The following is a 57161-nucleotide window of genomic DNA, read 5'->3' on the forward strand; positions in this document are numbered from 1 at the left end:
CGAATGCTCCTGGCGGACTGGTGATCTTGGTCGTGAACCCGTCTACCAGGAGCTTTCTTCATGCCCGCCGTCGGGGTCACCCGTCCAACCACCCGTCAGGTTGGAATCGGCTCACGGCGTCAAGGAAAACGTGGCCACTCTGATCGACCACCTCGAAACACGTCTGGGGCAACTTGTCGGAGCGTGGTCGGTCAGGGACGGCGCCCCCGACGGTGCGGCGCAGGTGGGGTACTTCACCGGCGGCGTCTTCGAGGGCCTGCGGTCCTACGCCACTATCACCCTCCATGAGACGCACCTGGTTTCTCCCACCAGTGGTGAGCCCCAACATCTGGAATTGCTCGGCTGCGGCCGTCCCCTCGCCGGGGATGAGGATGGTCCCTTCCCCGGAGTGCTGGAGTGGGTGGCGGAACGCCTCGCGACGACGGGGCGGGCGGTGCTCCGCGGGGAGGTCGTGTCGTTGCCCATGCCGCTGACTCCGGACGGGCCCATGACCGCGCTCTACGCGGCCATGCCGGTCTACTTCGACGACGACTTCCTCTCCGTCACTCTGGAGAACGGAACGAACGTATCCGTGGTGTGGCTGGTGCCCATCCACGGTGCCGAGGCGGAGTACGTGGCGAAGAACGGCTGGCCGGCCTTTGAGGACGAACTGAGGAAGCAGGACCCCGATCTGTTCGATCCGAGCGCCCACATTTGAATCTGTAAGTCCTTTCTGGCCCTTTCTGTGGCGCTTCTGAAGAAGTCGGCGAGAGGGTCAAGGGGTCAGTTGTCGTTCCGCAGGGAGGGAGCACCGCCGGCGGGCCTGCGTCGAGCGGACGGTGGGCGTACGGCTGCGTTGGTGCACCTCTGTTGACCCGGCCCACGGATCATGGCCTCTGCGGCCCGCGGTGCCGGACGTGAAGGCAATGAGCACGCCAAATTTCTGCAACGGCTGCGCAGAACACCCCTTTTGTCGGCGAGCCGGCGATCACGGCATGAGACCGTGATCTGCCGCCGGGGCGGCTGACGACCCGCCTGCCCCGTCGGCCTCACACTTCTTTCGAGCAAACGAGAGGCCCTAGTTCCCGGGTCTCGCGTCCCGTCGTCGCCGCCGCGCTCCCCACACCCCCGCCACGAGCAGGGAGAGCGCCGCGCCCGCCCCCACCGTCGCGCCCGCCCGCAGACCCGGGGGCCGGAACGAGCAGTCGACGGAGGCGCCGCGGGCGGGGACCGGTACGGAGAGCAGGCCCAGGTAGCTGCCGGCGGGGCGGCCCTGGCAGCTCCAGCCCGCGATGCGGGGCGCGGCGATCACGACCGTCCCGGTGCTGCCGGGCGGCAGTTCGGCCCGTATGCCGTGGGCGGTGACGTGGACGGCGGTCGCACCGGTGCGCTTCAGGCCGGTGACCGCCGAGGCCAGCCGGGTCCGGTCCAGGCAGCCGATCGCCTCGTGCGGCACGGTCCCGGCGCGTACGGCGGTCAGCGTGACCGTCACCGGCCCGCTCCCGCCCTCCGCACCCAGGCGCTGCATCGGGGCGCGCCGGCCCGGCAGCTGCCCCCGGAACGGAATCTCCGGACCGCTGCCGAGCCGCGCCGAGCCGAACAGGTCGGGCGCCCACAGATACGGCTCGGAGGCCGCCGGGCACCGGGCGGTCAGCGTGTACGTACCGCGCCCCACCCGGTAGTCGTACGCCCCCCGGTCCGCGACCGGGCCGCCCCCCGCCGCGCGCAGCACCGTCGTCGGCACCGTGTAGACCGCCGTACCGAGCAGCCGCTCCTGGTTCCGGAAGGGGGAACGGCCGTACGGCACCGGCGCGTCCGGTCCGCGCACCGTCACCAGCGGCGGCGCCTCCGCGCGGCTCACCGTCACCGGCCGGTCGTCGGGGGCGTTCCACCCCTGATGGGGATCGCGCGGCATGTGTACCCGCGCGCCGACCGAGAAGACGGCGTCCGTGACGGGGTTGTCGAGGCTCTGCACGGCCCGGCCGTTCGACGTCCACCCGTCGCCCAGCGCACGCAGGGTGCGGGTCAGCACGTCGGGGGTGAGGCTGCTGTAGTACGCGGCGCCCTGCCCGCCCACCAGCAGCGGATCGTTCGCCGTGGTCTGTTCGCGGCCGGGGTCGGTGCGATAGCGCGGCCAGCCGTCGGCGCCCGCGACCGCCGCCGCCTGGGCCCGCTGCCGCTCGCCCCAGGGCGCGTAGTCGTCCAGCCGGTTCAGCCGCTGCCGGTCGGCGTAGGCGGTGGTCGCGGCGGCCTGCCCGGCCTGCGCGCCGACCAGCAGCACGGCGGCCACGACCGCGAACCTCCGGCCGCGGCCGACCAGCAGCAGCGCCCCGACCGCCGCCACCAGCCCGGCCGCGAACAGCGGATACGTCCACGGTGTGACCAGGTCGCTGAAGCCGGCCCCGGCCGCGATCAGCAGCAGCACCGCGCCCCCGCCGAGCAGCGCCCGCCACCCCGGCCAGTCGTACGAGACGGAGATCCAGGCGGCGATCACCACCAGCCCGGCCAGTACGAAGGTCTGCCGGTACGGACTGCCGTTGGGTGTGGCGAAGGCGTGCCAGAGCAGATGCGTGGGCGCCCACTGCAACGACAGCGCGACCCCGGCCACCAGCCCCGCCCACGCCCACCGCTCGCGCCGCGGTACGGACCGCTGGAAGGCCAGCGCACAGGCCAGGAGCAGGGTGCCCGTGCCGAGGAAGAGGGCCGGGGTGAAGAAGCTGTACGTGGCGGGCAGCAGCCGGGCGAACACATCGGGCCAGTGGGCGGGCGCGAACGTCCGGTTCCAGCCCGGGTAGGCGTGCTTCGTCCCCAGGTAGACGGGGATCAGGACGGGCGCCGAGAGACCGATGCCCACCCCGACCGTGGCGACCGCTCGCACCAGCCCCCGGACCACCGCCCGCCGGTCCTCCCGCTCCGTGAAGAGCCGCACCGCGAGCACCAGAGCGGCGCCGAGCGTCGCCATGTAGGCCGTGTAGAAGTTGGCCGCCCACATCACCGCGACGAGCAACGGCGCGGCGATCCGGTGCCGCCCCGTCCGGGCCCACTCCCCGGCCAGGCAGAGCAGCGGCAGCGCGACCAGACCGTCCAGCCACATCGGGTTGTACGACGCCTCGACAACCGACCAGCCGCACAGCGCGTACGAAGCACCGAGCACCCCCGCCGCCCACCAGCGCCCGCCGCGCAGCGTCAGCAGCAGCAGGGCCATCAGCGCCGCGGCCGACGCCATCTTCAGGAGCGTCACCACGTAGACCGCGAGATCCGTCCGGTCGCGCGGGAAGACCCCGACGAGCAGGGCGAACGGGCTGGTCAGATAGGTGCCCAGATCCGGCAGGAAGCTGGTCCCGTACCCGGACGACCAGTTGAGCAGCACCCCGCCGTCGGCGTTCCCGTGCAGCAGGTCCCACAGCCGGGCGTGGAACGGGACGAACTGATTGCCCAGGTCGTTGACGCTGCGGGTATGCGGTCCGAACGGGAAGCTGCGCGCCACGGCGTCACCCGCGCAGACGGCGGTCACGGTGAGCAGCGCGGCGAGCGAGCCCGCCCACAGGCGGGGACGGAAGGTCGGCATACGCAGGAATATGCCAGCCTCGAACGCCTGAATCCGCTCCGGAATGGGGCAGTTCACGTGATGGACGCTCATCGGCCATATGGAGCGTCGGATTCCGACACGTGAGCGGGTTGATGTACATGCGTGCTGATCTCGCTGGTGGTGCCTTGTTTCAACGAGGAAGAGATCCTCGAACGCTTCCATGAACGTGTCACGGACGAAATGGCGCGCCTCGGACATGAATTCCAGCTGGTGTACGTCGACGACGGCAGCGCGGACCGGACCCTGGTCATCCTCCAGGAACTGGCCGCGGCCGACCCGCGGGCCCGCTATGTCTCCTTCAGCCGCAACTTCGGCAAGGAGGCCGCCATGCTGGCCGGCCTCCGCCACGCCGAGGGGGACGCGGTCGTCATCATGGACGCCGACCTCCAGCACCCGCCGGAGCTCGTGGGCCGCATGCTCGAAGAGCACGCGGGCGGCTACGACCAGGTGATCGCACGCCGCACGCGCAAGGGCGACCGGGTCACCCGCACCGTCAGCGCCCGCGCCTACTACTGGCTGATCAACCGCCTGGTGGACGTGGAACTGGTCGACGGCGTCGGCGATTTCAGACTGCTGTCCCGCCGCACCGTCGACGCCGTACTGGAACTCACCGAATACAACAGGTTCTCCAAGGGCCTTTTCGCCTGGGTGGGATTTCGCACCACGACGTTCAGCTACGAGAATGCCGTCCGCGAACAGGGCCGTTCCGCCTGGACCTTCGGAAAGCTGCTGAATTACGGCCTCGACGGCCTTCTCTCCTTCAACAACAAACCGCTGCGCGCGGCGCTCTACCTGGGCATGCTGCTGCTGTCCGTCGCCCTCGCCTATGCCGCGTGGATCGTCGGCGTCGCGCTGGTGCGAGGCGTCGACACCCCCGGCTATGTCACCCTCCTCGTCGTGGTCACGGCACTCGCCGGGGTCCAGATGGTGATGATCGGGGTGGTCGGTGAGTACGTGGGCCGTATCTACTACGAGGTGAAGCGCCGCCCGCACTTCCTGGTGAAGGCCACGAACACCACACCGGCGCCGCGGCGGACACGGGAACCCCAGGAGTTCGCGAGCCGATGACGGTCACCGCGCAGATGGCCCGATTCGCCCTGGTCGGAGTCGTCAACACCGGCACGTACTACGGCTGTTACCTCGTCCTGCTGACCTGGCTGCCGTACATCGCCGCCCATGTCCTCGCCTTCGCGCTGAGCATGGTCGGCTCCTTCTTCCTGAACTCCCTCTTCACCTACCGGACCCGGCCCACCTGGCGGAAGTTCCTGCTCTTCCCGCTCACCAACGCCGCCAACTTCGCCATTACGACCGGCGGTGTCTATCTGCTGGTCGACCTCGCCGGGTTCAGCAGCCGGTACGCGCCGCTGGTCGCGGCCGCGGCGGCCATCCCGATCACCTTTGTCGTCTCGCGGGCGATCATGCTGCGTCCGGACAGCGGGATCCCGGCGGCCGAACGCGTCTCCTGACCCTGAGAGGCGCCGTCGCAGGGGCCGTTCCAGGCATCCCGCGAGCTGCCGTCGCGGGGAGGGCCGGGCGCCCCTGAAGGGGCCCACATCCCCAACTCCTTCCGAATCGTTGGTCGAACCGGTGGCCCCAACCACATCCACTGCCTAACATCGATCACCGCAAGGTCTTGTGCACTGATGCACAAACTCTCCCCGGGAGGTTCCTTTGCACCGCCGCCGTCGCACCGCGCTCACCGTCTCCGCCGCCCTGCTGGCCGGGGCCCCACTCCTGACCGCCTGCGGCGGCCAGGCCCACCCGGGCGCCGCGGCCCTCGTCGGCGGGGACCGGATCGAGGTGTCCACGCTGCAGGGCCAGGTGGCGGCGGTACGGGACGCCCAGCGCGACTCGAAGGACGCCTCGCAGCTCATCGACAAGTCCGGGCAGCTCAGCCGGGCGAAGCTGCACGGCATGATCTTCGACCGGGTCCTGGACCGGGCCGCGCGGAACGCGCACGTGAGCGTCAGCCGCAACGAGATCCAGCAGATGCGGAAGGCGGCGGCCGCCCAGTCCGGGGGAGAGGCGCAGCTGCGGATGGCGATGCTCCAGCAGAGCTGGGTCGCCCCCGACCAGATCGATGCCGTTCTGCGCGAGCAGGTCCAGCTGACGAAGCTGGCCCAGGCGCTCGGCGCCGACCTGCAGCAGCCCGAGGGGCAGAAGGCCGTCGGCGACGCGCTCGCCAAGGCGTCGAAGGAACTGAAGGTCGACGTCAATCCGCGCTACGGCACCTGGGACGACAAGCAGACCCAGCTCGCCAACTACAAGGCCCCCTGGATCAACCAGGTCACCAAGCCCGCGACGGCGGGCGCCGAGCCCGAGGCCTAGGGTCTTTCGTCCGGATCAGGCCCCGCGAGCCCGGCGTGATCCAAACGACAGGCCCTGAGGGCTGTCCCGTAGTAGACCGCGGAGACGGCGACCGGACCGACCGGAGTAGATTCGAACGGTGAACGCTGAAGATCCCGGCCGTATCGTCCTGCTCACCGCCAGCCACCGCGTCGCGCCCGGACTTCTGTCCTGGCCCGCCTGGCAGACGCTGCACGCCGCCGACCGGGTGCTCTGCGCGGAGCAGGACAATCCGCAGCTGCCGTACCTGCGCGAGGCGGGTGTCGCCGTCGAGTTCTCCGAGCCCACCGCGCGGGAGCTCGTCGACGCCTGTGCGGGCGGCCGGAGCATCGTCGTCCTCACCGGCGGCGAGGGCGACCGGCCGCTGACCGACGGGCTCGCGCGGCTCGCCGGGTCGGGGCGGGTGCGGATGCCCGACCTGGAGCTGCTGCCGGGTTCGTACGACCTGCCGGGCGCCCGGCTCCTCGATCTGGTCCAGGTCATGGACCGGATCCGGATCGAATGCCCCTGGACCTCGCAGAAGACCCACGAGGGCCTCGCCAAGTACGCCATCGAGGAGGCGTACGAACTCGTCGAGGCGATCGAGGACGGCGACCGCGGCGAGCTGCGCGAGGAACTCGGGGACGTACTCCTCCAGGTCGTCTTCCACGCCCGGATCGCCGAGGAGGACGGCGAGGAGCCCTTCTCCGTCGACGACGTGGCCGCGACCCTCGTCGAGAAGCTGATCCACCGCCACCCGCACGTCTTCGGGGACGAGACCGCCGAGACCCCGGAGGACGTGCACGCGCACTGGCTGCGGACCAAGGCCGTCGAGAAGCAGCGCGACTCGGTCACCGACGGAGTGCCGCTCGGCCAGCCCGGCCTCGCCCTGGCGGCGAAACTGGCCGGCCGGGTCCGTACCGCGGGGCTCGATGTGGCGCTCCCCACGGGCGACGGCATCGGCTACGAGCTCCTCGCCCTCGCCGTACGCGCCGAACAGGACGGCATCGACCCCGAGGCCGCACTGCGGGCCGCCGGCCGCGCCTACCGGGACGCCATCCGGGCGGCGGAGGGCAACGGATAACGTCGAGGGGTGAACCACAGCCCCGCCGACCGCCCCGCCGATCAACCCGCACACCGCCCCGCCGACCGCCCGGCCCGCCCCGCCGACCGCCCGGCCTGTCCCGTCGACGAGCCCGCGCACGGCCCGGCCGACCAGCCTGCGCCGGGCTCAGCCAGCCAGCCCGCGCACGGCCCGGCCGACCGCCCCGCGGACGGCTCCGCCGGCCGCCCCGCCTGTCCCGTCGGTGCGCCCGAACTCTTCACCTGGGAGTTCGCCACCGACCCCTACCCGGCCTATGCCTGGCTGCGCGAGCACAGCCCCGTGCACCGCACCGCGCTGCCCAGCGGTGTCGAGGCCTGGCTGGTGACCCGGTACGCGGACGCCCGGCAGGCGCTTGCCGACACCCGGCTCTCCAAGAACCCGGCGCACCACGCCGGGCCGGCGCACGCCAAGGGGAAGACCGGCATCCCGGGCGAGCGCAAGGCGGAGCTGATGACGCATCTGCTCAACATCGACCCGCCCGACCACACCCGGCTGCGCCGCCTCGTCTCCAAGGCGTTCACCCCGCGCAGGGTCGCCGAGTTCGCGCCGCGCGTACAGGAACTGACGGACCGCCTCATCGACCGCTTCGTCGCGGAGGGGAGGGCGGATCTCATCCACGACTTCGCGTTCCCGCTCCCCATCTACGCGATCTGCGATCTGCTCGGCGTTCCGCGCGAGGACCAGGACGACTTCCGGGACTGGGCGGGCATGATGATCCGGCACGGCGGCGGCCCGCGCGGCGGGGTGGCCAGGTCGGTGAAGAAGATGCGCGGCTATCTCGCCGAACTGATCCACCGCAAGAGGGAGAACCCGGGGGACGATCTGATCTCGGGGCTGATCCGGGCCGGCGACCACGGCGAGCACCTCACCGAGAACGAGGCCGCGGCCATGGCCTTCATCCTCCTCTTCGCCGGATTCGAGACGACGGTGAACCTCATCGGCAACGGGGTGTACGCCCTGCTGCGCAACCCCGGCGAGCGCGAGCGGCTGCAACGCTCCCTCGCCGCGGGGGAGAGCGAGCTGCTGGAGACGGGGATCGAGGAACTGCTGCGGTACGACGGTCCGGTGGAGCTGGCGACCTGGCGGTTCGCCACCGAGCCGCTGACACTGGGCGGACAGGACATAGCGGCGGGCGACCCCGTACTCGTCGTGCTCGCCGCCGCCGACCGCGACCCGGAACGCTTCGGGGACCCCGACACGCTCGACCTCGCCCGGCGTGACAATCAGCACCTCGGATACGGGCACGGCATCCACTACTGCCTGGGAGCACCGCTCGCCCGGCTGGAGGGACAGACGGCGCTCGCCACGCTTCTGAGGCGCCTTCCGGACCTGCGGCTTGCGGTGGAACCTACCGATTTGCGGTGGCGTGGCGGGCTCATCATGCGTGGACTGCGCACGCTGCCGGTGGAGTTTGCACCGAGGCCGGCGCCGACGCGAGATGACGCTCAGTCAACTCTGTGACTTCCACGTGATCTGCGCTGCATCGACTTGTGACACGCGTTCGAGTCCCGCTAGGTTCACCGTTCGACCCACCCGTCACTTGTCAGTCACACGGAAGGCATCTCCATGGGCTCCGCGAACGGCAGACACCGTCGCCCTCGTCAGGCACCCGCCATCGTCGTCGCCGCGGGCGTGACCGGATCGGCCATCGCCATCCCGCTGCTCGGCGCGGGCGGCGCGCACGCGGCCGACGCCAAGACCTGGGACCGGGTGGCCGAGTGCGAGAGCGGCGGCATGTGGAGCGCCGACCTCGGCAACGGCTTCTACGGTGGCCTGCAGTTCTCGCAGGAGACCTGGAAGGCGTACGGCGGCGAGTCGTACGCCGCCCGTGCCGACCTCGCCAGCCGCTCGCAGCAGATAGCCGTGGCCGAGAAGGTCCTGGAGGACCGGGGGCCGAAGGCCTGGCCCAGTTGTGCGGTCATCTCCGGCCTCGCGGAGGACGGGACGCTGCCGGGCGTCGATCCCGGGGTCGCGCCCCCCGCCGAGCCGACACGGAGCACGGAGCCGGCTGACGGCGCGTCGACGCCCCCGTCCGAGGACGCCGCACCGTCGGACGCCGCCCCGGACGCCGCCTCGGGCGGTACGGGCGGTACGGACAGCGCGGACCGTTCGAAGGGGGCGGGCGCCGCCCACGGGCCGGCGGACGGGACCGAGCCGTCCCGGACGCCTTCTGACACCCCGTCCTCCGGTGCGCCCGACGCGTCGGACCCGGCCGGCCCGGCCGACTCGACCGACTCGACCGGCGGCACGGGCGGCAAGCACCGCGGCGCACCTGCCCCCGAGGAGGGCCGGAACGCGAACGGCGGTGTCGAGCGCGAGTCGGGCCGGCATGCCTCCCGCGGTGACGGTGACGCGCGCGACGCGGGCGCGTCGGCCGCCGACGGCACGTACACCGTCCGCTCCGGCGACAACCTCTGGGCGATTGCTGACGCACAGAAGGTCCCCGGCGGCTGGCCCGCGCTGTATGAGGCCAACAAGGATGCCGTCGGAACCGACCCGGACCTCATCCTCCCTGGCCAGAGCCTCGATCTCGACGTGAAGGCCGAGTGAGAGCGGTCTGATAATCGGCTGAAAGAGCCTCAAAATCTGGGGTAGTTCAGAGACCTATGTCCGCTTATGCGTAAGTGAGACATGGATCTCTTTGCGTCAACTGGCGTGTTGCGCCCGGGGAGCCCTTCCGCATCGCCTCCCACCTGCGAAAACGACGGTTCCTCAGATGCAAGTAAGGGCTGATTGTCCGATGTGTCCATCTTTGAATGTGGGGGTTGCGTGTGTTTACGGTCGGAACCGCTCGCACCGCGGGCCCCGTCGATCGTCACGCCGAATCCTGCCGTCGGTCGAAGGGAACAGACGCGTAAAGCGCCGTAGGCAGGAGCGGGGGACCCAGGTAAGCGCCGGGCCCGATCGTCGAAGGACGCATCAGGACCGGCTTGGGGTGAAGTCGCGTGCTAGGACGTGCGACCGGGCAACTCACTTGGCCCGAACCCGACAGCTCACCTCGTAGGCGTCGGTGAGGAGAAGTTCCATGCTGTTTTCCAGCAAGGGCAAGCACCGCCGCCCGTCCAAGGCCGTCCGTGTCGCCACGCTCGCCGGTGTCGCCGGTACCGCCGTCGCCGTTCCGCTGATGGGTGCGACCGGCGCCTCCGCCGCCTCCGTCGCCACCTGGGACGCCGTCGCCCAGTGCGAGTCCGGTGGCAACTGGTCCATCAACACCGGCAACGGCTACTACGGCGGCCTGCAGTTCTCGCAGTCCAGCTGGGCCGCCGCCGGCGGTACGAAGTACGCCCCCCGTGCCGACCTGGCCACCAAGGCCCAGCAGATCACCGTCGCCGAGCGGCTGCTCGACATGCAGGGTCCGGGTGCCTGGGGCTGTGCCGGCGCCGGCAACCTGACCAACGACGGTGTCAACCCGGGCGTCGACACCGGCTCCTCCTCGAAGTCCAGCTCCAGCTCCAGCGCCACCGGGCAGCAGAGCACCCCGGCCGCGCCGAAGCAGCAGTCGCGGCCGGTCCAGCAGGCCCAGCCGAAGAAGGCCGAGCGCACCGAGGCCCCCGCCGCCTCCCGCTCGGACCGCTCCGCCGCCCCGCAGGCCGAGTCGAAGAAGACCGTCACCACCCCGACCGGCGAGAAGGTCAAGAAGGGCGACGGCGAGTACAAGGTCGTCTCCGGCGACTCCCTGAGCGAGATCGCCGCCGAGCACCAGGTCGAGGGCGGCTGGCACCAGCTGTTCGAGCTGAACAAGGACATCGTCAAGGACGCCGACCTGATCTACCCGGGTCAGCAGCTGCACCTGACCAAGTAGTCCAGGCTCTCTCCTCCCGGAGCACCCCGGCCCGGCGCGCATTCCCCCGTACGCGCCGGGCCGGGGTTTCCTGTGTCGTGCGCCACCACCGCGAGGTGCCGGCGCCGCCACGCGCCGCCTCCGCGAGGTGCGCCACCTCTGAGCGATCGTTCAACTGTTGTAGTTACTGACCAGTAAAATTCTGACTGTTTGTCCGCTTACGCTCGCCCTTGGGTCCTTTTTCGTCCCAGGGGACGGGCGGTCGTCGGGCTGAGCGGGCCGGGCCGGTTAGGCTCTTGTCGCAAGGCCAAAGTGACCCTGCACAACCAGTGTCATATCCCAGAAGGAGATGCCTCGTGCCGTCCATCGACGTCGTCGTAGCCCGGGAAATCCTCGACTCCCGGGGGAACCCCACGGTCGAGGTCGAGGTTGGCCTCGACGACGGCAGCACGGGCCGTGCTGCCGTGCCGTCCGGCGCCTCCACCGGTGCGTTCGAGGCCATTGAGCTTCGCGACGGTGACCCCAACCGCTACCAGGGCAAGGGCGTCGAGAAGGCCGTCCTCGCCGTGATCGAGCAGATCGGCCCGGAGCTCGTCGGCTACGACGCGACCGAGCAGCGGCTGATCGACCAGGCGATGTTCGACCTGGACGCCACCGAGAACAAGGGCTCGCTCGGCGCCAACGCCATCCTCGGTGTCTCGCTGGCCGTTGCCCACGCCGCCTCCGAGGCCTCGGACCTGCCGCTCTTCCGCTACCTCGGCGGCCCGAACGCGCACCTGCTGCCCGTTCCGATGATGAACATCCTCAACGGTGGGTCGCACGCCGACTCCAACGTGGACATCCAGGAGTTCATGATTGCCCCGATCGGTGCGGAGTCCTTCTCCGAGGCCCTGCGCTGGGGTGCCGAGGTCTACCACACGCTGAAGAAGGTCCTGAAGACCAAGGGTCTTTCGACCGGTCTCGGCGACGAGGGCGGCTTCGCGCCGAACCTGGAGTCGAACCGCGCCGCCCTCGACCTCATCGTCGAGGCCATCAAGGAAGCCGGCTACGTCCCGGGCAAGGACATCGCGCTCGCGCTCGACGTCGCCGCGTCCGAGTTCTACAAGGACGGCACGTACGAGTTCGAGGGCAAGTCCCGCTCGGCCGCCGAGATGACGGAGTACTACGAGGAGCTCGTCTCCGCGTACCCGCTGGTCTCCATCGAGGACCCGCTGTACGAGGACGACTGGGCCGGCTGGAAGGTCATCACCGACAAGCTCGGCGCCAAGGTGCAGATCGTGGGCGACGACCTGTTCGTCACCAACCCGGAGCGTCTGGCCCGCGGCATCGAGGAGGGCTCCGCCAACGCCCTGCTCGTCAAGGTCAACCAGATCGGTTCGCTGACCGAGACCCTGGACGCCGTCGAGCTCGCCCAGCGCAACGGCTTCAAGTGCATGATGTCCCACCGCTCCGGCGAGACCGAGGACGTCACCATCGCCGACCTCGCCGTCGCGGTGAACTGCGGCCAGATCAAGACCGGCGCCCCGGCCCGCTCGGACCGTGTCGCCAAGTACAACCAGCTGCTGCGCATCGAGGAGATCCTCGACGACGCCGCGGTGTACGCGGGCCGCTCCGCGTTCCCCCGGTTCCGCTCCGCGAACTGACGAGCACGGCGCTCCGCGAACCGGCCGGCACGGCGCTCCGCCGACCGAAAGGCCCTAGGGCTGAGCACAGGCCCGTCAGGAGCCAAAGGCACCGGCCTCCGTCCGTCCCCGCACTCGGTCCCGTACCGTGTGCGGGGACGGACGTGCGTAATGGGGAGGCGGGGACATGGCCGCGAAGGACCGGGACCGGTTCTCCACCGCGACCCGGCTGCGGCTGCTCGGTGAGCAGACCGCGGCCCGCGTCTACCGCTCGCAGACCCGCCGTCAGGCCCGCCGCTCCCGGCTCACCGGCCGGGCGGCCTTCCTCGCCCTCGTCGTCTGCTCCCTGGTGGTCGCGCTCGCGTACCCGATGCGGCAGTACGTCTCGCAGCGGGACGAGATCGCCGACCAGGAGCGCCTGGCGCGGGAGGCCCGGACCCGCACCGAGGAGCTGCGCGACGAGAAGGCGCGCCTCCAGGACGACGCCTACATCAGGCAGCTGGCCCGCAAGCACCTGCACTACCTTCTTCCCGGGGAGACCGGTTACACCGTGATCGACCCCGACGCGGTCAAGGAGCGCAACGGCGACACGGACGGGTCCGGCCGGCCGTGGCACTCCAACCTCTGGGACGGCGTCGACAGCGCCGACCGCGACTGAATCCCTTCTCATCCCTCTGCAGAACCGCAGTTCGAGCAGCCCGATCAGAACCTAGGCAGGCATGGAAACCCCCCCTCCGCAGACCGAGTCCACCGCGCCCACCGAGGCGGACATCGCCGCGTTCCAGCAGCAGCTGGGCCGCCCGCCGCGCGGGCTGCGCGCGATCGCGCACCGCTGCCCGTGCGGCAATCCGGACGTGGTCGAGACCCAGCCCCGGCTGGAGGACGGTACGCCGTTCCCGACGACGTACTACCTGACGTGCCCGCGTGCCGCGTCCGCGATCGGCACGCTGGAGGCGAACGGCGTCATGAAGGAGATGACCGAGCGCCTCGGTACGGACCCGGAGCTGGCCGCCGCGTACCGGGCCGCGCACGAGGACTACCTCGCCCGGCGCGACGCCATCGAGGTGCTGGAGGGCTTCCCGAGCGCGGGCGGCATGCCGGACCGGGTGAAGTGCCTGCACGTGCTGGTCGGGCACTCGCTGGCCGCCGGGCCCGGGGTGAACCCGCTGGGCGACGAGGCCATCGCGATGCTGCCGGAGTGGTGGCGCAAGGGGCCGTGCGTTACGCCGTGCGGCGTGCCGGAGGAGAAGGACGGCCGGACCGTCGAGGAGTCGGAGGGCGGGCACTTCGCGTTCCGGCCGGCCGACGGCGCGCCGGACGAGGGCTGACCGTTCTGCGGGGGCTCGCGCCCCCCGACCCCCGCTCCTCGATCGCCGGAGGGGCGTGATTGGGGGCTGCGCCCCCGGACTAGGAGCACCCATGACCCGCGTGGCCGCCATCGACTGCGGTACCAACTCCATCCGCCTGCTCGTCGCCGACGCGGACCCGTCCACCGGTGAGTTCGCCGAGCTCGACCGGCGGATGGAGATCGTCCGCCTCGGCCAGGGCGTCGACCGCACCGGCCGGCTCGCGCCCGAGGCCCTGGAGCGGACGTTCGCCGCCTGCCGCCAGTACGCGGAGGTGATCAAGGAGTACGGGGCGCAGAGGATCCGCTTCGTCGCCACCTCCGCCTCCCGCGACGCGGAGAACAGGGACGAGTTCGTCCGCGGGGTGCTGGACATTCTGGGTGTCGAGCCCGAGGTGATCAGCGGCGACCAGGAGGCGGAGTTCTCCTTCACCGGCGCCACCAAGGAACTCGCGGGCCGCGACCACCTCGCGAAGCCGTATCTCGTCGTGGACATCGGCGGCGGTTCCACCGAGTTCGTCGTCGGCGACGACCACGTGCGGGCCGCGCGCTCCGTGGACATAGGGTGCGTCCGGATGACCGAGCGGCACCTCGTGCGCGACGGTGTCGTGAGCGATCCGCCGTCCCCGGAGCAGATCGCCGCGATCCGCGCCGACATCGACGCGGCCCTCGACCTCGCCGAGGAGAGCGTCCCGCTCACCGGCGCCGCCACCCTCGTCGGCCTCGCCGGGACGGTCACCACGGTCGCCGCGATCGCCCTGGGGCTCGACGCGTACGACTCCGAGGCGATCCACCACTCCCGGATCTCCCTCGACCAGGTCCGGGAGATCACCGGACGGCTCCTCGCCTCCACCCACGCCGAGCGCGCCGCGATCGGCGCGATGCATCCGGGACGGGTCGATGTGATCACCTCCGGGGCGCTGATCCTGCTCGCCGTGATGGAGCGGACCGGGGCCCGGGAGGTCGTCGTCAGCGAACACGACATCCTCGACGGAATCGGCTGGTCGGTCGCGTAGGCCCGCTCCCGCGACGGCGGCCGGGGGTGCCCGGCGGCGGGCACCGGCCCTCGGGAAGGCCGGTGCGCACCGGCTCTCCCGAGGGGTGCGAGAACGGTGCTCATACGCATTTTGGCCTGCACTTTTGAGCTGGCGTGGGCCACCCGGGGGGCGCTTCGCGGGACACGTCGCGACGAAGTTCGTGAACTTCTTCACAAGGAATTCGGCCCCGTGGAGGGCAGTTCTGGCCCGTATGGGCATCCAGGGCCCCTCGCGGGGGCGTTCCGTGCCGATACGGGAACGTTCCGGGTGCGTTGCCGGCGTGTGAATCGGGGCGGCGGTTCACCCGGTCCGGAGGCTCAAGGTCCAGCTCACAGGCGGTGAGCAACGTTCGCCGCCGCGCCGTGGTTCCCCTCCGGCGCCATGACCTCGGTCACGCGGGCGGCGGAGTGTAGCAGAGGGTGGGCGATACCTTGTGAAGGGGCTCACGAGCCCACCCTCCGAGGGGGGTGGATACTCGATGGCATGAGCACCACGGAGCGTCCCAGGATCCTCGTAGTAGGCGGTGGGTACGTAGGCCTGTACGCAGCTCGACGCATTCTGAAGAAGATGCGCTACGGAGAGGCGACCGTCACGGTCGTCGACCCGCGCTCGTACATGACGTACCAGCCCTTCCTCCCCGAAGCTGCTGCCGGCAGCATCTCGCCTCGGCATGTCGTCGTCCCGCTGCGACGCGTACTGCCGAAGGCCGAGGTCCTCACCGGCCGCGTCACGACCATCGATCAGGACCGCAAGGTCGCCACGGTCGCGCCGCTCGTCGGCGAGGCCTACGAGCTGCCCTTCGACTACCTGGTCATCGCGATGGGCGCGGTCTCCCGCACCTTCCCGATCCCCGGCCTCGCCGAGCAGGGCATCGGCATGAAGGGCATCGAGGAGTCCATCGGTCTGCGCAACCACGTCCTCGAGCAGCTGGACAAGGCCGACTCGACGACCGACGAGGAGGTCCGCCGCAGGGCGTTGACCTTCGTCTTCGTGGGCGGCGGGTTCGCCGGTGCGGAGACCATCGGCGAGGTCGAGGACATGGCCCGCGACGCGGCGAAGTACTACACGAACGTGAAGCGCGAGGACATGCGCTTCATCCTCGTCGACGCCGCCGACAAGATCCTTCCCGAGGTCGGCCCGAAGCTGGGCACCTGGGGCCGGGAGCACCTGGAGTCCCGTGGTGTCGAGGTCTTCCTCTCGACCTCCATGGACTCCTGCGTCGACGGTCACGTCGTGCTGAAGAACGGCCTGGAGGTCGACTCCAACACGATCGTGTGGACGGCCGGCGTGAAGCCGAACCCGGCGCTGGCCCGTTTCGGCCTGCCGCTCGGTCCGCGCGGTCACGTGGACACCTCCGAGAAGCTCCAGGTGCAGGGCACCGACTACATCTGGGCCGCGGGCGACAACGCCCAGGTTCCGGACATGGTCGGGCGCCGGGCCGGCAACCCGAACGCCTGGTGCCCGCCGAACGCCCAGCACGCGCTGCGTCAGGCCAAGGTCCTCGGCGACAACGTCATCTCCGGGATGCGCGGCTTCCCGCAGAAGGAGTACAGCCACGCCAACAAGGGTGCGGTCGCCGGTCTGGGGCTGCACAAGGGCGTCGCGATGATCGTCATGGGCAAGATGAAGATCAAGCTCAAGGGACGCCTCGCCTGGTACATGCACCGTGGCTACCACGGTCTGGCCATGCCGACCTGGAACCGCAAGATCCGGATCTTCGCCGACTGGACCCTCGGGATGTTCCTCAAGCGTGAGGTCGTCTCGCTCGGCGCCATGGAGACGCCGCGCGAGGAGTTCTACGAGGCCGCCAAGCCGGCCCCGGCACCGGCCGCCGCCAAGGCCGAGGGCGAGAAGGCCAAGGCCTCCTAGTCCGCCCGCGGGCCCACTCGCCCGCGCCGTACGCGCACAACGCCCGAAGGGGCCGTCCGCCATCCGTGGTGCGGGCGGCCCCTTCGGCGTGCCCGCCCCTTCGGTCCGCCACCCGGTCGTCGTACACCGACAGGTAAGTGTGTCGTGCATGTATTTTGCCGTTCCGTTGCGCTGTGGCGGGATGGAGCGCGCCCCGCAGACTGTTGACGGGTAGGTACCTCGCCGTGGCGTCGTAGGTGCTCCGGCGTGGTTACAGGCATGTTCGAGCATGTTTGGGCACATTGGGAACACCATCACGGAGGTGTGCGCCATGGCAGACGCCGCATTGCGGCTGACCGCTCTCGCCGAGGAGTTGCTGGGAGAAAAGCTGCCGGTCCGTATCCGGGCCTGGGACGGCAGCGAATCAGGACCGCCCGGTGCCCCCGTCCTCGTCATCCGGAACCGCCGCGCGCTGCGCAGGCTGCTCTGGAAGCCGGGCGAACTGGGCCTGGCCCGCGCCTGGGTGGCGGGCGAGCTCGACATCGAAGGCGATCTGTACGGGGCCCTGGACCTGATGGCCTCGCTGATCTGGGACCGCGGCGCGGAGGCCAAGGACAGCGTCCACCCGGTCCGCGACCCGAAGGTGCGGGCCTTCGCCAGAGGGCTGCTGCAACTCGCCGGCCCCTGGCTCCCGCCGCCCCCGCCGCCCGAGGAGGTGCGCCGCCGTACCGGCACCCTCCACACGAAGCGCCGGGACAAGGAAGCCATCAGCCACCACTACGACGTGGGCAACGACTTCTACGAACTGGTCCTCGGACCGTCCATGGTCTACTCCTGCGCCTACTGGGAGGACGGCGGAAGCCTTGAGGACGCCCAGCGCGACAAGCTCGACCTGGTCTGCCGCAAGCTCGCGCTGAAGGAGGGCGGCCGCCTCCTCGACGTCGGCTGCGGCTGGGGCTCCATGGCCCTACACGCGGCCCGTGAGTACGGTGCCCGGGTCACCGGAGTGACCCTCTCCGTCGAACAGGCCGCCTACGCCAGGAAGCGCATCGCGGACGAGGGCCTGACCGACCGGATCGAGATCCGGGTCCAGGACTACCGGGACGTCAGGGACGGCCCGTACGACGCCATCTCGTCCATCGGCATGGCGGAACACGTCGGCTCGGTCCGCTTCCGTGAATACGCCGACGACCTCTACGCACTCCTCAGGCCCGGCGGCCGGCTGCTCAACCACCAGATCGCCCGTCGCCCGGAGAAGGACGAGTCCGCGTACCACGTGGACGAGTTCATCGACGCCTATGTCTTCCCGGACGGCGAACTGGCTCCGGTGGGGCGGACCGTGGCCACCCTCGAAGAGGCCGGCTTCGAGACCCGCGACGTCGAGTCGATCCGCGAACACTACGCACTGACCCTGCGCAGCTGGGTCGCCAACCTGGAGAAGCACTGGGACCGCGCGGTCCGGGCGGCCTCGCCCGGACGGGCCAGGGTCTGGCGCCTCTACATGGCCGCCTCCGCCCTGTCCTTCGAGCACAACAAGATCGGCGTCAACCAGATCCTCGTGGTGCGCCCGGCGGAGGGCGGCGCCTCCCGGATGCCGCTGCGGGCCCGCGTCTGGCCGGCACCGGCGACCGGCTGACGGCGCACCGGCACCGGGAGGACCCGGCGCCGGACAGGACAAGACCGGGGGCCGGTACCCGCAGCTCCGCGCTGCGCGTACCGGCCCCCGGCCGTTTTGTCCCCGTCTTTGTCCGCTGCCGGCGGGCCGCTACTCGGTCTTGATCGCCGTCAGCATGTTCAGCTTCGCGGCGCTGCGCGCCGGCCAGAGCGAGGCCAGCACGCCCACCAGTGCGGCGAGCACCAGGAAGATCCCGATCCGGTCCCACGGAATGACCAGGGCGTAGTGCGGGATGTCGGACTTCAGGGTCTGCCCGATCGCCCAGCCGAGGAACGTACCGAGTCCGATGCCGATCACCGCGCCGAAGAGCGAGATGACCACGGCCTCCAGCCGGATCATGCGCTTCACCCTGCGCCGGTCCAGGCCGATCGCCCGCAGCATGCCGATCTCCTGCTGGCGTTCGAAGACCGACATGGCCAGGGTGTTGACGACGCCCAGCACCGCGATGATCAGGGCCATCGCCAGCAGCCCGTACATGATGTTCAGGGCGGTGTTGATGAAGCCGCCGAAGGTGTCCCGGATGTCCTCGCGGTCCATGATGCTCATCGCCGGGTTGTCGCCCAGTGCCTTGACGATGGCCTTCTCGTTGGCCGCGGACTCGCCGCCGTCCATCTTCAGCCAGATCTCGCGGATGTCGGCGTGGGCGACGTGCGGGTCCAGGAGGTTCTTCGGGATCATGACCGGGGAGAGGAACTCGTTGCCCTCGTAGACCGCGCCGACCTTCAGGCTCGCCTTCTTGCCGTCGTCGTAGGTGACCGGGACCGTGTCACCGGTCTTCCAGTGGCGCGACTTCGCGGTGTCCTCGGACACGGCGATCTTGCCGTCGGTGAGCGAGTCGACCGAGCCGGAGACCGTCTTGACGGTGAAGAGCTTCGACACGTCGCCGGGGGTGACCCCGGCGGCACCGATTTCCTCGTTGCCGAACTTCATCCAGGCGTCCTGGCGGGGCGAGACGGCCGCGACTCCGTCGGCCTTCTCCAGGGCCTTGAGCGCCGACTCGTCGAGCGAACCGCCGTTCGCCATCGAGACCAGGTAGTCGGCCCTGATGTTGTCCGTTGTCATCCGGTCGATCGCCTGGCCGAGGGTGACGCCGAGCACGGAGATGCCGGTGACCAGGGTGAGGCCGATCGCCAGAGCGGAGGCGGTGGCTCCGGTGCGTCGAGGATTGCGGACCGCGTTCTGCGCGGCCAGCTTGCCGGAGACCCCGAACAGCCGCTTCAGCAGCGGGCGGACCAGCGCGATGACCGGCCGGGACAGCAGCGGGATCAGCACGATGACGCCGACCAGTGCGAAGAACGCACCGACCCCGATGATCGTCCGGCCGTCCGAACCGGCCGCCGCACCCGCCACGATGCCCGCGGCGCCGAGCAGGGCGAGCGCCCCGCCGATCGAGTTGCGCAGCACCAGGGACTTGACCGTCGCCGTCGCGTGCACGCTGTTCATCGCGGCCACCGGCGGGATCTTCGCGGCCCGGCGGGCGGGCAGCCAGGCGGCCAGCACGGTGATCAGTACGCCGACGCCGAACGCCGCGGCGACCGCGGTGGGCGAGACGATCAGCGGTCCGGCCGGGATCTTCCCGCCGAACTGGCTCATCGCGGAACGCAGACCGGTGGCGAGGCCGAGGCCGAGCACGAACCCGATGACCGAAGCGATCGCGCCGACCACTGCCGCTTCCAGGAGCACGGAGCGCTTGACCTGGCGGCGGGAGGCGCCGACGGCGCGCATCAGTGCCAGTTCCTTGGTGCGCTGGGCCACCAGCATGGTGAAGGTGTTGGTGATCAGGAAGACGCCGACGAAGAGCGCGATGGCCGCGAAGGCGAGCAGCATGCCGTTGAGGCCGCTCAGGCCCTTCTGGATCTGCTCGGCCTGCTCGTCGGCGAGCGCCTTGCCGGTCTTGGCCTCGGCGTCCTTGGGCAGCAGCGGCTTCACGTCGGCCAGCAGCTTCTCGTCGGAGGCGCCCGCCGCGGCGGAGATGTTGACGTCCCTGAACTCGCCGGGCCTCAGGTACAGCTTCTGGGCGACCGGGGTGTCGAAGAGGACCAGGCTGCCGCCCGCGTTGACCGTGCCGTCCTCGGTGGTGAAGACACCGGCGAGGGTGTACTCCTTCACCGGCCCGTTCGTGGCGACCCGGACCGGGTCACCGACGTGGTACTTGCCCTTCTTCGCGGTCTGCTCGTCGAGCGCGATCCGGTCGGCCGCGTCCGGACCCTTGCCGTCGACGAAGGTGTACGCGGAGTCCTTGCCGTTCTTGCCGGGGGAGAAGTTGCTGCCGGTGTTCGTCCAGCCGTTGCCGATCAGCTTGCCGTCGGGGTCGGCGACCCCGGCGAAGCCGTCGACCCGGCCCGTGGCGGTGCCCACACCGTCCAGACCCTGGATCTTCTTCAGGGTGGCGGCGGTGATGCCGGGCGTCTTCTCGTCGCGCTGGTTGGCGTAGGTGGTGACGGCGACGGCGACGTCGTCGTAGCTCTTCGCCGACTGGTTGCGGAAGGCGTTGCCGAGGGTGTCGGTGAAGACCAGGGTGCCGGATACGAAGGCCACGCCGAGCATCACGGCGAGGACGGTCATCAGCAGCCTGGCCTTGTGCGCGAGCACATTGCGCAGGGCGGTACGGAACATGTCTGTCAGTCCTGGGATGGGGAGGGGTTCCGGAGGAGGGCGCGGGGCGGGGCGGGCGTCAGCTGGTGCGGCCCTTGGCGTCGAACGCCTTCATCCGGTCGAGGACCCCGTCCGCGGTGGGGTGCATCATCTGGTCGACGATCCGGCCGTCCGCGAGGAAGATGACCCGGTCCGCGTAGGAGGCGGCGGCCGGGTCGTGGGTCACCATCACCACGGTCTGACCCAGCTCGCGCACCGAGTTGCGCAGGAAGCCGAGGACCTCGGCGCCGGAGCGGGAGTCCAGGTTCCCGGTCGGCTCGTCACCGAAGATGATCTCCGGCTGCGAGGCCAGGGCACGGGCCACGGCGACGCGCTGCTGCTGGCCGCCGGAGAGCTCGGTCGGCCGGTGGGTCAGCCGGTCGGAGAGGCCCACCATGTCGATGACCTTGCGCACCCACTCGGCGTTGGGCTTGCGGCCCGCGATGTCCATGGGGAGCGTGATGTTCTCCTGCGCCGTCAGCGTCGGCAGCAGGTTGAACGCCTGGAAGATGAAGCCGATCTTGTCCCGGCGGAGCTGGGTGAGCTGCTTGTCCTTGAGGGAGCCCAGCTCCGTGTCACCGATCCGCACCGAGCCGCTGCTGAAGCTGTCGAGGCCGGCCACGCAGTGCATCAGCGTGGACTTGCCGGAGCCGGACGGGCCCATGATCGCGGTGAACTCGCCCTGCGGGAAGTCCACGGAGACCCGGTCCAGGGCCGTGACCCTGGTCTCGCCCTCTCCGTAGACCTTCGACAGATCCGTGGCGCGGGCAGCCACCGTGGTGACGCGGTGTGCGGTGGAAGTGGTGGTCACGGGAATCTCCTGATTCGGGCTCCGGCCGAGAACCTCGTCCGGGTGCGCTTCGGTTGTGCTCGGTTGCTGGGGAACCTCTCCATCGTCACCGCCGTATTGCCGCGGTTCGTCAGTCCCGGTGCCCGTTCCTGAGGCCGCCTTGAGTCGCACCGGGGGACCCCTGCGTCCTCCTCCGGTATGACATCGACCCTGAGGGCGTCCGTCCGGGGCGGTGGCGGGGGCGTCAACCCGCTGCCGGGAGAACACCGTGTTCCGCGTCACAGCGGCGGATTCCTCGCCCCTGAGGGGCTCTCAGAAGGCCCGGTACCGGGATCCGTCCCGGGGTGCGCCGGCGGCGCCGTTGTCCGGCCGGGTGGCGCGCCCATGGCGATCACTGGCGCGCGCCTGGCGAATACGCCCGGCGAATGCGCCGTCCGGGTGCGGCGACTTTACGTCAATCCGGATGGCCGCTCGCCGTGCCCGCTATCCGGCCCAGGCATGTGACGATGCCGTCCCACAGGTGCTGACGACCCCTCAAACGGTCAATAAAATAAGACAACATCGCGCCACCGATCCGCTGATCGGAGGAAGTCCCCGGATAGGGTCATGTGCCAACGCGGAGCCGCGCGCCAGGCCCGGATGGTGGAATGCAGACACGGCGAGCTTAAACCTCGCTGCCCCTCGGGGGCGTACCGGTTCGAGTCCGGTTCCGGGCACCACCGCGCGCAGGGGGCGAGCGGGTGGCGCGGCGCGCAGCACATGATCCTTCCGGCGCTCAGCGCTCAGCGCACGGCACACGCGCGGCTGCGGCGGGCCGGTCCGACGGCCGGACCCGGGCATCCGCGCGCCACTGGTCCCGACCGGATCCGGGCGCCACCGGAACCTGACGTATGCCGTCGGTTCCACAAAGATCCTCCCCAAGCACTAGTCTGAGTCTTTTGCCTACCCATTACTCTTGTGGGAAGGCCACGCAGGGTGGCCATGGAGGAGTGAGATGAGGAGCAGCAACCCGGTCTTCTCGCGACGGGGCTTCAGCCGCGACAACGGATATGCGGGCTTCAACGCGGCGCCGCAGGCCGGGGCCCCCGCGGCGGGCGCCAACCCGTACGCGCAGGGCACCGCCGCCAACCCGTACGCCACCAACCCCTACGCCCAGCAGGACACCCAGTTCGGCGTTCCGCAAGCACCGGCGCGCTCGGGCGCGATGACGATCGACGACGTCGTCACGCGCACGGCGATCACGCTGGGCACCGTGGTGCTCGGCGCGGTGCTCGCCTGGGCCCTGCTGCCGGTCGACGAGGCCAACCTCGGCAAGTCCTACGGCATCGCGATCGGCGCCGCCCTCGTGGCGTTCGTGCTGTCGCTCGTCCAGTCCTTCAAGCGCAGGCCGTCCCCGGCGCTGATCGTCTCGTACGCGGCCTTCGAGGGTGTCTTCCTCGGAGTGATCTCCAGCGCGGTCAGTACGTACATCGGGCCGGGCGTCGTGATGCAGGCGGTGATGGGCACGATGTGTGTCTTCGCCGGTGTGCTGCTCGCGTACAAGATGCGCTGGATCCGCGTCACCCGCCGCTTCTACGGCTTCGTGATGGCCGCCGCCATGGGCTTCATGCTCCTGATGGTGGTCAACCTGCTGTTCGCCGTGTTCGGCGGCGGTGACGGCCTGGGCTTCCGCAGCGGCGGCCTCGGCATCCTCTTCGGCGTCATCGGGATCATCCTCGGCGCGTGCTTCCTGGCCCTGGACTTCAAGCAGGTCGAGGACGGCATCGCCTACGGCGCCCCCCGCGAGGAGTCCTGGCTGGCGGCCTTCGGCCTCACCATGACCCTGGTCTGGATCTACCTGGAGATGCTGCGTCTGCTCTCCATCCTCAGCGGCGACGACTGACGCACGGCCCCGCGCCGGGAACGGCGCGGGAAGCGGAACGGAAAGCGGAACGGCCCGCAGACACAGGGCCGTTCCGCTTCGCTCTGAGGTGCCTAGAGCAGCTTGCGCGCGGCCCTTCTGAGGTCGTACTCGTGAATGAGCGCCTTCGCGTGTCCGTAGGCGAGGTCGTGTTCGCTCCGCAGCCAGCTGACCTTCTCCTCGAAGCGGAGAGCGGGGCCTTCCTCTACGGTGCGGAGCCAGTCGGCGACTTCACGACCGGTGCAGCGGGGGATCCGGGAGAGCAGGTTGCGATGGGTCTCTTCGGAGAAGACTTGGGACATCGGCGCCTCCGACGCATTGCGCGTTGCTGGTCCTTCCCGACACCGTGCCCGAGCATCGGCATGTTGGCAACCGTCCCGGAAGGGCGCGTAGGGTCGCGGGGTGCTCGATACGACCCCGCTGATCACCGCCGTGGACCGATTCGCCGACCGGCTGCGCGCCGCCCCGCAGAGCCGCCTGCAGCGCGGAGCGGCTGCCGAAGGACTGGCCGCGGCCAGGGAATTGGCGCTGCGTGCCCAGCGCATCGAGGCACCGGGCCGGGAGCCGCGGATCATGCCGGACGCCGGGATCTTCGCGATCGGTGACCAACTCGCCGTAGCGGGGGGCGACTTGGCGGTGGCACTGGAAACGGCCCCGTCGGCTGTGCTGGACGAGGCCGTGCAATTCGTGGAGGAGGCGGCTGCGCGGGCGTTCGCGTAGCGGTGGACGGGCGGGCCGGTGGCCCGGAGGGCGGCGGTCGGCGAGAGCCGCTCTGCCCGGATGTCCCGGGGTCAGAACGAGGCGATGACGCGGTCGGCGAGAACGTAGACGTTCTCCTTGCCGCAGGAGAAGGTCAGGGCGTAGGCGCCGGAGACACCGGAGCCGCCCAGCAGGACCGGGTGCTCACCCGCCAGCAGCGACTCGGCCAGGCGCTCGGCCGTCTCGCGGTGGCCGGGGGTCATACAGAGCGTGGTGCCGTCGGCGAAGACGTACACATCGAGGGTGCCGAGCGGGCCGGGGCGCACGTCGGCGAGTTCCGTACGGCTGTCGGCGAGCTCTTCCAGGCGGTTCACGGTGCGCTCGTGGTCGGTGACGACCGGGGTCTGCACGGGGACGAAGTCGGGGTGCGAGGGGTGCCGGCGACGGGCCGCGGCCAGCTCGGGGGAGTCCTCGGCGAACTCCGCCGTCTCGGGCAGCTCGGTCACGTCCGCCAGCTCGGCGAGTTCCGTCAGCTCTTCGAGCGCCTCGGCGGCGTCGAAGTCCATCGCCTCCAGACCGGCGAGATCGGCCTGGCGCGGCAGGAAGAACGGCGCCTCCTCGCCGATCCCGGTCAGACCGCCCAGCAGGGACGGGGTGTCGGCGGCGTCGCGGGCTTCCTGGGTGGCCCAGAAGGCGCGGGCCTCGGCGAGCTCGCGCTCCCGTTCCTCGGCGAGTGCCTCGGCGACGGCCGCGCGTATCTCGGCGGCCGGGGTGGCGTCGTTGCGGCTCTGCGCGGGCACGGCGGCGCCGTGGACGCGGGTCGCGGCCAGCTCGGTACGAAGGGCCGTGATCTGCTTGCGCAGCCCGTGAGCAGCGTGCAGAGCAGCGGCGCCCACGGCCGTGGCAGCGGCGGTGGTCAGCAACAGGGCAAGAGACATGACGCTCACTGACATACTCCCGGTTTCAATCGATCCCCCGACTTCCTACCTCAGCTTGTCTCCTACCTGCGCCCGGTGTCAGTGCATTACGTCACGAATTGGACAGGTCTTTGGGCCTAGGGTTTAACCCTGAGACGGGTGTGACCTGCGGGAATGACTCTCCCCCAGGAGATAGATCACATCCTGGGGGAGATTCGGTCACGGTCGGGGCTCGGAGCCTGTCGGTTCCTCGGCCGGGAACGACCTGACGGCTATGTCAGCCATTGTCCGGGAGATCAACTGGGCCGCCGGGTTTGCAGTCGCGCTTCGGTCTGTGGTCGCGCTTCGCTTCGCCTCCGCTGTGGGCAGGTGCCGCCCTCGTGCCTCGGGCGACCCCTACCCTCCGCTGCGGCTCAGCTCAGCCGCTCGGGTCTGTGGTCGCGCTTCGCTTCGCCTCCGCTGCGGGCAGGTGCCGCCCTCATACCTCGGGCGACCCCCTACCCTCCGCTGCGGCTCAGCTCAGCCGCTCGGGTCTGTGGTCGCGCTTCGCTTCGCCTCCGCTGCGGGCAGGTGCCGCCCTCGTGCCTCGGGCGACCCCTACCCTCCGCTGCGGCTCAGCTCAGCCGCTCGATGACCATCGCCATGCCCTGGCCGCCGCCCACGCACATGGTCTCCAGGCCGAACTGCTTGTCGTGGAACTGCAGGCTGTTGATCAGCGTGCCGGTGATCCGGGCACCGGTCATGCCGAACGGGTGGCCGACGGCGATGGCGCCACCGTTGACGTTGACCTTCTCCAGCGGCAGGCCGAGATCGCGGTAGGAGGGGATCACCTGGGCGGCGAACGCCTCGTTGATCTCGGCCAGGTCGATGTCGTCGACGGTCAGCCCGGCCCGCTTCAGCGCCTGCTTGCTGGCCTCCACCGGTCCGTACCCCATGATCTCGGGGGAGAGGGCGGAGACACCGGTCGAGACGATCCGGGCCAGCGGGGTCAGGCCCAGCTCGCGCGCCTTGGTGTCGGACATGATCACGAGTGCGGCGGCGCCGTCGTTGAGCGGGCAGCAGTTGCCCGCGGTGACCAGGCCGTCCGGACGGAAGACCGGCTTCAGGCCCTGCACGCCCTCCATGGTGACGCCCGCGCGCGGGCCGTCGTCCTTCGCCACGATCGTGCCGTCCGGGGTGGTGACCGGGGTGATCTCGCGCTCCCAGAAGCCGTTCTTGAGGGCTTCCTCGGCGAGGTTCTGCGAGCGGACGCCGAACTCGTCCATGTCCTGGCGGGTGACGCCCTTGAGGCGGGCCAGGTTCTCCGCGGTCTGCCCCATCGCGATGTAGGCGTCCGGGACCAGGCCGTCCTCGCGCGGGTCGTGCCAGTCCTCGCCGCCCTGCTCGGCGCGGGCCGCGGTGCGGGCCTCGGCGTCGGCGAACAGCGGGTTGTGCGTGTCCGGCAGGCTGTCGGAGTTGCCCTTCGTGAAGCGGGACACCATCTCGACACCGGCCGAGATGAAGACGTCGCCCTCGCCGGCCTTGATGGCGTGCAGCGCCATCCGGCTGGTCTGGAGGGAGGACGAGCAGTAGCGGGTGACCGTACAGCCGGGAAGGTGGTCCATGCCCATTGCCACGGCGATGATGCGGCCGAGGTTGTTGCCCTGCTCGCCACCGGGAAGGCCGCAGCCGAGCATCAGGTCGTCGATGTCCTTCGGGTCCAGCTCGGGAACCTTGGCCAGCGCGGTCTGGATGATCACGGCGGTCAGGTCGTCCGCACGCAGATCCTTCAGTGAACCCTTGAAGGCCCGGCCGATGGGGGAACGGGCAGCAGAGACGATCACGGCTTCGGGCATCACGCGGCTCCATGAGGGCTGGAAGGCGGGTTCTGGCAGGTGCTGACTTGGAAGTTACCTGTACGTAGATGCTGGGTCACCGGGCAGCGCATGTGACGCGGACCTCTTTTCTAAGCGACCGCTCAGCCGGTCAGTTGGCGGGGAGGTTGCGCGGCTCCCCGTGCGACTCCCCGTACGGGTTCTCGCGCGGCTCCGAGGGGGTCTTGTCGCGCGGCTCCTCGTGCGGCCCGGAGGGTGTCTCCGGCTCGGCGCCCGGCTCGGCGTCCGGTTCGGCTCCCAACCGCTCGGTCTGCGGTTCCGCCTCCGCCTCCGGCACCGGCACCGGCTCCGGCTCCGTCCCCGGGTGCGGATGGGGCTCCGTGGTGGCGGGCAGACGACGGCGCCTGCGGTGCTTGAGGAGCGCCCAGGGCGCCCGCGCCCCCGTGACCTCCGTACCGGCCTCCCTGGCCGCCTGGGAGGCCGCCTTGGCCACCGGCAGCATGTCCTCGCGCCGGGCCCCGTCCAGCCGGTCGGACTCCGGCCACAGCCCCAGGACCGCGCAGAGCGTGGGCAGGACCGCCATCGCCGCGGTGGCGTACCCCTCCGCCGACGGGTGGTAGTTGTCCGGCCCGAACAGCTCCCGCGGATTCGCCTCGAACTCCGGCCCCAGCAGGTCGCCCAGCGACACCGTGCGCCCGCCCTGCTCCACCGAGCCGATCGTCTGGGCCGCCGCCAGCTGCCGGCTCACCCGCCGGGCCAGCCAGCGCAGCGGCTGGTAGACCGGCTCGATCGTGCCGAGGTCCGGGCACGTGCCGACCACCACCTCCGCGCCCGCCGTACGCAGCCTGCGCACCGCGGTGGTCAGACAGCGCACGGACTGGGTGGCGGGCATCCGGTGCGTCACATCGTTCGCCCCGATCATGATCACGCAGACGTCGGGCGCATGGGACGGATCGGCCAGCAGCAGCGAGACCTGCCGCTCCAGATCGTCCGACCGGGCGCCCGGCTGCGCCACATTGCGCAGATCCACCGGCCGCTCGGACACCGCCGCCAGCCCCGAGGCGAGCAGCGCCCCCGGCGTCTGCCCGGCCCGGCGCACCCCCTGGCCGGCCGCCGTCGAGTCACCCAGCAACCCCAGCCGCAGCGGGTCGGCGGGGCCGGTGAACGCCACCCCGTACCGCCCGTCCGCGCACGGCGGGACCGGTGCGATACCGCCGCCCACGTGCCGTTTCGCCAACTGGACCTCCGCCAGCAGGACGCCCACCGTCGCCGCGCCGAGCAGCCCGATGCTGCCGCCGCCGTAGGCCGCGCCCGCCGCGATCCGCCGTGCCACCCTTGCCCTCGACACAGTCCGGTCCACCTCCTCGTTGCCGTACCGCCGTACATACAGCTAACTGCCCCGCGGGGACCGTCGCTCAATCGCTTCGCCCAATCCCGGGCCCGTACGCATACCCTTGCCGCACCATCTCGGAGACCCCGGAGTACACGGTGCAATTCCACGATTCGATGATCAGTCTCGTAGGCAATACCCCGCTGGTGAGGCTGCGCAGTGTGACGGCCGGCATCCAGGCGACGGTCCTGGCCAAGGTCGAGTACTTCAACCCCGGCGGTTCGGTCAAGGACCGCATCGCCCTGCGCATGATCGAGGCCGCCGAGCAGAGCGGCGAACTGCAGCCCGGCGGCACGATCGTCGAGCCGACCAGCGGCAACACGGGCGTCGGCCTGGCGATCGTCGCCCAGCAGAAGGGGTACAAGTGCATCTTCGTCTGCCCGGACAAGGTGTCCACGGACAAGATCAATGTGCTGCGCGCCTACGGTGCCGAGGTCGTCGTCTGCCCGACGGCCGTTGACCCCGAGCACCCCGACTCGTACTACAACGTCTCGGACCGGCTGGTCCGGGAGACCCCGGGAGCCTGGAAGCCCGACCAGTACTCCAACCCGAACAACCCGCGCTCCCACTACGAGACCACCGGTCCGGAGCTGTGGGAGCAGACGGACGGGAAGATCACCCATTTCGTCGCGGGCGTCGGCACGGGCGGCACGATCAGCGGCACCGGCCGCTATCTGAAGGAGGTCAGCGGCGGCTCGGTGAAGGTGGTCGGAGCCGACCCGGAGGGGTCGGTCTACTCCGGCGGCTCCGGGCGTCCCTACCTCGTCGAGGGCGTGGGCGAGGACTTCTGGCCGAGCGCCTACGACCGTACGGTCACGGACGAGATCGTCGCCGTGTCCGACAAGGACTCCTTCCAGATGACCCGCCGCCTCGCCAAGGAGGAGGGGCTGCTGGTCGGCGGCTCCTGCGGCATGGCGGTCGTCGCCGCCCTGGAGGTCGCGAAGCGCCTGGGCCCGGACGACGTCGTCGTCGTCCTGCTGCCCGACAGCGGCCGCGGATACCTGAGCAAGATCTTCAACGATGAGTGGATGGCCGACTACGGCTTCCTGGAGGACACCGGCCCGTCCGCACGCGTCGGGGACGTGCTCGACCACAAGGACGGCCCGATTCCGACGCTCGTCCACATGCACCCCGAGGAGACCGTCGGCGAGGCGATCGACGTCCTGCGCGAGTACGGCGTCTCGCAGATGCCGATCGTGAAGCCGGGCGCGGGCCACCCGGACGTGATGGCCGCCGAGGTCATCGGTTCGGTGGTGGAGCGGGAGCTGCTGAACGCACTGTTCGCCCAGCGCGCCTCGCTCTCCGACCCGCTGGAGAAGCACATGTCGCCGCCGCTGCCGCAGGTCGGCTCCGGCGAACCGGTCGAGGACCTGATGGCGGTGCTCGGCGGCACGGACGCGGCGGACGCGGCGATCGTGCTGGTGGAGGGCAAGCCGAAGGGTGTGGTCAGCAGGCAGGACCTGCTGGCGTTCCTCGCCAAGGACGCGGCGGCCGCCAAGCCGTGACGGCCGCCATGCCGTGACGGCCGGCCGGGCTTCGCGGCCGGGAGGCCGGGCTTCGCGAAAACGGTACGAGCGCGACACGTACGCGCAGCACCCGCTTAACACGAGTCCGGCACATTGATGGGCGTCGGCAGGGAAGCCCGCCGACGCCCGATACGGCGACACGGACTACGGAGCGGCTCCCGGACCTCCACCGTCGCCCGGACGCGGTGACCGGCCCTGACCCGGACCGTGTCCCTCGCGGGGACCGCCGTCGTCCCGCCCCCCGGGAAACCGGGGGTGCGGCGGTCCCCGCGTATACACCTGTACGCCCGTGTACGCCCGCGATACATCTGTACGCCCGCATATGTCCCTGTGCGCCCTCGGGCGCGGACCGGCGGCGCCTCCATCCGGCCCCGGCGCGGCCGCCCGGCTCGCGAGCAGTGCGGTACGTTCCGCGGTCTCGCTGCCGGGCTCCGGGGCGTGGAGGCGATCAGGGACCGGCGCGGGACCACCGGGCATGCCGAGCACGCCCGGCGTGCCGGGGTCTCCGCGCCCTCGCTCCTCCGCCCCTCCGCCCCTCCGCCCTCAGCCCTTGGCCCTCAGTCTTCCCAGTCGGACTCCGCGCGCCCGGAACGGCGCTGGAACCAGGGCCAGTTGCGGGCCGCGTGCACGGCGTTGACGGCGACGATCCCGAGCCAGGCGACGATCAGGCCCTCGGCGTGGGCGGCCGCGGCGCCGATCGCCGACAGCGGGATGGCCAGAATCAGCGAGATGATCCCGAAGCCGTAGCGCTCGCCGAAATTCCCCAGCGGCTGCGGCGTGCGCGCACCCCTGGCGACACTGACCTGCTGCTCGGCGAGGTGGCGCCGGACGCGACGGTCGAGCGTGTTGTCGAGGCGCTGTTCGACCTTCTCCAGGAAGGACTCGACGAGCGCGGACTCGTAATCCGAACCCAGCTCACTACGGGCATGCAGGGTGGCATCGAGCTCGCTCTTGAGCTCAGGGTCACGGGTTTCCATGTCCCTTACGGTACGAATCGGGAGCGCCCCGGGCAGTGGGGCTAACCCCCCTCTTTCCCTGCGGCGGCGGGTGGGGCCTCCACCACCGTTGCATATGGACATGCAGGCGCCTTGCTGGCTGAATGGATTTGTCGGCGCCGGACCGTGGTGCGACGGATCTACCGAGGGGACAGCATGAGCGGGAGCAGCCCGGCCGCGCGGTTGCAGCAGCTCTTCGAGGGGCGTCGGCTCACACCGACCCAGCGGCGCATCGCGCACTCGATGGTGCGCCGGGCCGGGGAGGTTCCGTTCCTGTCGAGTGTGGAGCTGGCGGAGCTCGCCGGGGTCAGCCAGCCGTCCGTCACCCGGTTCGCCGTGGCCCTCGGGTTCGACGGCTATCCGGCGCTCCGCAGGCACCTGCGGGAGGTCGCTCCCGCCGAGACCGGGCCGGGGGGCGGGGACGACGCGTACAACGAGTACCAGCAGGCCGTCCTCGGCGAGATCGAGAATCTGCGGCATCTGGCCGAGCTGCTGGCCGACCCCGGGCCCGTCGAGCGCGCGGGCAGGCTGCTGGCGGCCTCGCGTCCGCTGCCGGTGCTCGGGCTGCGGGCCGCCTCCTCGCAGGCGCGCGGTTTCGGGTACTTCGCGGCGAAGGTCCACCCCGACGTCCGGGTGCTCGACGAGGGCGGCAGCATGCTGCCCGACCGGATCGACGCCGCGCGGCGGGCGGGTGCCACGGCGCTGATCTGCTTCGCGCTGCCCCGCCATCCGAAGGAGGTCGTGGACACCCTCGCGTACGCGCAGGGGCAGGGGCTGGCCGTCGTGTCGGTCGCCGACTCCGCTTTCGCGCCCGTCGCCAAATACAGCGACCTGCTGATCCCGGCCGCCGTCGGCACCGGGCTCGCCTTCGACACCGCGTGTGCGCCCATGCTGCTGGGCCGGGTGCTGCTGGAGGCGATGTGCGACGACCTGCCCGACGCGCAGGCGCGGTTGGAGGAGTTCGACGCGCGGGCGGCGGCGCGGGGGCTGTTCGTCGAGTGACGGGCGTGCCCCTGTCCCGGCGGACCCCTGTCCCGGCGGACCCCTGGCCGCCGTCCCCCTGCCCGGCGTCCCTCTGTCCGGCGTCTCCGTGCCCGGTGTCTCTCTGTCCCGGTGTCTCCCTTTCTCAGGCACCGCTCATCTGCGGCTACTAATCTCCGGGCTCGAAAGGGCCAGAAGGAGCTGTGGAGGGTACGGACGTGGGGCGCGGAGCGCAGTCGTTGGCGAGAGTGGCCGTGATCGTACGGGCCGGAGCCGCACCGCTGTGGTGGCCGGGGCTGCTCGCCGCGGCGATCGGTGCACTGGTGCCGGGGCTCACCGGACGCCGGATCGGGCTGCTGGCCGGAGCGGCGCTGTTCCTGATCACCGCCGCCGTGGTGGCGCTCGTACGCGACCGGCGGTACGCGGAGCTGGCCGGGGGCGCCACTCGGGCCGGGCGGTCCGACTTCCTCCAGGACCGGGCCGTGACCGTACGCAACTGGCGGCGCGGGCACCGGTGGTGGCTGCTCGGGGCCTTCCTGGCGGCGGTGGCGAGCGCGTTCCTGCTGCCCGGGGCCGGTGGGCTGCTGCTCGCCGGGGCCGGGGCCGGGCTGTGGCTCAAGGCCGTCAGGATCGGGCAGCGAGAGCGCCGGGACGACGCCCTGTACTGGGTGCGGACCGACTGGGCGGAGCGCGGACGGCCCGCGGGCAAGCGGGTGAAGGGGTACCGGACGACCGGCCCGATGGCGGGCGACGCCGCGCCCGGCGGGGCGCGGCGCCGGCGCTGAGGCCGCCGGATCAGATCTCCGGTGCCGCCGGATCGGACCTCCAGTTCGGCCGGATCAGACCTCCAGTTCGGCCTCGATCCGCTTGAGCTGGTGGCGGGCCATCGCCAGGTTGGCGCGGCCCGAGTCCAGCACCAGGTAGAGGAACAGGCCGTTGTTGCCACGGGCCTTGAGCAGTCGGATCAGGTGGTACTGGGTGCCGAGCGTGATCAGGATGTCCTCGATCTCGTCCTGGAGGCCGAGGTGTTCCATGGTGCGGAGTTTGGCGCGTACGACGTCGGTGTTGCCCGCGGCCGCGATCTCCAGGTTGAAGTCCTTGCCGCCGCCGAGGGTGCCCAGCGACATTCCGCTGGTGTAGTCGACGAGGGCGACACCGAGGGTGCCCTCGATGGACGTCATCGCTTCCTTCAGTGACGCTTCGGTGTTCGCCATGCGTGCTCGTTTCCTTTCCTGGCCGGCCGGGTCGACCGGATCCTTGGGCTGTCTGCGGGGCATGTGGTGTTACGTGCGGTGGGGCAGGGGACCGGGCTGCGGGGTGTGCCGGTCGGGGGTGCGGGCAGAGGGCGCGGGGTGTGCGGCGCGTTCGAGTGCGGTGTCGACGAGTTCGCCGATCCGGGTGCCCGCCCGCCGGCCCTCCAGATGGAGCCTGCCGACGTTGATCCGGTCCTCGGCCAGCAGCGTGAGGACCGCCGAGGAGCCTGCGGCGTACGTGGCGATGTAGCCGGTCTCGCCGCGGACCAGGAGTTCACGGAAGCCGCCCCGGCCGGTCGCCTCCGCCAGCCGGACCGCGACCCCGAGCGCGGCCGCGGTCAGCGCGGCGACGCCCTCCGCCTCCACCCCCGGGGTGTCATGGGCCAGGACGAGGCCGTCGGTGCTGGCCGCCAGGGCGCCGGAGACGAGCGGGACCCGGGCCCGCAACCGCTGGAGCTCGGCCAGGACATCCTGCGTTTCGGCCTCGGGCACCATCGGCTGTCTCCTCCCGGCGCGCTGTCTGAGCGCGCGTATCACAGGGCCTCCAATGCGTCTCGGAGCCGGCGCAGCAGGGCGACGTCGGGGTCGGCCGTGACCTCGGGCAGCGCGATCCTGCCGGGGTCGGCCGAGGGGGGCGGCTCCCGTACCGCTTCGACCAGTCCGGCCGCGGCCAGGCGCCGCAGACCGACCAGGACGTGGAACGCCGACCGGCCCAGCTCCTGGGCGATGTCCGACGCGGTACGCATCCCGTCCACGAGATCGAGCACGCGGCGCCGGCCGGGCGGCACGGGTGTGTCGACGGGCCGGTCCGTCCGTGCGAGCGGGGCGCTGTCGGTCACCGCGTCGGGCCAGATGCGCGTCAGCAGTTCCCGGCGCCGGAGCGTCTCGCGCTGCACGGCGTCGACGGGGACGGGGCGGACGGGGCCGATCCAGTGGGAGACCCCGTAGCGGAAGCGGGCCGGGGACCGGGTGGGGGCCAGCGCGAAGAACGCCGCGTCGTACAGCGCGCCCAGGTGGCACAGTTCCAGCGCCCCGCCCGGTACCCGCCCGCTGTCCACCAGATAGCGGCCGACCCGCTGCCCGGCGCCCGCCCTGGCGACCGCCTCCCACCAGCCGTCGCGGTGCAGGGCGCCGCCCGTGGTGAGCAGGACGTCGATCCCGGGTGTCGCCGGGCTCTCGGCGTGCACCACCTGGCCCTCGTCGAGATAGAGGGTGCCGCGGTCGCGGATCAGGGCGCCGGTGGCGTGCTCGTCGGCGAGGCGCTGCAGCATGGGGGAGAGGGGCGTGGCAGGGGCGGGGGCGGCCGTTCTCATGCCAGGACCAGCCGCTCGGCCATCTCGCCCAGCCGTATTCGGGCGAGGGCCAGATTGCCCTCCGCGCGGTCGAGCCAGAGATGGACGAAGACGCTGCTGTCGAAGGAGGTCTCGACGAAACGGAGGACGTGGTACCCGGCGCGGGTGGTGACGATGACGTCCTCGACCGGGGGCGGCGCTCCGGCACCCGCCCGGTCCGGTAACGCGGTCGGCGGCCCGGTGGCCTCCCGCGCGAAGGCGGGCTGCTCGGCCGCCATCCTCGCGACTTCCGCCGTCTCCGCGGCGGTGGCCTCGTGATCGCCGTTGGGTGATTCGCCGATGGTGCCGAGGGCGAGGCCGCTCGTCCAGTCGACCACCGCGGCGCCCCGGGCGCCGGGCAGCCTCATGACTTCGAGCAGGCACTCGTCGATTCCGGGCACGCGCACTCCCCTCCCGACGTGGCGTACGGCTGTGACTACGAGGCTACGCAACGTGCTCCCCCGGGGCAGGGGTTCTGGCATTTTCCACGGGTACATGCGCAAGAGATCTTCGGACGGCGCGGAAGGTGTGCCGGGGTTCGCGCGGGCGAGCAGGCGAGCAGGCGAGCAGGCAGGCAGGCAGGCGAGCGGGCGGGTGGGCGCCTTTCGGCCAGGCGTCGGTGCGGGACTGTTGACTACGAGTATTCAGACCCTCAGGATGTGAATAGAAGACTTACATTCGCGAGGAGGCACCGCCATGTCAGGACCCCGCCCCGTACGGGCACCGCGCGGTACGGAACTGAGCGCCCTGGGATGGCAGCAGGAGGCCGCCCTGCGCATGCTCCAGAACAACCTCGATCCCGAGGTCGCCGAACACCCCGACAAGCTCGTCGTCTACGGCGGCACCGGCAAGGCGGCCCGCGACTGGCGCTCGTTCGACGCCATGGTGCGTACGCTGCGGACGCTCAAGCAGGACGAGACGATGCTCGTCCAGTCCGGGCGCCCGGTCGGCGTCATGCAGACGCACGAGTGGGCGCCGCGGGTCCTGATCGCCAACTCCAACCTGGTGGGCGACTGGGCGAACTGGGAGGAGTTCCGCCGCCTGGAGGCGCTCGGGCTCACCATGTACGGCCAGATGACCGCCGGGTCGTGGATCTACATCGGCACGCAGGGCATCCTCCAGGGCACCTACGAGACGTTCGCCGCCGTCGCGGCGAAGAAGTTCGGCGGAACGCTGGCCGGCACGATCACCCTGACCGCCGGACTCGGCGGCATGGGCGGCGCCCAGCCGCTCGCCGTGACCATGAACGACGGCGTCGCGATCTGCATCGACTGCGACCCGCGCGCCATCGAGCGCCGCATCGAGCACCGCTACCTGGACGTGCGCGCCGACTCCCTGGAGCACGCGCTCCAGCTCGCCACCGAGGCCCGGGACGCCCGCAGGCCGCTCTCCATCGGCCTGCTGGGCAACGCGGCGGAGCTGCTGCCGCGGATGCTCGCCGAGGGCGCGCCGATCGACATCGTCACCGACCAGACGAGCGCGCACGACCCGCTCGCGTACCTCCCGCTCGGTGTCGACTTCGACGACATGGCGTCGTACGCCGCCGAGAAGCCCGCCGACTTCACGCAGCGCGCCCGGGAGTCGATGGCCAAGCACGTCGAGGCGATGGTCGGCTTCATGGACGCCGGGGCCGAGGTCTTCGACTACGGCAACTCCATCCGCGGCGAGGCGCAACTCGCGGGCTACGACCGGGCGTTCGACTTCCCGGGCTTCGTGCCCGCCTACATCCGGCCGCTCTTCTGCGAGGGCAAGGGGCCGTTCCGCTGGGCCGCGCTCTCCGGCGAGGCGTCCGACATCCACAAGACCGACAAGGCGATGCTCGAACTCTTCCCGGAGAACGAGTCCCTGCACCGCTGGATCAAGATGGCCGGTGAACGCGTCCACTTCCAGGGCCTGCCCGCCCGGATCTGCTGGCTCGGCTACGGCGAGCGCGACCGGGCCGGCGAGCGGTTCAACGACATGGTGGCCTCCGGCGAGCTGGCCGCCCCGCTGGCCATCGGGCGCGACCACCTGGACTGCGGCTCCGTGGCCTCCCCCTACCGGGAGACCGAGGCCATGCTCGACGGCTCCGACGCGATCGCCGACTGGCCGCTGCTGAACGCCATGGTCAATGTGGCGTCCGGTGCCTCCTGGGTCTCCATCCACCACGGCGGCGGCGTCGGCATGGGGCGCTCCATCCACGCCGGACAGGTGACCGTCGCCGACGGTACGAAGCTGGCGGGCGAGAAGATCCGCCGGGTGCTCACCAACGACCCGGGCATGGGCGTCATCCGGCACGTCGACGCCGGGTACGACATCGCGGAGTCGGTCGCCGCGGACAAGGGCGTCCGTGTGCCGATGACGGAGGGGCAGTGACCGGGGAACGAAACGGCGCCCAGGCCGCCGAGGCCGCGACCGGGGGCGGGGGCGGTGCACCGTCGTTCCGGGACATGTGGCGAGAGCTCGCGCCCATCGGCCGGCACCAGGACAGCGGCGGATACCGCCGCTACGCCTGGACCGGGGCCGACGCCGACTGCCGTGCCTGGTTCCGGGCGCAGGCCGAGGCGCGCAGGCTCACCTACGAGGTCGACCGGAACGGCAACCAGTGGGCCTGGCTCGGCGACCCCCTCGCGGGGGACGCCGTCGTCACCGGCTCGCACCTCGACTCCGTACCGGACGGCGGTGCCTTCGACGGGCCGCTCGGCGTGGTCTCCTCCTTCGCCGCCCTCGACGAACTCCGCCGCAGAGGAGCGGAGTTCAGCCGGCCGCTGGCCATCAGCAACTTCGGCGACGAGGAGGGGGCCCGCTTCGGGCTCGCCTGCGTGGGCTCCCGGCTCACCGCCGGGCAGCTGACCGTCGAAGCGGCGCACCGGCTCACCGATGCCGACGGCATCACGCTGCCGCAGGCCATGGAGGCGGCCGGGTACGACCCCGACACCATCGGCCCGGACCCCGAACGGCTCGCCCGTATCGGCGCGTTCGTCGAGCTCCACGTCGAGCAGGGCCGCGCCCTCGACCTCACCGGCGACCCGGTCGGCATCGCCTCCGCGATCTGGCCGCACGGGCGCTGGCGGTTCGACTTCCGGGGCGAGGCCAACCACGCGGGCACCACCCGGCTGGCCGACCGGCGCGACCCGATGCTCACGTACGCCGAGACCGTGCTGGCCGCCCGCCGCGAGGCGGAGCTCGCCGGCGCCCTCGCCACCTTCGGCAAGATCGCCGTCGAGCCGAACGGGGTCAACGCCATCCCCTCCCTCGTCCGCGGCTGGCTCGACTCCCGCGCCGCCGACCAGGACCGCCTCGACGCCGTGGTCACCGGCATCGAACGGGCCGCCCGGGAACACGCCGAGCGGGCCGGGATCGACCTCGATGTCGTACGGGAGTCCTACACGCCCGTCGTGGAGTTCGAGCACGCCCTGCGCGACGAGCTCGGCAAGATCCTGACGGGCCGGGGCGACACCGACCGCGCCGTACCCGTCCTCGGCACCGGCGCCGGACACGATGCGGGTATTTTGTCCGCTTCGGTCCCGACCGCCATGCTGTTCGTACGGAACCCCACCGGGATCTCGCACTCGCCGGCCGAACAGGCCGCCGAGGACGACTGCGTGGCCGGGGTGATCGCACTCGCCGACGTACTGGAAGGTCTCGCGTGCAGCTGACAACGGAGCCGACGGGCAGGCCCGTCACCGTGACGTACTGGTTGTCCCACGCCTGGCTCGGCACCCATGTCGAGCCGGGCGTCGCCCTGGACGTGTCCGGCGGCATCATCGCGGGCGTCCGCACCGGCGTCGCCTCCCCGCCGCCGGGCGCCACCGTGCTGCGCGGGCTTACCCTTCCCGGGCTCGCCAACACCCACTCGCACGCCTTCCACCGAGCCCTGCGCTCCACCGTCCAGGTCGGCTCCGGCACCTTCTGGACCTGGCGCGAGACCATGTACCAGGTCGCCTCCCGGCTCACCCCCGACTCGTACTACGACCTCGCCCGTGCGGTGTACGCCGAGATGGCCCTGGCCGGCATCTCCGCCGTCGGTGAATTCCACTATCTGCACCACGCGCCGGGCGGCACCCCGTACGACAACCCCAACGCGATGGGAGAGGCGCTGATCGCGGCAGCGGGCGAGGCCGGCATCCGGATCACGCTGCTGGACACCGCCTACCTCTCCGCCGGATTCGGCCGGCGCCCCACCCAGTACCAGCAGCCCGACCAGCACCAGCTGCGCTTCTCCGACACCACCGCGGACGCCTGGGCCGAACGCGCCTCCCTCCTCAAGGGCGGCGGCCACGCCCTGATCGGCGCGGCCGTCCACTCCGTGCGCGCCGTCCCCGCCGCGCAGCTCGCCACCGTGGCCGCCTGGGCCGAGGAGCGGCAGGCCCCGCTCCACGTCCACCTCTCCGAGCAGACCGCGGAGAACGACGCCTGCCTCGCCGCCCACGGCTGCACCCCCACCCGGCTCCTCGCCGACCACGGGGTCCTCGGCCCGCGCACCACCGGCATCCACAACACGCACCTCACCGACGAGGACATCACGCTCCTCGGCTCCTCGGCGACCGGCACCTGCATGTGCCCCACCACGGAACGCGACCTCGCCGACGGAATCGGCCCCGCCGCCGCCCTCCAGCGCGCCGGGTCGCCGCTCTCCCTCGGCAGCGACAGCCACGCCGTGATCGATCTCTTCGAAGAGGCCCGCGCGATGGAGCTGGACGAACGCCTGCGCACCCGGGCACGCGGCCACTGGACGGCGGCCGCCCTGCTGCGCGCCGCCACGGTCGACGGCCATGCCGCGCTCGGCCGGCCCGGGGCGGGCATCCTCGAACCCGGGGCGCCCGCCGATCTGGCGACCGTAGCCCTGGACTCCGTCAGAACAGCGGGTCCGGCGCCCCGGCTCGCGGCCGAGACAGCCGTGTTCGCCGCCTCTGCGGCCGATGTGCGGCACACGGTCGTGGCAGGCCGGCACATCGTCCGCGACGGGCGGCACACCCTGGTCGAGGACGTCCCCGCGGCGCTCGCCTCGGCGATCGCCGCACTCCACCGCTGACCACCCCGCCGCCCCGGAGACGGCCGGTCCCCGGACCCCGCACGCGTCGCCCCGCAGTCCCGCCGACGGACCGCCGCTCCGGAGACGGCCCACCGGCAGACCGCCGCCCCGCAAGCCGACACCCAAGGAGAGCAGTCTCCCGATGACGACGACCGCCATCACCAACATCGCCGCCCTGGTCACCAACGACCCCTCCCTCCAGGCGGATTCCCCCCTGGGCCTGATCCGGGACGCGGCCGTCGTCATCGAGGGCGACCGGGTCGTCTGGACCGGCAGGTCGAGCAGAGCACCCGCCACCGACCACGCCGTCGACGCGGGCGGCCGGGCGGCGATCCCCGGCTTCGTCGACTCCCACTCCCATCTCGTGTTCGCGGGCGACCGCACCGAGGAGTTCAACGCCCGGATGTCCGGCCGCGCCTACAGCGCGGGCGGCATCAGGACCACGGTCGCCGCCACCCGCGCCGCCACCGACGACGAGCTCTCCGCCAACGTCGCCCGCTACCTCGCCGAGGGGCTGCGCCAGGGCACCACCACCTTCGAGACCAAGTCCGGCTACGGCCTCACCGTCGAGGACGAGGCCCGCGCCCTGCGGATCGCCGCCCGGCACACCGAAGAGGTCACCTACCTCGGGGCGCACATCGTCTCCCCGGACTACGCCGACGATCCGGCCGGATACGTCGACCTGGTCACCGGGGCGATGCTCGACGCCTGTGCCCCGTACGCCCGTTGGATCGACGTCTTCTGCGAGAAGGGCGCCTTCGACGGCGACCAGGCCCGTGCCGTCCTCACCGCCGGCCGTGCCAAGGGCCTGCACCCCCGCGTCCACGCCAACCAGCTCGGCCACGGCCCCGGCGTCCAGCTCGCCGTCGAACTCGACGCCGCGTCCGCCGACCACTGCACCCACCTCACCGACGCGGACGTCGACGCCCTGGCCCAGGGCGACACCGTCGCCACCCTGCTGCCCGGCGCCGAGTTCTCCACCCGCGCCACCTGGCCGGACGCCCGCCGCATCCTCGACGCGGGGGCCACCGTCGCACTCTCCACCGACTGCAATCCGGGCTCGTCGTTCACGTCCTCCATGCCCTTCTGCATCGCCCTCGCCGTACGCGACATGGGCATGACCCCGGACGAGGCGCTCTGGTCCGCCACCGCGGGCGGCGCGGCGGCCCTGCGCCGTACGGACATCGGCCGCATCGCTCCGGGCGCCCGCGCCGATCTGGTCCTGCTCGACGCACCCAGCCATGTCCACCTCGCCTACCGGCCGGGCGTCCCGCTGGTCCACGCGGTCTGGCAGCGCGGCGCGCGCGTCGTCTGAGCGCGGCCGGCCCGGCACGGCGTCTGCGACCAGACGTCCATGACATGCCGTCACATGCCGTCACATGCGGAAGGACCCGCCCGCTGTCCGGGCAGGTCCTTCCGCAAGGGGCTCGCGGTACGCCACGCGGCCGCGCCGCGTGCGGGCGGGATGCCCGCTCACTCCTCCAGCGTCAGGCCCTTCCGGAGCTTGACCAGCGTGCGGGAGAGCAGCCGCGACACATGCATCTGGGAGATGCCCAGTTCCTCACCGATCTCCGACTGCGTCATGTTGGCGACGAACCGGAGCGAGAGGATCGTGCGGTCCCGGCGTGGCAGCGAGGCGATCAGCGGCTTCAGGGACTCGACGTACTCGATGCCTTCGAGTCCGTGGTCCTCGTAGCCGATGCGGTCCGCCAGGGCGCCTTCCTGCTCGTTCTCCTCGGGCTTGGCGTCCAGCGAGCTGGCGGTGTACGCGTTGCTCGCGGCCATGCCCTCGACGACCTCGTCGTCGGTGATGCCGAGGCGGTCGGCGAGCTCGCCCACGGTGGGTGAACGATCCAGCTGCTGGGCGAGCTCGTCGCCCGCCTTGGCCAGGTCGAGCCGCAGCTCCTGAAGCCGGCGCGGGACGCGCACGGACCAACTGGTGTCGCGGAAGAAGCGCTTGATCTCGCCGACGATGGTCGGCATCGCGAACGTCGGGAACTCCACGCCCCGGCTCAGCTCGAAACGGTCGATCGCCTTGATCAGGCCGATGGTGCCGACCTGGATGATGTCCTCCATCGGTTCGCTGCGGGAGCGGAACCGGGAGGCGGCGAACTTGACCAGGGCCAGGTTCAGTTCGACGAGCGTATTGCGGACGTAGGCGTACTCGTGGGTGCCCTCTTCGAGGGATTCGAGCCGCTCGAAGAGCGTCTTCGACAGGGCCCGGGCGTCCAGCGCCCCCACTTCGTCGTAGGGCGGGATCTCGGGAAGTCCTTCGAGACCGCCACCGGCGCCGTGGTCGTCGGCGGTGCCGACGGCGGTCGTGGTGCGGGTGCTGCTGGTGGTGCCGGCGCTGATGGCGTCGGCGCGCGTGCCGTTTCCGGCGTTCGCGGCAGAGGTGTCTGAGTGGGTCCGTCCCTGAGGACATGCTGACGTCGCGTCGTGGATACGCGGTTCGTCGAGCCTGGGTGACATGGTCTCCTCCATCGTTCTCGGCATATGGCTGCCGATGCCCATACGTGTTCCTGCGGTGAAGCGGCGCCTCCGAAGCCGGCCGTGTTTTGGGTGTCCCTCTACCCTTACCCGGTCCGGACAGGCAGTTACAAGCGCTAAATGCTGCTGTATGTCCGGTTTGTTGAGGTCTTCGGCTACCGCGTGGCGTACGGAACGCGTACTGTTTCGAGAACGTCAGCGACGGCTACGACGAATCCGCGCACGCCAGGACGCAGGCAGTGACGACGGCAGTGACGACGGCGAAGAGGGACGGGCATGGACCGCGGGACGGTCGGCAGTGCGAACCGGGGTCGGCTTCAGGTCGAGTCCCGAACCGAGGGGCGCAGCGAGGTCGTGACGCCGGTGGGTGAGCTGGATCACCACACGGCGGATCTGCTGCGAGAGCCTCTGGAGAGCGCGGTCGAGCAAGGGCGAGTACGCCTGGTGGTCGACTGCTCGCGACTCGAATTCTGTGATTCCACCGGGCTGAATGTGCTGCTCGGTGCCCGCCTCAAGGCGGAGGCGGCAGGGGGAGGGGTCCATTTGGCCGGGATGCTGCCGGTGGTGGCGCGGGTCTTCGAGATCACCGGGGCCGAGGCGGTCTTCACCGTCCACGACTCCCTCGAAGCGGCCCTGGACACGTGAGCGTGGCGCGTTGCGCGACCCCGGGTGCCCCACGTGTTGCCCGTGTCACGCGATCCGCGTAGACGAAGTGGGTGTTGTCACGATTCGGCCGGGCAGGAGACACCGGGCGGAGCCGTGGGCGACCCACTCACCCCGTATCCGTACGTGTATCTGTACCTGTACTTGTAACTGTTCAATGGCGACATGGTGAATCGGTGAGGTGAAGCGCTGATGAGCACCACCCGGCAGCATCCGCCGGGCGACCTCGGCCGCGAGCCGGAGGGCGCCGGCACGGGCGCGGACGCGGGCGCCGGTGCGGCCTCCTCCGAACCGGTCGAGCGGCAGTGGCGCACGGTGTCGCTGCGGGGGATCGGCGGCATCGTGCCGACGGCTCGTGACTTCGCCCGCCAGGCTCTTCACGACTGGGGCTGGCTCCCCGCGACGAGCGCCGACGGACGGGCCGCCGCCGAGGACGTCCTGCTGGTCGTCTCCGAACTGGTCACCAACGCCTGTCTGCACGCGGACGGCCCCGAGGAGATGCGCATCGCCTGCACGGCGAAGGTGCTGCGGGTGGAGGTCGTCGACTCGGGTGCGGGACAGCCCGCGCCGCGCACTCCGCACCGGGCCGGCCGGCCCGGCGGGCACGGGATGTTCATCGTGCAGCGGCTCTGCCTGGACTGGGGCGTCCAGCGGGTGGCCGGCCGGCCCGGAAAGACCGTCTGGGCGGAGCTGGCGGCCCCCGCCTAGTTCCGCCTCCGGGCCCCGTGCGGGCCCCTCGTCCGCGCCCCGGGTGGTTCCGGGGCCGGGTTCCGGGGCCGTGGGCCCCCGTACCGCACCACTCAGGAGCGCGCCGGATCGGCGCGCTCTTTGTCTTCCCTCCACAAGGCCCCGGGCGTACCTTGAGCGCCCGATCTGATGTGTCGTCAGTAATGTGGTGAGGGGAACTCAAGGTGTCCTACCAGAAGCGAACAGCTCTCGCGCTGGCGTCCGCGCTGGCGGGCACGGTGGTGCTGATGGCCGCGCCCGCCGCCCACGCCACGGTCGTGGACGTCAACTACCAGTGCAAGACCCCGATCGGTGACAAGGGTGCCGTGTCGCCCATCGACATCAAGAGCGTCAGGAGCGGCAGCGGCTACCGGCTCACGATGTCCTTCCAGAAGGGGGTCTCGTCCAGCCCCGTCGAACTGGGCAAGGGCGCGATGAACCCCAGCGCGGTCATCAAGGTGGGCGGTGCCGACCAGGGCCAGGTCCAGGTCTCCGGCGCGCCGAACTCCGCGGCCATACCCGCCAACACCCCGATCAGGATCAGTGACCTGTCGGGTACGTACACCCCGAAGAAGAGCGGCAAGGTCGACTTCACCGCCGGTGTGCTCACCATCAAGGCGCTCGGCACGACCACGACCTGCACCCCCTCCAACAACCCGGGCCCGTCGCTCCAGCTCGACGTGACAGCCGCGGGCAACGGGCAGGGCACCCCGGACAACGGCGGGCAGCTGCCGAAGACCGGTCCGCTCGACTCGGCGGTGGCGCTCGGCACGCTCGGCGGCACGGTGCTGCTGACCGGCGCGGCCGGAGTGCTCTGGCTGACCAGGCGCGGGCAGGGGGCCGCGGGCCGGTAGGGCGTCAGGGCGTTCCCTCCGGACCGGGCCGGATCCGGAGGCGCCCCAGCCCACGAGCCGGCCGCCGTCACGCACCAGGGAGCCGCCCATGCCGTCGCCGACCGGTCACGCCGCCCGACTCGCCCTCGCCGTCCTGCTGTTCACCTTCGCCATGCCCCCGGTGGCCGGTGCCGCGGACCGGGCACCGGCGCCCGGGAGCGCCGCGTCGTGGACGGCGCGGCCCGCGGCGAGCGGTTTCGGAACGGGCGGCGGCAGACCGTACTTCTATCTGGAGGGCCCGCCCGGCACCGTCCTCCAGGACCGGCTCTCCGTCACCAACCCCGGTACGGCCCCGGTCACCGTGCGGCTGCGCGGCGCCGACGCGTACCACGCCGGGGACGGCGGCTCGGCGGTGCGCGACGGCAAGGGCTCCACCGGGGCCGGCGGCCTGGCGGTGCGCGACGGCAAGGGCTCCACCGGGGCCGGCGGCTCGGCGGTGCGCGACGGCAAGGGCTCCACCGGGGCCGGCGCCTGGCTGCGGACCGCCGCCGCCGAGGTGACCGTGCCGGCCCGCACCCGCGCCGACGTGCCGTTCTCCGTCACCGTGCCGACGGGCGCGACGCCCGGGGACCACCCCGGCGCGCTCGTCGTGGAGGGCGGCGGCCGCTCGGTGGGCGTACAGGTCCGGCTGCGGGTCGGCGGGCCGGAGCTGGGCGCGCTCACCGTCGAGGGCGTCACCGTGTCCGGGCGGACCGTCCACTACACGGTGGTCAACCGCGGCAACACGGTCCTGGCCCCGCGGATCGCCGTCGACGCCGACGGGGTGTTCGGGAGGCTGCTGCGGCGCGGGGCCCGCACGCTTCCGGTGCAGCTGCTGCCCGGACAGCGCGTCAGGCTCACCGAACCGTGGCGGGAGGCCCCGGCCCTCGACTCGGTGACGGTACGGCTGCGGGTCACGGCGGCGGGCGGCGCGCACAGCGAGGCCACGGCCCGTGCGGTCTTCGTCCCGTGGGTGCCGGTGGCCGGTGGCGCGCTGCTGCTCCTGGCCGCGGTCGCCGCGGGCGCGTACGCGTACCGGCTCCGACGCACCCGCGGTCGGCCACCGGAGGACGGCGGCGGTGGCGGCGGTGGCCGGTCTCAGCGGTCCCGGGGCGATCAACAGCACTCCGAGAGCAGGCACGTGGCGAAGGCGGGAGCGGAATCGTGACTGGACAGACCGGACCGGCACCACTCCGCGGCGGCAGCCACCGGCGGGACGCCGCGCCGCGCACCGCGCTGCTGCTCGCCGCGGTGCTCGGTGCGCTGCTGCCCGCCCTGCTGCTGCTCTCCGCGACCGGCGCGGACGCGGCGGGTACGAGAGCCGCGGAGGCGAAGCCCGCGGTCACCCTCTCGAAACAGCAGGCGGGCAAGGGCGGCGAGATCACCGTCAAGGGCAGCGGCTGGCGTCCCGGCACGCTGCTGATGATGCTGATCTGCGGACGGTCCACCCCGGACCGCGGGGTGATCGGCGGCACCAACTCCTGCGCCAACGCCGAGGGTCGTGCCGTCACCACCGATGCCAAGGGCGGCTTCGGCAGGAAGATGCCGGTCGCCGAGCCGCCGGTGCCCTGCCCCTGCGTGGTGCATGTCGCCACCGTCACCGGGGAACAGGCCACCGCCGACGCCGTGTTCGTCGTCGCGGGCCACCCGGTCGCCGCGCTGCCGAAGGAGACCGGGGGCGGCCGGCTCGCGGTGCTGGCCGCCACCCGGCTGGAGGGCGACAGCGGAATCCTCACCTGGTTCGGCGCCCCGCCCGCCCGGCAACTCGTCTTCACCGTCGGCAACCTGGGCTCCGCTCCGGTCAAGGACCCGGTCTTCCGGGTCGGCACCGCGCACGGCGTCTTCGCCCCGCAGTGGGAGGAGCGGCAGTGGCGCGGCACCATCGAGTCCGGCCGCAAGGTGCAGATCAAGCTGCCGGTCGAACTGGCGGCGGGCGCCCACGGCGACTACCAGGTCTCGCTGGAGTACGGCGGCAAGGTGCTGGCCGAGCAGCCGTGGGGGGTCGGCCGCCCCTGGGGCGTCACCCTCTTCTGGGTCCTGCTGTGTGTCGTCGTACCGGCCGCCGTGTTCCGGATCGGTATGGCGATCGTCGACAGGGTGCGGCCCCGCACCTCGCGCACCTCGCGCACCCCGGCCCGCGGCGGGCGTCTTCGCCGGCGCGGTCCGCGACCGGCCGGGGCGTCCGCCGGGCTCCCGGGGGCGCGCCGTGCGCCGGGGTCCGCCGGGAGCCCCGAGGCCGCGTCCGGGCCCGCCACCGCGGCCGCGCTGCCATGGTTCACACCGGATTCCGCACCGTCAGAGAACAGACCGACGACGAAGGGACATTCGTGAGTACGCAACGGAGGACGGTCGCGGCGGGAGTCGCGATGATGCTCGGCGGCGCGGGCCTGCTGCTGGCCGCGAGTCCGGCCCAGGCCGCCGACACCTCGTACAAGACGGAGTGCATACCCCCGGCCATCTCCGGACTGCCGCCCGTGCAGGGCACCACCGTGGTGCAGCTGACCGCGCCCGCCGAGGCCAAGGTCGGGGACACCGTCGAGGTGGTGTGGAAGACGGTCCAGGCCGCTTCCAGGAACCCCGACATACTCGATCTGGACAAGGACACGGTCAAGCCGACCGGCACCGTCAAGGTGGGCGGCGCGGCCACGGGCACCCTGCGGATGGAGGGGCCGCGGCAGAACCCGCCGATCCCGAAGAACAGCGCCATGGTGCTGCCCGACATGAAGGGCACGCTGAAGCTGGAGAAGGCCGGCGAGATCACGCTGACGCCGGACGCGTACGACATCAACGTCTCCAAGCCGATCTCCACGGACACCAAGTGCAGCCCGAAGGAGACGGTGGGGACGGGCGCGACCATCAAGGTCACGGACGGCGGCGGGGGCACGGCCGCGGGCGGTACGACGAGCGGCTCCACGGGTGGTTCCACGACTGCCGGTGGTACGACCTCCGGTTCCACGACCGCCGGTGGTACGACCTCCGGTTCCACGACCGCCGGTGGTACGACCTCCGGTTCCACGACCGGTTCCACGGCCGCGGGCGGCACCACCTCCGGCTCCGGCGGCAGCGGCGGCCAGACCGACTTCCCGGGCAAGGAGGTCTCCGTCCACTTCACCTGCACCTCCCCGGGACCGCCCGACATCGCCTCCAAGGTGACGATCAACGCCAAGAAGAGCGGCGGGAGCTACGCGCTCACGGTCAAGACGGCCAAGGGCGTGATGGACAGCCCGGCCGCGCTGCCGGCGGGCGCGCTCAAGCCGTCCATGGACATCGTCGTCGGCGGCGCCGACAAGGGCTCGGTGAAGGTCACCGGACCCGCCAACGCCGCACCGCTGGAGCAGGGCAAGCCCGTCGACCTCGCCGACATGACCGGCACCTACAAGCCGGGCGCGTCCGGGAAGTCCACGCTCGGCCCCGGAACCCTGACCATCGATGTCACCCTGGGCTCCTCGAAGATCAACATCCCGTGCAAGGTCAAGGGCTCGGTGACCCCGTCGCTGGAGCTCGACACCACGGCCCAGCAGGGCGGCGCCTCCGGCTCCACGACCTCCGGCTCCACCGGCTCCACGGCCGGCGGCACGGACTCCGGCGGCGGACTGGCCGCCACCGGGGCCGAGGACCACGGCACCCTGCGCGCACTCGGCCTGGTCGCGGGGACGGCGATCCTGCTGGGCGGCGCCGTGTTCACCTTCACGCCGTGGCGCAGGCTGCGCGGCACCAGGTGAGCTGAGCCCACGGCTACGCGTGCGAGGGGCCGCCGCACACCGGGGTGCCGGTGTGCGGCGGCCCCTCGCGCAAGCCGGGTCCGGTGCGTCAGCGCACGGTGCCCATGAGCTGCTTCACCTTCCCGCGGTACATGAAGACCGCGACACCCGCGGCGACGGCGAGGAAGGCCTGCAGGGTGACCACGCCGGTGCCGTTGAGCTGCACGCCCGCGGTGGAGAGCAGGCCCGTGGTGCAGTCACCGGCGGTGACGGCCAGGAACCAGACACCCATCATCTGGCTGGCGTACTTGGCCGGAGCCATCTTCGTGGTGACGGAGAGGCCCACCGGCGACAGCGTCAGCTCGGCGACCGTCTGGACGAAGTAGATCGCGACCAGCCACATCGCGGCGGCCTTGTGGCCGTCGGTCGCGATCGTCAGCGGCATCAGGAAGAGGAAGAACGACGCACCGACCAGCACCAGGCCGGAGCTGAACTTCACGATGGTGCTGGGCTCCTTGCCGCGGCGGTTCAGCGCCAGCCAGAAAGCGGCGAAGAGCGGGGCCAGCGCCATGATCAGGACCGGGTTGACCGACTGGTACCAGGAGACCGGGAAGGTCCAGCCGAAGACACTGTTGTCGGCCGAGGAGTCGGCGAAGATCGCGACCGTCGAACCGCCCTGGTCGTAGATCATCCAGAAGATGGCGGCGGCGGCGAAGAACCAGATGTACCCGGACATCTTCGACTGCTCGGCGGCGCTGAGCTCCTTGTCGCGCTTGATGCGCGTCAGGACGACGACCGGGATGACCAGGCCCGCGACGGTGATGGGGACCAGGAGCCAGTTGAGCGTGTAGACGCCGGTGGCGACCGTGACGATGTAGAAGACGGCCGCGACGGCCAGCCAGATCATGCCCTTGCGCAGCGTGCTCGCCCGCTCGGCCGCCGACAGCGGCTTCGGTACGACGAGGCTGCGCCCGTTCAGGTGGCGGGTGCCCATCAGGAACTGGGCGAGGCCCAGCCCCATGCCGAGCGCGGCGAGCGCGAAGCCCAGGTGCCAGTTGACGCTCTCACCGATGGTGCCGATGATCAGCGGCGCCGCGAAGGCACCCGCGTTGATGCCCATGTAGAAGATCGTGAAGCCGCCGTCGCGGCGCGCGTCGTCCGGGCCGTCGTAGAGGTGGCCGACCATCGTCGAGATGTTGGACTTCAGCAGACCGGAGCCGATGGCGACCAGTCCGAGACCGGCGAAGAAGGTGCCCTGCGAGGGCAGCGCCAGCGTCAGGTGGCCGATCATGATGACCGTACCGGCGACGGCGACGGTCTTGCGGGGACCCCAGACACGGTCGCCGAACCAGCCGCCGGGCATGGCGAGCAGGTAGACCAGCGACACGTAGACCGAGTAGATCGCCGTGGCCGTGGCCGGGTTCATGTGAAGGCCGTCGGGGGCGATCAGGTAGAGGGGGAGCAGGGCCCTCATGCCGTAGTAGCTGAAGCGCTCCCACATCTCGGTCATGAAGAGAGTGGCCAGGCCGCGGGGGTGGCCGAAGAAGGTCTTCGCGGAACCAGAGGTACTGGCCGAGTCCTTCGTCAGGCTGGACGCCATGGTCGATCCTTGCGTGCTCGGGACGCGACGCCTCGTGAGCGTGACGCGCCCGGTGGGGGGAGGCCGGCACCGGCACGGCCGCGTCCCACCCCACGCCTGACAGGGGATTCGTCCCGGCCGCCGGGCTCGTCGAGGAGCCGGCCGGAGGGGACGGGGAGCGACCGCGTCGGGATCCACGCCCGGTGCGCGTCTCGCGCTCCGGGCCCGGCCACAGGTCATTCACTGAATTCACGACTGGCGGGTACCAGCCGGCAGAACAAAAAAGACCCTCGGCGCTAAAAGCTGCCCAAGGGTCCTTGAGTAGTGCAACAGGCGTCGAGTAACCATACGACACGACAGTGCCGGATATGAAAGGACTTGAGATATGGATCACAGGTAGCGATGCAACCGCACTCCCATATTCAAAGGTGTCCCTCCGTTTTATTCGCGGAGCCGCAGGGCTTTTGGATCACCTCACTGGATCCGCCTTCTGCGGACTACCATCACTCCATGACCCGTGTACTGCTCGCCGAGGACGACGCATCCATCTCGGAGCCGCTGGCCCGCGCCCTGCGTCGGGAGGGTTACGAGGTCGAGGTCCGCGAAGACGGTCCGACCGCTCTCGACGCCGGCCTCCAGGGCGGAATCGACCTGGTCGTACTCGACCTGGGTCTGCCCGGGATGGACGGCCTCGAAGTCGCCCGCAGACTCCGTGCCGAGGGCCACACCGTGCCGATCCTGGTGCTGACCGCGCGTGCCGACGAGGTGGACACCGTCGTCGGCCTGGACGCGGGCGCCGACGACTACGTGACCAAGCCCTTCCGCCTGGCCGAACTGCTCGCCCGGGTCCGGGCCCTGCTGCGCCGCGGTGCCACCGAGCCCGCCCCGGCGCCCGCCACCCACGGCGTCAGGATCGACGTCGAGTCGCACCGGGCCTGGATGGGCGACGAGGAACTCCAGCTCACCGCCAAGGAGTTCGACCTGCTGAGGGTCCTGGTCCGCGACGCGGGACGGGTCGTCACCCGGGACCAGCTGATGCGCGAGGTCTGGGACACCACCTGGTGGTCCTCGACCAAGACCCTCGACATGCACATCTCCTGGCTCCGCAAGAAGCTCGGCGACGACGCGGCGAACCCCCGCTACATCGCGACCGTGCGGGGCGTCGGCTTCCGCTTCGAGAAGAGCTGACGTACAGAAACACTCATGCGCCGCAGACTGATCAACTCCACGCTCGCCGTGGTGCTCGTGGTGATCGCCGTCTTCGGCGTCTCCCTCGTCATCGTCGAGAGCCGCACCATCAGCAACAGCGCCCAGGAGAGTGTCGACTCCGAGGCGCTGCGGCTGATCAGCGTCGTCGAGAGCAGGCTCCTGGGGGCCGAGCGGATCAACCCCGCGCTGCTGGCCGAGCAGATCTCCAGCAAGCGGTACGCGCTCGTCAAGATCCCCGGACGCGCCCCGCTCGAAGTCGGCAAGCGCCCCACCGGCAGCGTGATCAGCAGTACGGCCGAGGGGGAGCAGGGCGAGCGGGTCACCGTCGAGGAGTCCAGCTCCTCCGTGACCCGCGAGGTCGGCCGCACGCTGATGATCATCGGCGCGGTGGCGCTGCTGGCCATCGTCTCCGCCGTGCTCCTCGCCGTGCGCCAGGCCAACAAACTCGCCTCGCCGCTGACGGACCTCGCCGAGACCGCCGAACGCCTGGGCTCCGGCGACCCGCGCCCGCGCCACAAGCGGTACGGAGTGCCGGAGCTGGACCGGGTCGCCGATGTCCTGGACTCCTCCGCCGAACGGATCGCCCGGATGCTGACCGCGGAACGCCGGCTGGCCGCCGACGCCTCGCACCAGCTCCGTACGCCGCTGACCGCGCTCTCCATGCGGATCGAGGAGATCTCCGTCACCGACGACCCGGACACGGTGAAGGAGGAGGCGAACATCGCCCTCACCCAGGTCGAGCGGCTCACCGACGTGGTGGAGCGGCTGCTGACCAACGCCCGCGATCCGCGTACCGGCTCCGCCGTCGTCTTCGACCTCGACGAGGTCGTCAAGCAGCAGGTCGAGGAGTGGCGCCCGGCCTACCGGGGCGAGGGACGCGCCATCGTCCGCTCCGGAAAGCAGGGGCTGCGGGCCGTCGGCACGCCCGGGGCGGTCGCCCAGGTGCTGGCCGCCCTGATCGAGAACTCACTGATGCACGGCGGCGGCACGGTGGCGCTGCGCACCCGCGTCACCGGCAACCAGGCGGTCATCGAGGTCACGGACGAGGGCCCGGGAGTGCCTCCCGACCTCGGTGCCCGGATCTTCGAGCGGACGATCAGCGGCCGCAACTCCACCGGCATCGGCCTCGCGGTGGCCAGGGACCTCGCGGAGGCGGACGGCGGCCGCCTCGAACTGCTCCAGCAGCAGCCGCCGGTCTTCGCCCTGTTCCTCAGCCGGGAGGCCCTCAAGAGGCGGGAACCGGAACGCCCGGTGCGGTGAGCGGCCGGCGCCGTACCGAATCCGCTACCGGCCCACCGAATCCGCCTCGACCCGGGACACCCGCTCCGTACGCCCCTGCTTCAGGAACCCCTCCGCGCTCAGCACGGTCTCCTTCACGGGCAGGGCCTTGAACACCCAGGTCCGGTAGGACCAGAAACGGAACAGGGTCGCGATGCCGATCCCGAGGATCTTGAAGACATTGCTCTGGACCGGGGTGTTCCACCCGAATCCGTACGTCGCCGCATACAGCACACCGGTCTCGATGACCGCCCCCACCGCGCTGAACAGCAGGAACAGCGTCAGCTCGCGGGTCCGCCCGCTCTTGTCGCGGTCCCGGTACGTCCAGTAGCGGAAGCCGACGTAGTTGAAGAGGATGGCGACGAACGTGGCCAGCAGCCCTGCCCGCACCACCTGGAGATCGGTGGTGCGCCACAGGAGGTTGGACACGGCGATGTTGACGACCAGGCCGAGTGCGCCGACCGCGCCGAACTTGGCGACCTCCCGGGCCAGCAGATCCAGCCGGGTCCGCAGTGCGCCCCGTTCGCTCATAGTGATCGCTCAGCCTGTCTGTCGGTTACACGGCAACCCGGTCATGCTATCCAGCCCGTCCACGGGCTGCCCGTGGGCGGACGGACAGATGTGGCGATGCTGTGACGCGGCTGCGCCCCGGCGGGACGGGCGGGAGGGCGTCGTCCGGCGGCCCCCGGGCCGCCGGATACCCTGGAGGAGTGACGTTCCCGGTAGTCGGCATGGTCGGCGGCGGTCAGCTCGCCCGTATGACCCACGAGGCGGGCATCCCCCTCGGCATCAAGTTCAAGCTCCTCAGCGACACCCCCCAGGACTCGGCGGCCCAGGTGGTGAGCGAAGTCGTCGTCGGCGACTATCGCGACCTGGACACGCTGCGCGCCTTCGCGCGCGGCTGTGACGTGATCACCTTCGATCACGAACACGTACCGACCGAACACCTGCGGGCCCTGGAGGCGGACGGCATTCCCGTGCGCCCCGGCCCCGACGCGTTGGTGCACGCCCAGGACAAGGGGGTGATGCGCGCCAAGCTCACCGAGATCGGCGTGCCCTGCCCCCGCCACCGCATCGTGAAGGCCCCGGCGGACGTCGTGGCCTTCGCCGAGGAGGCCGGGGGCTTTCCCGTCGTCCTCAAGACGGTCCGCGGCGGCTACGACGGCAAGGGCGTCTGGGTGGTCCGCTCCGAGGCGGACGCGGCCGACCCCTTCCGGGCCGGTGTCCCGGTCCTCGCCGAGGAGAAGGTCGACTTCGTACGGGAGCTGGCGGCCAATATCGTCCGCTCGCCGCACGGCCAGGCCGTCGCCTACCCGGTCGTCGAGTCGATCCAGGTCGACGGGGTCTGCGACACGGTGATCGCCCCGGCTCCGGAGCTGGATGAGCGGCTCGCGGGAGAGGCCCAGCAGCTCGCCCTCCGCATCGCCTCCGAGCTCGGCGTCGTCGGCCACCTCGCCGTCGAGCTCTTCGAAACCCCCGACGGGCGCATCCTCGTCAACGAACTGGCCATGCGCCCGCACAACTCCGGGCACTGGACCCAGGACGGCGCGATCACCTCGCAGTTCGCCAACCACGTCCGGGCCGTCCTCGACCTGCCGCTCGGCGACCCGCGCCCGCGCGCCACCTGGACGGTCATGTCCAATGTCCTCGGCGGCGACTACCCGGACATGTACCAGGCGTATCTGCACTGCATGGCCCGCGACCCGCAGCTCAAGATCCACATGTACGGCAAGGACGTGAAGCCCGGCCGCAAGGTCGGACACGTCAACACCTACGGCGACGACCTGGCGGACGTGCGCGAGCGCGCCCGGCACGCGGCCGACTACCTGCGAGGAACGATCACCGAATGACTTCCCCCGCCACCGCCGCGCCGGTCGTCGGCATCGTCATGGGCTCGGATTCCGACTGGCCCGTCATGGAAGCAGCGGCCAAGGCCCTCGACGAGTTCGAGATCCCCTACGAGGTCGACGTCGTCTCCGCCCACCGCATGCCGCGCGAAATGATCGCGTACGGGGAGAACGCCGCCGGGCGCGGACTGAAGACGATCATCGCGGGGGCGGGTGGTGCCGCCCATCTGCCCGGCATGCTCGCCTCCGTCACCCCGCTGCCGGTCATCGGCGTCCCGGTCCCGCTGAAGTACCTGGACGGCATGGACAGCCTGCTCTCCATCGTGCAGATGCCCGCCGGTGTCCCCGTCGCGACCGTCTCGGTCGGCGGCGCACGCAACGCGGGCCTGCTCGCCGCGCGCATCCTCGCCGCCCACGACAGCGAGCTCCAGGCCCGTATGGGCGAGTTCCAGCAGGAGCTGAACGACCAGGCGACGGAGAAGGGCAAGCGACTGCGCGCCAGGGTCGAGGGCGCCGACTCCTTCGGCTTCGGGAAGTAGGCCCCGGTGGAGAAGGCCGAACAGCTGGAGCGGACCGCGGAGCTCCTCGCCGAGTACCCCGTCGTCGACGGGCACAACGACCTGCCGTGGGCGCTGCGTGAGCAGGTCGGCTACGACCTGGACGCCCGCGACATCGCCACCGACCAGTCCGCCCACCTGCACACCGACATCCCGCGGCTGCGCGCGGGCGGCGTCGGGGCCCAGTTCTGGTCCGTCTACGTACGGACCGACATGGCGGGCGACGAAGCCGTCAGCGCCACCCTCGAACAGATCGACGTGGTCACCGAGCTGATCGGCCGCTACCCCGCCGACCTGCGGCGCGCCCTGACCGCCGACGACATGGAGGCGGCCCGCGCCGAGGGCCGTATCGCCTCCCTGATGGGCGCCGAGGGCGGCCACTCCATCAACAACTCGCTGGGCACCCTGCGCGCCCTGCACCAGCTGGGCGTCCGCTACATGACGCTCACCCACAACGACAACATCGCGTGGGCGGACTCGGCGACCGACGAACCGGGCGTCGGCGGCCTCTCGCCCTTCGGCCACGAAGTCGTACGCGAGATGAACCGCACCGGCATGCTGGTCGACCTCTCCCACGTGGCGGCGACGACGATGCGCGACGCGCTCGACACCTCCGCGGCGCCGGTGATCTTCTCGCACTCCTCGTCGCGTGCGATCTGCGACCACCCGCGCAACATCCCCGACGACGTCCTCGGCCGGCTCCCGGCCAACGGCGGCATCGCCATGGCGACCTTCGTGCCGAAGTTCGTCCTCCCGGCGGCCGTCGCCTGGACCCATGCCGCGGACGAGAACATGCGCGCCCACGGCCTGCACCACCTCGACACCACCGCGCAGGCCATGAAGGTCCACGCCGCCTTCGAGGCGGCCAACCCGCGCCCGATGGCCACCGTGGCGACCATCGCCGACCATCTCGACCACATGCGTGAGGTCGCCGGGATCGACCACCTCGGCATCGGCGGCGACTACGACGGCACTGCCTTCCTCCCGGAGGGCCTCCAGGACGTCGCGGGTTACCCGAACCTGATCGCGGAGCTGTTCGGCCGCGGCTGGTCCACCGCCGATCTCGCCAAGCTCACCTGGCAGAACGCGGTACGGGTGCTGCGCGACGCCGAGGACGTCGCGCGCGAGCTGAGCACACGCCGGGCCCCGTCGCACGCCACCATCGAGCAGCTGGACGCCCGAGCCGTCTGAGCAGCCGGAACCCAAGAAGTGCGGGGCGTCCCTCAGGGGGCGCCCCGCACTTCTGTCGGCCCGTGCGCAGCAGGCTCTTCACCCCGCGCACAGGCAGAACGGGTTTTTCAGCCCGTGCACAGACAGAACGGATGCCCCGCAGGGTCCGCGTACACGCGGAAGGTCCGCTTCCGGTCCTCCGCGTCCAGTACGGTCGCACCCCGCGCGAGCACCTCCCGCTCCGCCGCGTCCAGATCCGGCACGGTCAGATCCAGGTGGAACTGCTGCGAGCCGTCCGTGCCCGGCCACCGCGGCGGTACGTGACCGGGTGCGGCCTGGAACGCGAGGAGCGTGCCCGCGACCCCGGTCAGCTCCACCCAGCCGTCACCGCCCTCCTCGACCTTCCCGCCGAGCAGCCCGGCGTAGAAACCGGCGAGGGCGGCGGGGTCGGGGCAGTCCAGAACAACGGCACCCAGTGCGGCCACAGCCATGGCATGTCCTCCTTCGAGTCCTTGGAGCTCCTGCGAGCCCGGTCGGTTACCGCTATATCGCCTCAACCGGTAACCGTGACTGCATGCTGCCGCATCGGAGGTAACGTCGCAACCATGAATGGGAAGGATTCCGCGCCCGGTGGACTCGCCCTGATCGAAGCCCTGGTCAACACGCTGGACGTCGAGACCGGTGCGGACACTCTCGACACGGCGGACGGGCGCGCCGCCTTCGGTCTCGCCGAGCCGGACGTCCCGGACGCCCGCGTCCTGCGCGAGGCGCTCCGTACCGCCTGCCTCGCCCACGCCGGTCATCGCCCGCCGGACGGCTCCGCGGCACCACCGCTCGACCGGCTCCTCGCCGAAGCCCCCCTGCGCGTCACCGTGGACGCGGCGGGCGCCGCCGCACTGCGGCCCGCCGCCGAACCGGCCGGGCTGACCGCCCGTGTCGCGGCGGCCATCGCCGCCGCGGCGGCCGAGGGCACCTGGCTCCGGCTCAAGGCGTGCGAGGCCGAGGACTGCCGATGGGTGTACTACGACCGCAGCCCGGCGGGGCGCCGCCGCTGGTGCTCCATGTCGGTGTGCGGCGCCCGCGCCAAGATGCGCACCTACCGCGCGAAGAGCGCGAAGAGCGCGAAGAGCGCGAAGAGGGCCTGAGGGCGTCCACGGGCCCCGGACGCGTCAGGCCTTCGGGCGTCCCATCGCCCGGTACGTCCAGCCGGCCCCGCGCCACAGCCCGCTGTCGAGCGCGTTGCGGCCGTCCAGGATGATCCGGCGCGCGACGACCTCGCCCAGCGCCACCGGGTCCAGCTCGCGGAACTCCCGCCACTCCGTCAGGTGCAGCACCACATCCGCGCCGCGCACCGCGTCCAGCGCCGAGTCCGCGTAGCCGAGGGTGGGGAAGAGCCGCCGGGCGTTGTCCATGCCCTTCGGGTCGAAGACGGTGACCTGGCCGCCCTGCAGATGGATCTGCCCGGCCACGTTGAGCGCCGGCGAGTCCCGTACGTCGTCCGAGTCCGGCTTGAACGCCG

The 57161-nt window shown here is 71.2% G+C and carries 52 protein-coding genes, 1 tRNA gene and 1 riboswitch (1 of these 54 running past the window's edge); of the genes, 36 read left to right on the forward strand and 17 right to left on the reverse strand.

The window, feature by feature from the left end:
• Window positions 1–130 precede the first annotated feature (130 nt).
• A complete protein-coding gene (locus ACIOMQ_RS36475) occupies window positions 131–697 on the forward strand; it encodes a suppressor of fused domain protein (RefSeq protein WP_402192053.1) in 567 nt (188 codons plus the stop codon).
• Window positions 698–1057: 360 nt separating this feature from the next.
• Here ACIOMQ_RS36475 and ACIOMQ_RS36480 read toward each other — a convergent pair whose 3' ends face one another.
• On the reverse strand, window positions 1058–3547 hold the full coding sequence (locus tag ACIOMQ_RS36480) for a YfhO family protein (RefSeq protein WP_402192056.1): 2490 nt from the start codon (window positions 3545–3547) through the stop codon (window positions 1058–1060).
• 123 nt (window positions 3548–3670) lie between these two features.
• Between ACIOMQ_RS36480 and ACIOMQ_RS36485 the strand changes: the two genes are divergently transcribed.
• From ACIOMQ_RS36485 to ACIOMQ_RS36545, 13 genes are all read left to right on the forward strand, one after another.
• Window positions 3671–4636, forward strand: coding sequence for a glycosyltransferase family 2 protein (locus ACIOMQ_RS36485; protein WP_401269645.1), 966 nt, complete (start codon window positions 3671–3673; stop codon window positions 4634–4636).
• Complete coding sequence (locus tag ACIOMQ_RS36490; protein ID WP_362207176.1) at window positions 4633–5034, forward strand: GtrA family protein; 402 nt, start codon at window positions 4633–4635, stop codon at window positions 5032–5034. Before ACIOMQ_RS36485 ends, ACIOMQ_RS36490 begins: the two co-directional genes overlap by 4 nt.
• 205 nt (window positions 5035–5239) lie before the next feature.
• A complete protein-coding gene (locus ACIOMQ_RS36495; protein WP_389795612.1) occupies window positions 5240–5896 on the forward strand; it encodes a SurA N-terminal domain-containing protein in 657 nt (218 codons plus the stop codon).
• Window positions 5897–6014: 118 nt separating this feature from the next.
• On the forward strand, window positions 6015–6977 hold the full coding sequence (locus ACIOMQ_RS36500; protein WP_362207179.1) for a nucleoside triphosphate pyrophosphohydrolase: 963 nt from the start codon (window positions 6015–6017) through the stop codon (window positions 6975–6977).
• A 9-nt stretch (window positions 6978–6986) separates the two neighbouring features.
• Window positions 6987–8459 (forward strand): cytochrome P450, encoded by a 1473-nt coding sequence (locus tag ACIOMQ_RS36505; RefSeq protein WP_402192058.1) that lies wholly within the window; start codon window positions 6987–6989, stop codon window positions 8457–8459.
• Between the two features lie 105 nt (window positions 8460–8564).
• A complete protein-coding gene (locus tag ACIOMQ_RS36510; protein ID WP_401944010.1) occupies window positions 8565–9548 on the forward strand; it encodes a transglycosylase family protein in 984 nt (327 codons plus the stop codon).
• A gap of 300 nt (window positions 9549–9848) precedes the next feature.
• Window positions 9849–10020, forward strand: a riboswitch (cyclic di-AMP (ydaO/yuaA leader).
• A gap of 3 nt (window positions 10021–10023) precedes the next feature.
• The gene (locus tag ACIOMQ_RS36515) at window positions 10024–10800 is read left to right on the forward strand and encodes a transglycosylase family protein (RefSeq protein WP_401269655.1); all 777 of its coding nucleotides are present in this window, start codon (window positions 10024–10026) and stop codon (window positions 10798–10800) included.
• 335 nt (window positions 10801–11135) lie between these two features.
• Window positions 11136–12422: a phosphopyruvate hydratase gene (eno, locus tag ACIOMQ_RS36520; protein WP_362207187.1), complete on the forward strand. Its 1287-nt coding sequence runs from the start codon at window positions 11136–11138 to the stop codon at window positions 12420–12422.
• 166 nt (window positions 12423–12588) lie between these two features.
• Window positions 12589–13059 carry a septum formation initiator family protein gene (locus tag ACIOMQ_RS36525; RefSeq protein ID WP_362207189.1) on the forward strand — a complete coding sequence of 157 codons (471 nt, stop codon included), beginning with the start codon at window positions 12589–12591 and terminating at the stop codon, window positions 13057–13059.
• 61 nt (window positions 13060–13120) lie between these two features.
• The gene (locus ACIOMQ_RS36530) at window positions 13121–13729 is read left to right on the forward strand and encodes a DUF501 domain-containing protein (protein WP_362207191.1); all 609 of its coding nucleotides are present in this window, start codon (window positions 13121–13123) and stop codon (window positions 13727–13729) included.
• A 91-nt stretch (window positions 13730–13820) separates the two neighbouring features.
• On the forward strand, window positions 13821–14762 hold the full coding sequence (locus tag ACIOMQ_RS36535; RefSeq protein WP_401269659.1) for an exopolyphosphatase: 942 nt from the start codon (window positions 13821–13823) through the stop codon (window positions 14760–14762).
• Window positions 14763–15266: 504 nt separating this feature from the next.
• Window positions 15267–16652 (forward strand): NAD(P)/FAD-dependent oxidoreductase, encoded by a 1386-nt coding sequence (locus ACIOMQ_RS36540; RefSeq protein WP_362207194.1) that lies wholly within the window; start codon window positions 15267–15269, stop codon window positions 16650–16652.
• 310 nt (window positions 16653–16962) lie between these two features.
• Window positions 16963–18267: a class I SAM-dependent methyltransferase gene (locus ACIOMQ_RS36545; protein WP_401986950.1), complete on the forward strand. Its 1305-nt coding sequence runs from the start codon at window positions 16963–16965 to the stop codon at window positions 18265–18267.
• A gap of 129 nt (window positions 18268–18396) precedes the next feature.
• Here ACIOMQ_RS36545 and ACIOMQ_RS36550 read toward each other — a convergent pair whose 3' ends face one another.
• Together ACIOMQ_RS36550 and ACIOMQ_RS36555 are read right to left on the reverse strand one after the other, a co-directional pair.
• Complete coding sequence (locus tag ACIOMQ_RS36550; RefSeq protein WP_401759646.1) at window positions 18397–20922, reverse strand: ABC transporter permease; 2526 nt, start codon at window positions 20920–20922, stop codon at window positions 18397–18399.
• A gap of 58 nt (window positions 20923–20980) precedes the next feature.
• Window positions 20981–21751, reverse strand: a complete 771-nt coding sequence (locus ACIOMQ_RS36555; RefSeq protein ID WP_362207200.1) for an ABC transporter ATP-binding protein — start codon at window positions 21749–21751, stop codon at window positions 20981–20983.
• 612 nt (window positions 21752–22363) lie between these two features.
• Between ACIOMQ_RS36555 and ACIOMQ_RS36560 the strand changes: the two genes are divergently transcribed.
• Window positions 22364–22449, forward strand: a tRNA-Leu gene (locus ACIOMQ_RS36560).
• 275 nt (window positions 22450–22724) lie between these two features.
• A complete protein-coding gene (locus tag ACIOMQ_RS36565) occupies window positions 22725–23612 on the forward strand; it encodes a Bax inhibitor-1/YccA family protein (RefSeq protein ID WP_362207202.1) in 888 nt (295 codons plus the stop codon).
• Window positions 23613–23704: 92 nt separating this feature from the next.
• Here ACIOMQ_RS36565 and ACIOMQ_RS36570 read toward each other — a convergent pair whose 3' ends face one another.
• Window positions 23705–23932 (reverse strand): DUF4287 domain-containing protein, encoded by a 228-nt coding sequence (locus tag ACIOMQ_RS36570; RefSeq protein WP_362207203.1) that lies wholly within the window; start codon window positions 23930–23932, stop codon window positions 23705–23707.
• Window positions 23933–24032: 100 nt separating this feature from the next.
• On the opposite strand from ACIOMQ_RS36570, the gene ACIOMQ_RS36575 reads away from it, so the two are divergent.
• Window positions 24033–24350, forward strand: a complete 318-nt coding sequence (locus ACIOMQ_RS36575) for a hypothetical protein (RefSeq protein ID WP_362207204.1) — start codon at window positions 24033–24035, stop codon at window positions 24348–24350.
• Between the two features lie 71 nt (window positions 24351–24421).
• On the opposite strand, the gene ACIOMQ_RS36580 is transcribed toward ACIOMQ_RS36575, so the two are convergent.
• The 3 genes from ACIOMQ_RS36580 to ACIOMQ_RS36590 all read right to left on the reverse strand — a co-directional run bounded on the left by ACIOMQ_RS36580 (window position 24422) and on the right by ACIOMQ_RS36590 (window position 28393).
• Window positions 24422–25252 carry a hypothetical protein gene (locus ACIOMQ_RS36580; protein ID WP_401269749.1) on the reverse strand — a complete coding sequence of 277 codons (831 nt, stop codon included), beginning with the start codon at window positions 25250–25252 and terminating at the stop codon, window positions 24422–24424.
• A gap of 608 nt (window positions 25253–25860) precedes the next feature.
• Window positions 25861–27081, reverse strand: a complete 1221-nt coding sequence (locus tag ACIOMQ_RS36585; RefSeq protein ID WP_401269671.1) for an acetyl-CoA C-acetyltransferase — start codon at window positions 27079–27081, stop codon at window positions 25861–25863.
• A 130-nt stretch (window positions 27082–27211) separates the two neighbouring features.
• Window positions 27212–28393 carry a GDSL-type esterase/lipase family protein gene (locus tag ACIOMQ_RS36590; protein ID WP_402192093.1) on the reverse strand — a complete coding sequence of 394 codons (1182 nt, stop codon included), beginning with the start codon at window positions 28391–28393 and terminating at the stop codon, window positions 27212–27214.
• 155 nt (window positions 28394–28548) lie between these two features.
• Between ACIOMQ_RS36590 and ACIOMQ_RS36595 the strand changes: the two genes are divergently transcribed.
• Window positions 28549–29955, forward strand: a complete 1407-nt coding sequence (locus tag ACIOMQ_RS36595; RefSeq protein ID WP_362207206.1) for a cystathionine beta-synthase — start codon at window positions 28549–28551, stop codon at window positions 29953–29955.
• Window positions 29956–30533: 578 nt separating this feature from the next.
• Here ACIOMQ_RS36595 and ACIOMQ_RS36600 read toward each other — a convergent pair.
• Window positions 30534–30953, reverse strand: coding sequence for a hypothetical protein (locus ACIOMQ_RS36600; protein WP_362207207.1), 420 nt, complete (start codon window positions 30951–30953; stop codon window positions 30534–30536).
• A gap of 174 nt (window positions 30954–31127) precedes the next feature.
• On the opposite strand from ACIOMQ_RS36600, the gene ACIOMQ_RS36605 reads away from it, so the two are divergent.
• On the forward strand, window positions 31128–31973 hold the full coding sequence (locus tag ACIOMQ_RS36605) for a MurR/RpiR family transcriptional regulator (protein ID WP_401269677.1): 846 nt from the start codon (window positions 31128–31130) through the stop codon (window positions 31971–31973).
• Between the two features lie 227 nt (window positions 31974–32200).
• On the forward strand, window positions 32201–32737 hold the full coding sequence (locus tag ACIOMQ_RS36610) for a hypothetical protein (RefSeq protein WP_401269754.1): 537 nt from the start codon (window positions 32201–32203) through the stop codon (window positions 32735–32737).
• A 54-nt stretch (window positions 32738–32791) separates the two neighbouring features.
• Here the strand turns inward: ACIOMQ_RS36610 and ACIOMQ_RS36615 are convergent, their stop codons facing one another.
• The 4 genes from ACIOMQ_RS36615 to ACIOMQ_RS36630 all read right to left on the reverse strand — a co-directional run bounded on the left by ACIOMQ_RS36615 (window position 32792) and on the right by ACIOMQ_RS36630 (window position 34937).
• Window positions 32792–33166: a hypothetical protein gene (locus ACIOMQ_RS36615; protein WP_362207211.1), complete on the reverse strand. Its 375-nt coding sequence runs from the start codon at window positions 33164–33166 to the stop codon at window positions 32792–32794.
• Window positions 33167–33235: 69 nt separating this feature from the next.
• Entirely contained in the window at window positions 33236–33700 is a 465-nt protein-coding gene (locus ACIOMQ_RS36620) for a roadblock/LC7 domain-containing protein (protein ID WP_401944020.1), read from the reverse strand.
• A 38-nt stretch (window positions 33701–33738) separates the two neighbouring features.
• Entirely contained in the window at window positions 33739–34476 is a 738-nt protein-coding gene (locus tag ACIOMQ_RS36625) for a winged helix-turn-helix domain-containing protein (RefSeq protein WP_362207215.1), read from the reverse strand.
• Window positions 34477–34514: 38 nt separating this feature from the next.
• A complete protein-coding gene (locus ACIOMQ_RS36630; RefSeq protein ID WP_362207217.1) occupies window positions 34515–34937 on the reverse strand; it encodes a hypothetical protein in 423 nt (140 codons plus the stop codon).
• 295 nt (window positions 34938–35232) lie between these two features.
• On the opposite strand from ACIOMQ_RS36630, the gene hutU reads away from it, so the two are divergent.
• The 4 genes from hutU (at window position 35233) to hutI (ending at window position 40865) form a co-directional block, all read left to right on the forward strand.
• A complete protein-coding gene (gene hutU, locus ACIOMQ_RS36635; protein WP_362207219.1) occupies window positions 35233–36891 on the forward strand; it encodes a urocanate hydratase in 1659 nt (552 codons plus the stop codon).
• Window positions 36892–36965: 74 nt separating this feature from the next.
• Window positions 36966–38174 carry an allantoate amidohydrolase gene (locus ACIOMQ_RS36640; RefSeq protein ID WP_401987123.1) on the forward strand — a complete coding sequence of 403 codons (1209 nt, stop codon included), beginning with the start codon at window positions 36966–36968 and terminating at the stop codon, window positions 38172–38174.
• Complete coding sequence (locus tag ACIOMQ_RS36645; RefSeq protein ID WP_402192062.1) at window positions 38165–39550, forward strand: formimidoylglutamate deiminase; 1386 nt, start codon at window positions 38165–38167, stop codon at window positions 39548–39550. Before ACIOMQ_RS36640 ends, ACIOMQ_RS36645 begins: the two co-directional genes overlap by 10 nt.
• A gap of 142 nt (window positions 39551–39692) precedes the next feature.
• Window positions 39693–40865, forward strand: coding sequence for an imidazolonepropionase (gene hutI, locus ACIOMQ_RS36650; RefSeq protein ID WP_401944027.1), 1173 nt, complete (start codon window positions 39693–39695; stop codon window positions 40863–40865).
• Between the two features lie 158 nt (window positions 40866–41023).
• On the opposite strand, the gene ACIOMQ_RS36655 is transcribed toward hutI, so the two are convergent.
• A complete protein-coding gene (locus tag ACIOMQ_RS36655) occupies window positions 41024–42022 on the reverse strand; it encodes an RNA polymerase sigma factor SigF (protein ID WP_401269683.1) in 999 nt (332 codons plus the stop codon).
• A 294-nt stretch (window positions 42023–42316) separates the two neighbouring features.
• On the opposite strand from ACIOMQ_RS36655, the gene ACIOMQ_RS36660 reads away from it, so the two are divergent.
• The 6 genes from ACIOMQ_RS36660 (at window position 42317) to ACIOMQ_RS36685 (ending at window position 48023) form a co-directional block, all read left to right on the forward strand.
• A complete protein-coding gene (locus tag ACIOMQ_RS36660) occupies window positions 42317–42685 on the forward strand; it encodes an STAS domain-containing protein (protein ID WP_362207226.1) in 369 nt (122 codons plus the stop codon).
• A 210-nt stretch (window positions 42686–42895) separates the two neighbouring features.
• Window positions 42896–43411: an ATP-binding protein gene (locus ACIOMQ_RS36665; RefSeq protein ID WP_362207227.1), complete on the forward strand. Its 516-nt coding sequence runs from the start codon at window positions 42896–42898 to the stop codon at window positions 43409–43411.
• Window positions 43412–43614: 203 nt separating this feature from the next.
• Window positions 43615–44283, forward strand: coding sequence for a peptidase (locus tag ACIOMQ_RS36670; protein ID WP_401269687.1), 669 nt, complete (start codon window positions 43615–43617; stop codon window positions 44281–44283).
• An 88-nt stretch (window positions 44284–44371) separates the two neighbouring features.
• On the forward strand, window positions 44372–45469 hold the full coding sequence (locus tag ACIOMQ_RS36675; protein ID WP_401944030.1) for a hypothetical protein: 1098 nt from the start codon (window positions 44372–44374) through the stop codon (window positions 45467–45469).
• Window positions 45466–46632 carry a hypothetical protein gene (locus tag ACIOMQ_RS36680; RefSeq protein WP_401944031.1) on the forward strand — a complete coding sequence of 389 codons (1167 nt, stop codon included), beginning with the start codon at window positions 45466–45468 and terminating at the stop codon, window positions 46630–46632. Before ACIOMQ_RS36675 ends, ACIOMQ_RS36680 begins: the two co-directional genes overlap by 4 nt.
• Before the next feature lie 35 nt (window positions 46633–46667).
• A complete protein-coding gene (locus tag ACIOMQ_RS36685) occupies window positions 46668–48023 on the forward strand; it encodes a hypothetical protein (RefSeq protein ID WP_401987121.1) in 1356 nt (451 codons plus the stop codon).
• An 88-nt stretch (window positions 48024–48111) separates the two neighbouring features.
• Here ACIOMQ_RS36685 and ACIOMQ_RS36690 read toward each other — a convergent pair whose 3' ends face one another.
• Window positions 48112–49602, reverse strand: a complete 1491-nt coding sequence (locus ACIOMQ_RS36690) for an oligopeptide:H+ symporter (RefSeq protein WP_362207234.1) — start codon at window positions 49600–49602, stop codon at window positions 48112–48114.
• Window positions 49603–50091: 489 nt separating this feature from the next.
• Here ACIOMQ_RS36690 and ACIOMQ_RS36695 point away from each other — a divergent pair, with 489 nt between their 5' ends.
• Both ACIOMQ_RS36695 and ACIOMQ_RS36700 read left to right on the forward strand, forming a co-directional pair.
• The gene (locus ACIOMQ_RS36695) at window positions 50092–50769 is read left to right on the forward strand and encodes a response regulator transcription factor (protein ID WP_362207236.1); all 678 of its coding nucleotides are present in this window, start codon (window positions 50092–50094) and stop codon (window positions 50767–50769) included.
• Window positions 50770–50784: 15 nt separating this feature from the next.
• Entirely contained in the window at window positions 50785–52050 is a 1266-nt protein-coding gene (locus ACIOMQ_RS36700) for an ATP-binding protein (protein WP_362207238.1), read from the forward strand.
• A 24-nt stretch (window positions 52051–52074) separates the two neighbouring features.
• On the opposite strand, the gene ACIOMQ_RS36705 is transcribed toward ACIOMQ_RS36700, so the two are convergent.
• Window positions 52075–52599: a GtrA family protein gene (locus ACIOMQ_RS36705; protein ID WP_362207240.1), complete on the reverse strand. Its 525-nt coding sequence runs from the start codon at window positions 52597–52599 to the stop codon at window positions 52075–52077.
• Between the two features lie 179 nt (window positions 52600–52778).
• Here ACIOMQ_RS36705 and ACIOMQ_RS36710 point away from each other — a divergent pair, with 179 nt between their 5' ends.
• The 3 genes from ACIOMQ_RS36710 to ACIOMQ_RS36720 are packed head-to-tail and all read left to right on the forward strand — an operon-like array spanning window position 52779 to window position 55663.
• Entirely contained in the window at window positions 52779–53918 is a 1140-nt protein-coding gene (locus ACIOMQ_RS36710) for a 5-(carboxyamino)imidazole ribonucleotide synthase (protein WP_362207242.1), read from the forward strand.
• Window positions 53915–54454 (forward strand): 5-(carboxyamino)imidazole ribonucleotide mutase, encoded by a 540-nt coding sequence (gene purE, locus ACIOMQ_RS36715; RefSeq protein ID WP_402192065.1) that lies wholly within the window; start codon window positions 53915–53917, stop codon window positions 54452–54454. Before ACIOMQ_RS36710 ends, purE begins: the two co-directional genes overlap by 4 nt.
• Window positions 54455–54460: 6 nt before the next feature.
• Entirely contained in the window at window positions 54461–55663 is a 1203-nt protein-coding gene (locus ACIOMQ_RS36720) for a dipeptidase (protein WP_362207246.1), read from the forward strand.
• A 107-nt stretch (window positions 55664–55770) separates the two neighbouring features.
• Here the strand turns inward: ACIOMQ_RS36720 and ACIOMQ_RS36725 are convergent, their stop codons facing one another.
• Window positions 55771–56133: a VOC family protein gene (locus ACIOMQ_RS36725; RefSeq protein ID WP_362207248.1), complete on the reverse strand. Its 363-nt coding sequence runs from the start codon at window positions 56131–56133 to the stop codon at window positions 55771–55773.
• A gap of 114 nt (window positions 56134–56247) precedes the next feature.
• Between ACIOMQ_RS36725 and ACIOMQ_RS36730 the strand changes: the two genes are divergently transcribed.
• Window positions 56248–56787, forward strand: a complete 540-nt coding sequence (locus tag ACIOMQ_RS36730; RefSeq protein ID WP_402192069.1) for a CGNR zinc finger domain-containing protein — start codon at window positions 56248–56250, stop codon at window positions 56785–56787.
• A 24-nt stretch (window positions 56788–56811) separates the two neighbouring features.
• On the opposite strand, the gene ACIOMQ_RS36735 is transcribed toward ACIOMQ_RS36730, so the two are convergent.
• Window positions 56812–57161 carry the end of a UDP-glucose/GDP-mannose dehydrogenase family protein gene (locus ACIOMQ_RS36735; protein WP_362207251.1) on the reverse strand. It continues 994 nt past the right edge of the window, so only the last 350 of its 1344 coding nucleotides appear in the window; its start codon lies off the right edge, out of view; its stop codon occupies window positions 56812–56814.

This window comes from Streptomyces sp. NPDC087845, assembly GCF_044742755.1.
Lineage (GTDB): Bacteria > Actinomycetota > Actinomycetes > Streptomycetales > Streptomycetaceae > Streptomyces.

Bases quoted from the DNA above. Each gene is read 5' to 3' on its own strand.
- ACIOMQ_RS36480 (WP_402192056.1), bottom strand. From the start codon at position 3,547: ATGCCGACCTTCCGTCCCCGCCTGTGGGCGGGCTCGCTCGCCGCGCTG.
- ACIOMQ_RS36540 (WP_362207194.1), top strand. From the start codon at position 15,267: ATGAGCACCACGGAGCGTCCCAGGATCCTCGTAGTAGGCGGTGGGTAC.
- ACIOMQ_RS36665 (WP_362207227.1), top strand. From the start codon at position 42,896: ATGAGCACCACCCGGCAGCATCCGCCGGGCGACCTCGGCCGCGAGCCG.
- ACIOMQ_RS36535 (WP_401269659.1), top strand. From the start codon at position 13,821: ATGACCCGCGTGGCCGCCATCGACTGCGGTACCAACTCCATCCGCCTG.
- ACIOMQ_RS36620 (WP_401944020.1), bottom strand. From the start codon at position 33,700: ATGGTGCCCGAGGCCGAAACGCAGGATGTCCTGGCCGAGCTCCAGCGG.
- ACIOMQ_RS36690 (WP_362207234.1), bottom strand. From the start codon at position 49,602: ATGGCGTCCAGCCTGACGAAGGACTCGGCCAGTACCTCTGGTTCCGCG.
- ACIOMQ_RS36685 (WP_401987121.1), top strand. From the start codon at position 46,668: ATGATGCTCGGCGGCGCGGGCCTGCTGCTGGCCGCGAGTCCGGCCCAG.
- ACIOMQ_RS36525 (WP_362207189.1), top strand. From the start codon at position 12,589: ATGGCCGCGAAGGACCGGGACCGGTTCTCCACCGCGACCCGGCTGCGG.
- ACIOMQ_RS36570 (WP_362207203.1), bottom strand. From the start codon at position 23,932: ATGTCCCAAGTCTTCTCCGAAGAGACCCATCGCAACCTGCTCTCCCGG.
- ACIOMQ_RS36705 (WP_362207240.1), bottom strand. From the start codon at position 52,599: ATGAGCGAACGGGGCGCACTGCGGACCCGGCTGGATCTGCTGGCCCGG.
- ACIOMQ_RS36550 (WP_401759646.1), bottom strand. From the start codon at position 20,922: ATGTTCCGTACCGCCCTGCGCAATGTGCTCGCGCACAAGGCCAGGCTG.
- ACIOMQ_RS36725 (WP_362207248.1), bottom strand. From the start codon at position 56,133: ATGGCTGTGGCCGCACTGGGTGCCGTTGTTCTGGACTGCCCCGACCCC.
- ACIOMQ_RS36585 (WP_401269671.1), bottom strand. From the start codon at position 27,081: ATGCCCGAAGCCGTGATCGTCTCTGCTGCCCGTTCCCCCATCGGCCGG.
- ACIOMQ_RS36545 (WP_401986950.1), top strand. From the start codon at position 16,963: ATGGCAGACGCCGCATTGCGGCTGACCGCTCTCGCCGAGGAGTTGCTG.
- hutU (WP_362207219.1), top strand. From the start codon at position 35,233: ATGTCAGGACCCCGCCCCGTACGGGCACCGCGCGGTACGGAACTGAGC.
- ACIOMQ_RS36700 (WP_362207238.1), top strand. From the start codon at position 50,785: ATGCGCCGCAGACTGATCAACTCCACGCTCGCCGTGGTGCTCGTGGTG.
- ACIOMQ_RS36625 (WP_362207215.1), bottom strand. From the start codon at position 34,476: ATGCTGCAGCGCCTCGCCGACGAGCACGCCACCGGCGCCCTGATCCGC.
- ACIOMQ_RS36605 (WP_401269677.1), top strand. From the start codon at position 31,128: ATGAGCGGGAGCAGCCCGGCCGCGCGGTTGCAGCAGCTCTTCGAGGGG.
- purE (WP_402192065.1), top strand. From the start codon at position 53,915: ATGACTTCCCCCGCCACCGCCGCGCCGGTCGTCGGCATCGTCATGGGC.
- ACIOMQ_RS36530 (WP_362207191.1), top strand. From the start codon at position 13,121: ATGGAAACCCCCCCTCCGCAGACCGAGTCCACCGCGCCCACCGAGGCG.
- ACIOMQ_RS36655 (WP_401269683.1), bottom strand. From the start codon at position 42,022: ATGTCACCCAGGCTCGACGAACCGCGTATCCACGACGCGACGTCAGCA.
- ACIOMQ_RS36615 (WP_362207211.1), bottom strand. From the start codon at position 33,166: ATGGCGAACACCGAAGCGTCACTGAAGGAAGCGATGACGTCCATCGAG.
- ACIOMQ_RS36600 (WP_362207207.1), bottom strand. From the start codon at position 30,953: ATGGAAACCCGTGACCCTGAGCTCAAGAGCGAGCTCGATGCCACCCTG.
- ACIOMQ_RS36675 (WP_401944030.1), top strand. From the start codon at position 44,372: ATGCCGTCGCCGACCGGTCACGCCGCCCGACTCGCCCTCGCCGTCCTG.
- ACIOMQ_RS36660 (WP_362207226.1), top strand. From the start codon at position 42,317: ATGGACCGCGGGACGGTCGGCAGTGCGAACCGGGGTCGGCTTCAGGTC.
- ACIOMQ_RS36640 (WP_401987123.1), top strand. From the start codon at position 36,966: ATGTGGCGAGAGCTCGCGCCCATCGGCCGGCACCAGGACAGCGGCGGA.
- ACIOMQ_RS36730 (WP_402192069.1), top strand. From the start codon at position 56,248: ATGAATGGGAAGGATTCCGCGCCCGGTGGACTCGCCCTGATCGAAGCC.
- ACIOMQ_RS36695 (WP_362207236.1), top strand. From the start codon at position 50,092: ATGACCCGTGTACTGCTCGCCGAGGACGACGCATCCATCTCGGAGCCG.
- hutI (WP_401944027.1), top strand. From the start codon at position 39,693: ATGACGACGACCGCCATCACCAACATCGCCGCCCTGGTCACCAACGAC.
- ACIOMQ_RS36515 (WP_401269655.1), top strand. From the start codon at position 10,024: ATGCTGTTTTCCAGCAAGGGCAAGCACCGCCGCCCGTCCAAGGCCGTC.
- ACIOMQ_RS36490 (WP_362207176.1), top strand. From the start codon at position 4,633: ATGACGGTCACCGCGCAGATGGCCCGATTCGCCCTGGTCGGAGTCGTC.
- ACIOMQ_RS36565 (WP_362207202.1), top strand. From the start codon at position 22,725: ATGAGGAGCAGCAACCCGGTCTTCTCGCGACGGGGCTTCAGCCGCGAC.
- ACIOMQ_RS36510 (WP_401944010.1), top strand. From the start codon at position 8,565: ATGGGCTCCGCGAACGGCAGACACCGTCGCCCTCGTCAGGCACCCGCC.